The following is a 56,753-nucleotide window of genomic DNA, read 5'->3' as shown; positions in this document are numbered from 1 at the left end:
CCGAGGCGCACCGCTATGTCGACTGGTACAAGGTCGACGGTTTCCTCCTAGACCGCTGCCCGACCGAACGCGCCGATCTGCCCGAGATCCGCCGCACGGTGACCACGCTTCGCGCCCTGTGTGACGACGCCCACATTGTCCTCGGCCACGGCATCCACCCGTACCCCGGATACGCCGAGAACGCCGACCAGCTGGTCACCTTCTCCGGCCCCTGGAGCGACTACCGCTGGTCGCAGGTGGCCGAGTGGACCGCCGACCACCCGCCCGAGCGCTTCTGCCACTTCGTCCACGGGGTGCCCCGCCCTCATCTGGAGGAGGCATTTCGCATCGCCCGCTGGCAGGGCGCGTCGACGATCTACTTCACCGACCGCACGGACCGTGGCGGCCGCGCCGATCCCTGGGAGACCATGCCCGGTTACTGGGACGAAATCGTCTCGCGGATCGGAACGGGTGTCTCGGAATGAAAAAGGCCATGGCACTGTTACAGCGAGAACAACCGTAATGATTGACCGACCAACGGAGTCCCCGTGTCGCTGCCACCCCTGGTCGAGCCCGCTGCCGAGCTCACCGTAGACGAGGTCCGCAGGTACTCCCGCCACCTGATCATCCCCGACGTCGGGATGGACGGGCAGAAGCGGCTGAAGAACGCCAAGGTGCTCTGTGTGGGCGCCGGCGGGCTGGGGTCGCCGGCGTTGATGTATCTGGCCGCCGCGGGCGTGGGCACGCTCGGCATCGTGGAGTTCGACGAGGTCGACGAGTCGAACCTGCAGCGTCAGATCATTCACAGCCAGGCCGACATCGGCCGCTCCAAGGCCCAGTCCGCACGCGACTCCGTCCTCGGCATCAACCCGTACGTGAACGTCGTCCTCCACGAAGAGCGGCTCGAGGCCGAGAACGTGATGGACATCTTCAGCCAGTACGACCTGATCGTCGACGGCACGGACAACTTCGCGACTCGCTACCTGGTCAACGACGCGTGCGTGCTGCTCAACAAGCCGTACGTGTGGGGTTCGATCTACCGCTTCGACGGCCAGGCCTCCGTGTTCTGGTCCGAGCACGGCCCCTGCTACCGCTGCCTCTACCCGGAGCCCCCGCCGCCGGGCATGGTCCCCTCCTGCGCCGAGGGCGGCGTCCTGGGAGTGCTGTGCGCGTCCATCGGTTCCATCCAGGTCAACGAGGCCATCAAGCTCCTCGCGGGTATCGGCGAGCCGCTCGTCGGCCGCCTGATGATCTACGACGCCCTGGAGATGCAGTACCGCCAGGTCAAGGTCCGCAAGGACCCGAACTGCGCGGTCTGCGGCGAGAACCCCACCGTCACCGAGCTCATCGACTACGAGGCCTTCTGCGGCGTCGTCTCCGAGGAGGCCCAGGAGGCGGCCGCCGGCTCGACGATCACTCCCAAGCAGCTCAAGGAGTGGATCGACGACGGCGAGAACATCGAGATCATCGACGTCCGTGAGATCAACGAGTACGAGATCGTCTCCATCCCGGGCGCCAGGCTGATCCCGAAGAACGAGTTCCTCATGGGCACCGCCCTGGAGACCCTCCCGCAGGACAAGAAGATCGTCCTGCATTGCAAGACGGGTGTCCGCAGTGCGGAAGTCCTTGCGGTCCTGAAGTCCGCGGGCTTCGCCGACGCCGTGCACGTCGGCGGCGGCGTGATCGGCTGGGTCAACCAGATCGAGCCGAGCAAGCCGATCTACTGACCCGGCATTCCGGCCTGAACGGCGGGGGCCTCGCGCACCGACGGTGCCTGGGGCCCCCGCCGTCGTCATGAGCAGACCCGGCCGTCTCTCGGTACCGTCCCGGCCAGCAGATACGCGTTCACCGCGGAGTCCACGCAGTCGCTCCCGCTCCCGTACGCACCGTGCCCCTCGCCCTTCCAGGTGAGCACCACGCCGACGTCCTTGCCCAGCTCGTCCGCCATCTTCCGGGCGCCCTCGTACGGCGTCGCCGGGTCGCCGGTGTTGCCGACCACCAGGATCGGCGCCGCACCGGGCGCGCTCACCTCCGGAGTCTCGTGCTGCCCGGCCACCGGCCAGTCGTGACACCACCCGGCTGTGTCCCAGCCAAGGAAGTCCCCGAAAACGGGCGAGATCTTCTCGAACTGCGGCAGCAGTTTCTTCGTCTCCGCGGCCGTCGGCCGCTGCTTGTCGTCCAAGCACGATATGACCCGTTGCGAGTGCGTCGTCGTGCCGTAGCGACCCGACGGGTCGCGCTCGTTGTAACTGTCGGCGAGCGCCAGCAGCTCCGCCCCGTCTCCCTGCTCCGCCGTCTCCAGGGCGCTGGTCAGCGTCGGCCAGCTGTCCTGGCTGTACAGCGGCAGGATGATGCCGGTGACGGCGAGCGTCTGCGTCAGCTTCCGCCCGGACGACGTCGGCAGAGGGTTCGCGTCGATCTCCTTCAGCAGGTCCGCGATCTGCTGGGAGCCCTGCGCCGGGTCCTGGCCGGTGGACTTCAGGTAGTCGTTCAGTGCGCGCTGGAAGCCCCGGGCCTGGTTCTCGGCGTGGCCCACCGTGTCGGCACTCGGGTCGACGACCGCGTCCAGGACAAGTCGCCCCACGTTCTTCGGGAACAGGTGGGCGTACACACCGCCGAGTTCGGTGCCGTACGAGATGCCGAAGTAGTGCATCTTCCTGTCGCCGAGAACCTGGCGCATCAGGTCCATGTCGCGGGCGGTGTCGGTGGTCGAGACGTGCGCCAACAGCTTTCCGGCGTCCTTCGCGCAGCCCTCGCCGAAGTCGGCGGCGTCCTCGAAGTACGCCGTCTCCTCGGCCGGGGTGTCCGGTGAGAGGTCCACCGACTCGGCGGCCTGGATCTTCTTGTCGCTGCGGCAGCGGACGCCCTCGCTGGCGCCGACCCCGCGCGGATCCCAGCTGACCAGGTCGTACCGCTCGCGGAGGAGGGAGGCGGTGGCGGCGTACGCCGGCATCGTGGAGACACCTGAGCCGCCGGGGCCTCCGAAGTTGAACAGGAGCGAGCCGATGCGGTTGTCGCCCCGGGCCTTGGTGCGGATCAGTGCGATGCCGATCGTCTCGCCGTCCGGCTTCGACCAGTCCAGCGGCACCTTGAGTGTCGCGCACTGCCAGTCGCTGCCCGGCGCGGAGGAGTCCGCGGTGGCATTGCAGCGACCCCAGCCGAGCTTCTGGGAGGTCAGAGAGGAAGGCAGAGCGGAGTCGGCCGTACCGGAGGATTCGGCCGACGGCTGTGCGCGGCCGGTCTTCCTGCCGCCCTTGTCGTCACCGGACGAGCCGCTGCTGCAGCCCCCCACCAGGAGCGTGGCGGCGGCGCCCAGCGCCGCCCACCGTACGAAACGCGTCATTGCACTTCCCCCTCGCCGGCCGTCCGCCCCGTGCCGCGGATGGCTGTCCGGCCATAGTAGGCGGATCACAGCACAGCCGCTGCGGCCTGTGGATAACGTTCTGACCTGCGGATCTCCTGGAATTCGGGCGGGCGGGTCAGGAGCAGACGGTGCCGGCCGCGGGGACCTTCCCGTCCAGCAGATAGCCGTTCACGGCGTCCTGTACGCACTTGTTCTTGCTGTCGTACGCCCCGTGCCCCTGCCCCTTGTATGTCAGCTCGACCCCGACGCCCTCGCCCAGCGCCTCCACCATCTTCTTCGCGCCCTCGTACGGCGTGGCCGGGTCGCCGGTGTTTCCCACGACGAGGATCGGCGTGGAGCCGGGCGCCCTCACATCGGGATGGTCGGCGGCGCCCGACACGGCCCAGTCGGTACAGCTGACCATGCCCCAGGCCAGGAAGTCGCCGAACAGGGGGGAGGCAGCCCGGAACGCGGGCAGTTTCCGCTCCACGTAGGCGGCGGTGTATCGCGGCTTGTCGTCGGCGCAGTTGATGGCGATGTTGGCGGCGGTGATGTTGCTGTACTCGCCGTCCGGGTTGCGACCGTTCATCGAGTCGGACAGCGCCATCAGGATCTGCCCGTTCCCGTCGTACGCCTGCTCGAGGCCCTCGGTGAGGTACTCCCAGAAGTCCCGCGAGTACAGCGCCTGCGCGATGCCGTTGGTCGCGGCGGTCTCGGTCAGCTCGCGTGGGTAGATGCCGGGGATCGGTCTGCGGTCGAGGTCCTCGAGCAGTCTGGCGATGCGGTCCTTGACGTCCTGAGCGGTGTCGCCGACCGGACAGTCCTCGGTCTTGGAGGTGCAGTCCTCGGCGTAGTTGTCGAGGGCGAGCTGGAAGCCCCTGGCCTGTCCGAGCGAGCCCTGTTCGGGGTTCTGCGTCGGGTCGACGACCCCGTCGAAGACCGCGCGGCCGACGTTCTTCGGGAACAAGTGGGCGTAGACACCCCCGAGTTCGGTGCCGTACGAGATGCCGAAGTAGTGCAGCTTGGCGTCGCCGAGGACCTGGCGCATCAGGTCCATGTCGCGGGCTGCGTCGGTGGTGCGGACATGCGGCAGCACCTCCTCGGAGTTCGTCTCGCAGGCCTCGTTGAACTCCTTGGTGTTCTTCAGGTACGTGGTGCGTTCGGCCGCGTCGTCGGGGGTCGCGTCCTGCTGGAAGTGCGCGTCCAGTTGGAGGTTGTTCTGGCACTCCACGGGGGCGCTGCGGCCGACTCCGCGTGGGTCGAAGCTGACCAGGTCGTAGCGGGTGCGCAGTTTCGCGTACTCCTCGCCGAAGGCGGGCAGCGTGGTGACCCCGGAGCCGCCGGGGCCGCCGAAGTTGAAGATCAGCGAGCCGATGCGCTCGCTCCCGGCGCCGCTCGCCCTCGCGCGGATCAGTGCGAGCTTGATCGTGTCGCCCTTGGGCTCGGCCCAGTCCAGGGGTGTCTTCATCGTTGCGCACTGCCACTTGTCGCCATCCGCCAGAGGCGACGGGGAGTCACCGCCGCCCTCCGCCGGGGACGGTGCCGGACAGTCCTTCCAGCTCAGTTCCTGGGCCGGCAGGTCCTCGTCCTGGGAGTCGTCGTCGCCGCAGCTCGCCAGCACGGAGGACAGCAGAAGGACGGTGACGGCGAGAGCAGCGGCGCGCAGCCGGGGAGGATTCGGCATGACCCCATCCTGCGGTCGCGCACGACGGGACGCTCGGGGCGCGAGCCGTACGAGGTACGCCGCCCCGACCGTCGTTCGCCGCCGCCGGGACGGTCGTACCACGATGGCAGTACTACAGCGCGCCCTTGCGCGTGAGCTGGTTGAAGGCGAGCCAGCCCGGCAGTACCGGCAGCCACAGGGTCAGCAGACGGAACAGCAGCACCGCCGGCGCGGCGACCTCCTTGGGGAGGCCGACGGCGATCAGACCGACCGTCAGGGTCGCCTCCACCGCGCCCACACCGCCCGGCGTCGGGGCCGCGGACCCCAGCGCGTTGCCGGCGAGGAAGACGACGGCGACGCTGGCGATGCTGATCGAGGTGCCCTCGGTGCCGAACGCCCGGATCGAGGCGTCCAGACACATCACGAAGCAGGCCGTCAGCAGCAGCATGCCGCCGATCCCGGTGACCAGCTTCTGCGGCCGCTGGAGCACGTCGAGCATGCGCGGCACGACACCCGCGAACAGCGACCTCACGCGCGTGACGACGAATTTTCGCAGGAACGGCACCGAGGTCACCACCAGCACGAGCACCGCAACCGTCAGCAGACCCGCGATGACCGTCCGGGACGGCGACAGCGACGGCGTCTTCTCCGTGCCGGTCAGATAGCCGAAGGACAGCAGCATCAGGATGTGGCAGCCGAGCCCGAACAACTGCGACGCACCGACGCTCGCGACCGCGAGCCCGGGGCGTACGCCCGAGCGTTGCAGGAAGCGCGTGTTGAGGGCGACGCCGCCCACGGCGGCCGGCGCGACGATCTTCACGAACGACCCGGCGACCTGGGCCGCCACGGTCCGCACGAACGGCACCCGCTCGGGCACGAAGCCCAGCAGGGCCATCGCCGCGGCCACGTAGCTCAGCGCGGAGAAGACCACGGCGGCGGCGACCCAGCCCCACTCGGCGTTCTCGATGAGCGGGCCGAACTCGATGTGCGTGAGCTGTGTCAGCAGGAAGTACGCGCCGATCGCGCCGGCGATGAAACTGAGCAGCGTGCGCAGCCGCACCCGCTCCAGCCGGGCCGGCTCCACCGGGGCCTGTGGCCTGATCAGCAGCACCTGGTGGCGGATCTGCGTCAGCAGATCCTCCTCGCGCGCCCCCTCAAGGGCCTCGTCGATGGCCCGCTTCTCGGCCCTGGCCTCCGCTTTCACGGCCTTCTTGTCGGGCTTTTCGAGTACGGGCCCGGTCTCGTGCGGCGCCTCCTCCAGGCGGGCCTGCTTGTCCTGCCGGGACGCCTCCAGGACCGCCTCCCGCTCCCGTTCGGCGCGCTCCCGAGCCAGTTTGCGCAGCGTCGCGCGCGTGGAGCGGCTCAGCGCGATGGGCTGCAGCATCGGCAGACAGTCGGCCACGGCGTCCGGGCCGAGCACACTCACCGCCGAGGCCACCGCGCGTTCGGCGCCCACCCGCAGGCCCAGCGTCGTCAACAGCTGGGAGGTGTCCATGCGCAACAGCAGGTCACCGGCCGCGATCTCACCCACACGCAGGTCGGTGAGGATCACCATGCCGGAACGATCCACCAAAATCGCGTCGCCGACGAGCCTGCGATGCGCGATGCGCCGGGACTGCAGTGCCCGCACCTGGTGCCAGGTGTCGCTCAGCAGATCGTCGGTGATCTCCTCGTCCGGGAGGGAGTCGAGGGTGCGCCCGCCGGTGTGCTCGTAGACGAGCATCACAGCGTCAGGACCGAGTTCGGACGTCGCGATCAGCTTGGGCGCGTTGGCGCCGGCCGCGATGGCCGCATACGCGAGGAGGGCCTCCTGCTCCAGCGCCTGCCGCAGCGACTGGAGGCTGCTGCGGGTGGCGAAGCCGCGCAGCGTCAGGTTGCGATAGGCGCGGTAGAAGAAGCCCTGGGCCTGCTGCTCCCGGTCGACGACCGTGACGTCCAGCGGTGGACCGTCCTCCAGGGTGACGAAATAGCGTCGCCCGCGGTCCCCGGTCTCCGGCGTGTCCGGCGCCTCCACGCGGGCCGCGCTCACCGGGTGGAAGCCGACGTGTCTGAGGCCCGCCATCAAGGTCCGGCCGGTGGGGCGGACATTGGGCGAGCCGACCGCGTAGAGCGTCCCGTAGGCGACCGTCCAGCCGATGAGCACCGTAAGGATGATCGAGAACGGTGTCGTGTAGCCGGTGACGAGCATCGAGAACGCGTCGAGCATCAGCACGATCCACAGCACCGCACGCCAGCGCGGGCGGCGTGACATGCCGACGGCCGTCATATAGGCGATGACGGGCGCCAGATAGCCGTGCACGGGGTCGGTGAGGGCGTGGATGTCGCCGGGGGAGGGCTGGGTGAGCGCCTCCTGGATGGAGTCCGGTGCGGCCTTGGCGACCCAGAGGTCGGTGGCCAGGGTCACTCCGTGCGCGAGGACGGCCGCGAGGACGCCGTCGGCGATGCGCAGCCCGTCGCGTTTGATCAGGCGCTCGATCGCGAAAGCGACCGGCACCAGGAGGATCGCGATGCTGGACGCCAGCCCCGCGATCTTGATCAGCAGATCCGGTGCCTGCCCCGTGCCCTTGTTGATGTCCTGTTCGAGGCCCGAGGTGGTGCCGTGGGCGAACGCGGCGATCGCGAGCAGTACGGCCACGGCCAGCACGCCCACCATGAGCCGCATGAGGTCGGAGGGCCGGTGCACGCGCGCGGGGAGGAGGGGTTCGTCACCCTCGACCTCGTCGGCATGTACCTCGTCGAGGTCGTCGGCGTCAGACGCGGACGGTGTCGAGGGCGCCTCCTCGTCGGCGTTCCCCGCACCCTTGTTGTCCGACTCGCCCGTCTTGTCTGTCTTCTCGTGCCCATCGGCGGTGTCCGGACGCGACGATGCGGCAGGGGTGCTCTCCGCGTCCTCGGGATGCACACCCTGCTGTTTCATCGTCTCTTCTTGGTCTCGTATCACCGGTCACCGCCCGCACGATGGTGGCATGCCCCACCGACACAGGGAGGTGTCAGGGTGCACATGCGGGGGCGCACAGTCTGCCGGAAGCGCCCTCTCAGGGCGAGGGATACCCACACGCGCGAGCGCGTCACGTTGTCGGTGGGGTGGGGCAGGATGGGGCGGATGAGCGAGGAGAGCCTTCCCGACGACGCCCGCGCGGAACACGCGGACGTGCTGCCGGAGTACCCGGAGTACGCCGAGCGGGTCCTCGACGTCGCCGAACGGATTCCGCCCGGCCGCGTCATGACGTACGGGGATGTCGCTGAGTGGCTGGAGGAGGGCGGTCCCCGCCAGGTCGGCCGCGTCATGGCGCTGTACGGGGGAGCCGTTGCGTGGTGGCGGGTCGTCCGCGCGGACGGTGTCCTGCTGGCGGGCCACGAACTGGAGGCGCTCGACCGCTACCGCGCGGAGGGCACGCCCCTGAAGGAGGCCGGCAGGGCCGCCGAGGGCCATCTCCCGCGCCTCGACATGAGACGGGCGCGATGGGACGGCGGCGAACGCGCGGAGGGTCACACCTGACAGCTTCCGCCATCGGACGGCCTCAGGGGCGCCCTGGGGTCCGTACGGGCGAAACGAGGCGCGTCCGTGACGGGACGGCGGAAACAGGGCACGTCCGTGGCATGCCGTACGTTCGTGGGGCGAGGGACATGTGGGTCGGGAGTGCCGTGAGGGAAGAAGAGGAAGCCCTGCTTCCGCACCTTCCGTCGGCGTAGCGTCGCCTGCACGCGTCCCCCTCATCCCGCGATCACCGTCCTCCCCGCGGGGAGGACAGCCCAACAGAACACCCACCAGGACCGGCGAACCACGTGAGCTCCTCTTCCTCCACCAAGCGCTTGTCGCACCCACAGGGGCGACAGGGGAACCGTGGCGCTTACCGACTGGTGCGTACCCCGCCGGCCCGCGTGGATCCCCCTCGTCTTGACGCCGCACAGCGCGCCGTGGTTGACCACGCCACCGGCCCGCTGCTCGTTCTCGCAGGTCCGGGAACCGGGAAGACCACCACGCTGGTCGAGTCGGTGGCGGCGAGGATCGCCCGGGGCGGTGACCCCGCGCGCGTGCTGGTGCTGACGTTCAGCCGCAAGGCGGCCGTCGAACTGCGCGACCGCATGGCGCTGCGCATAGGGGAGGCGCGCGCGCCGCAGGCGACCACCTTCCACTCGTTCTGCTACGCCCTGGTCCGCGCCCACCAGGACACGGACCTGTTTGTTGAGCCCCTCAGGCTGCTGTCCGGTCCCGAGCAGGACGTCGCAGTCCGTGAACTGCTCGCGGGCCAGCCCGGCCTGGAACGGCTCGGCCTGGCGCATGTGCGCTGGCCGGACGAACTGCGCGCCTGCCTGACCACCCGCGGTTTCGCCGACGAGGTCCGCGCGGTCCTCGCCCGCAGCCGCGAACTGGGCCTGGGCCCGGGCGCCCTGGACGCCTTCGCCCGCCGTATCGGACGCCCCGACTGGCGCGCGGCGGCCGCCTTCCTCGCCGAGTACCTCGACGTCCTCGACCTTCAGGGCGTGCTCGACTACGCCGAACTGGTCCACCGCGCGGTCCTCCTCGCCCGCCGCCCCGAGGTCGCCGAGCGGCTCGCCGCCCAGTACGACGCCGTCTTCGTCGACGAGTACCAGGACACCGATCCGGCCCAGGTACGGCTGCTGCACGCGCTGGCCGGCGGCGGCCGCACCCTGGTCGCCTTCGGCGACCCCGACCAGTCGATCTACGCGTTCCGCGGCGCGGACGTGAACGGCATCCTGGACTTCCCGCCGGCCTTCCCGCGCGCGGACGGCCGCCCGGCGCCCGTCGAGGTACTGCGCACCTCCCGCCGCTCCGGAGCCTCCCTGCTGGCCGCGACCCGGCTGCTGACCCAGCGCATGCCGCTGACCCGCCTCCCGGCCCACAAGGTGCGCGCCCACCGGGAGCTCAACCCGGTCCGGGACGGGGGCCGCGTCGAGGCGTACACGTACCCGACGCCCGGCACCGAGCTGGACAACATCGCCGACATCCTCCGCAGGGCGCACTTGGAAGACGGCGTCCCCTGGGGCGAGATGGCCGTCCTGGTGCGCGCCGGATCGCGCACCATCCCGACGGTCCGCCGCGCGCTCACCGCGGCCGGCGTGCCCCTGCACATCGACGGCGACGACCTGCCCCTGCGGCACGAACCGGCGGTGGCCCCGCTGCTGACGGCGTTGCGGGCGGTGGCTGCGGCGGAGGCCGCGGGGCAGGCCGCAGAAGCGGAGGCTACGGAGCAGGCCGCAGAACCGGGGGCCACGGAGCAGCCCGCAGAAGCGGAGGCTACTGAGCACGCCGAAGAACCGGCGGCCACGGACCAGGCCGAAGCAGCCGAGGCCGGCGAGCAGCCCGGACAAGGGGTTCCCGCCGCAGGGCGGGAGCCGGAGACCTGCTGGCTCGACACCGAAACCGCCCTCAGCCTCCTCGCCTCCCCCCTCGCGAGCATGGACGCCGCCGACCTGCGCCGCCTCGGCCGTGCCCTGCGGGACGAGGAGCGGGCCGCGGGCAATCCCTTGCCGCCGCCCTCGGACGAACTGCTCGCGCGGGCGCTGGCCGAGCCGGAGCGCCTGGCCGTGCACGACCCCACGTACGCGCGCGGCGCCCAGCGGCTCGGCGCCCTGCTCAGCAAGGCCCGTGAGCGACTCGCGGGCGGAGGTACGGCCGAAGAGGCCCTGTGGGACCTCTGGGAGGGCACGCCGTGGCCCGCCCGCCTGGAGCGGGCCGCCCGACGCGGCGGCGCCGCGGGCCGCAACGCCGACCGGGACCTGGACGCCGTGTGCGCGCTGTTCGCGACCGCGGCCCGCGCGGAGGAGCGCACCGGCGGCCGAGGAGCCCTGAACTTCCTGGAGGAGATCGACGCCGAGGACATCGCCGCCGACACACTCACGCGGCGTGCCGTACGCCCCGACGCCGTCCGTCTGATGACCGCCCACCGCTCCAAGGGCTTGGAATGGCGGCTCGTCGTCGTCGCGGGCGTCCAGGAGGGGCTGTGGCCGGACCTGCGTCGGCGTGGCTCCCTCCTGGAGGCCGACCGCATCGGCCGCGACGGGCTCGCCGAACCGCTCACCCCGGGTGCGCTGCTCGCCGAGGAGCGCCGCCTGTTCTACGTGGCCGCCACACGCGCGCGGGAACGCCTGGTCGTCACCGCGGTCAAGGCGCCCGCCGACGACGGCGACCAGCCTTCCCGCTTCCTGACCGAACTCGGCGTCGAACCGCGGGACGTCACGGGCCGCCCCCGCCGCCCGCTGTCGGTGGCCGCGCTCGTCGCGGAACTCCGCGCCACCACCGTCGACCCGCGCGTCTCGGACACCCTCAGGGAGGCCGCCGCCCGCCGGCTGGCCAGGCTCGCAGCACTCGCCGACGAGGACGGCCGACCCCTGGTGCCGTCCGCCCACCCCTACCGCTGGTGGGGCATGTTCGAGCCGACCGAGAGCAAGGTCCCGCTGCGCGACCGCGACCAGCCCGTCGCGCTCTCCGGCAGCGCCCTCGAGCAGCTCGCCAACACCTGCGCCCTGCAGTGGTTCCTGGGCCGCGAAGTGAAGGCCGACGCGCCCGCGACGGTCGCCCAGGGCTTCGGCAATGTGGTGCACGTCCTCGCCGACGAGGTCGCCTCCGGGCACACCCCTGCCGACCTCGCCGTCCTCATGGAACGCCTCGACTCCGTGTGGAACGCGCTCGCCTTCGACGCGCCGTGGAAGTCGGCGCAGGAGAAGGACAACGCGCGAGTAGCGCTCGAACGCTTCCTGAAGTGGCACGTCATGGACCGCACCGGGCGCACACCGGTCGCCAGCGAGCACGACTTCGACGTCACCCTCGAAGCGGGCGGGGTCGAGGTGCGCATCCGCGGCCAGATGGACCGCGTGGAGGCCGACGGCGAGGGCCGCGCCTATGTCGTCGACTTCAAGACCGGCAAGCAGGCGCCCAGCGCGGCCGAGGTGGAGCGCCACCCCCAGCTCGCCGTCTACCAGCTCGCCGTCCGCGAGGGTGCCGTCGACGAGGTCTTCGACGGAGTACGTCCCGAGCCGGGCGGCGCCGAACTCGTCCAGCTTCGCCAGGGCGCCGCCAAGCGGGACGGTGGCGACACCCTGCCCAAGGTCCAGGCCCAGGATCCCCTGGAAGGGGAGTGGGTCGGCGATCTGCTGGCGACGGCCGCCGGCAAGGTCCTCGACGAACGGTTCACGCCGAGTGCGGGCCAGCACTGCACGCACTGCGCGTTCCGTGCGTCGTGCAGCGCGCAGCCCGAGGGACGGCATGTGATCGAGTGACCCACGTGATCGGCCGAGCTGTCTGTGATCGACCACACCACGCGTGCTGACCTGCGCTTCTCCAGGCCCCGAGGCCGATGTGGCCTCCGCTGTCAGTGCCCGCCGCTAGCCTCTCCGTCATGCCCGCCCGTATCACCGATCCCGATCAGCTCAAGGAGCTCCTCGGCATCCCGTTCACCCCGGAGCAGACGGCCTGCATCACCGCGCCGCCCGCCCCACAGGTGATCGTGGCCGGAGCCGGGTCGGGCAAGACGACGGTGATGGCGGCCCGCGTGGTGTGGCTGGTCGGCACCGGCCAGGTAGCCCCCGAACAGGTGCTCGGCCTCACCTTCACCAACAAGGCCGCGGGCGAGCTCGCCGAGCGCGTCCGCAAGGCGCTGATCAAGGCGGGCGTCACCGACCCCGACATCATCGACCCGGACAACCCGCCGGGCGAGCCGGTGATCTCCACGTACCACGCCTTCGCGGGCCGCCTGTTGACCGACCACGGCCTGCGCATCGGCCTCGAACCGGCCTCCCGCCTGCTCGCCGACGCCACCCGCTTCCAGCTCGCCGCGCGCGTACTGCGCGAGGCGCCCGGCCCCTACCCGGCGCTGACCCGCTCCTTCGCCGACCTCGTCAGCGACCTCCTCGCGCTCGACGCCGAACTCGCCGAACACCTCGTACGACCCGAGGACCTGCGCGCGTACGACGCCGAGCTGCTGCGCGCCCTCCAGGGCGTCAGGCTCACCAACGAGGCCTTGCGCAAGGTTCCCGAAACGGCCGCCGCCCGCCGCGAACTCGCCGACCTGGTCGTCCGCTACCGCACCGCCAAGCGCGAACGCGACCTGCTGGACTTCGGCGACCAGATCGCCCTGTCCGCCCAGCTCGCCCAGATCCCCGAGGTGGGCCGCGTCCTGCGCGACGAGTTCCGGGTGGTGCTCCTTGACGAGTACCAGGACACCTCCGTGGCCCAACGCATCCTGCTGGCGGGCCTGTTCGGCGGCGGCAGCGGCCACCCCGTGACCGCGGTCGGCGACCCGTGTCAGGCGATCTACGGCTGGCGCGGCGCCTCGGTCGCCAACCTCGACGACTTTCCCGAGCACTTCGCCCATGCCGACGGCCGCCTCGCCGCCCGTCAGTCGCTCAGCGAGAACCGCCGCAGCGGCGGCCGCCTCCTCGACCTCGCCAACGGCCTCGCCGAGCCCCTGCGCGCCATGCACGAGGGCGTGGAGGCCCTGCGCCCGGCCCCCGGTGCCGAACGCGACGGCATGGTCCGCTGCGCCCTCCTGCCGACCCACGCCGAAGAGATCGACTGGCTCGCCGACTCCATTGCGCACTTGGTGAAAACCGGCAAGGCGCCCGGTGAGATCGCCGTCCTGTGCCGTACGGCCACCGACTTCGCCGAGATCCAGGGCGCGCTCGTCGCCCGGGACGTCCCCGTCGAGGTCGTCGGCCTGTCCGGGCTGCTGCACCTGCCCGAGATCGCCGACCTTGTCGCCGTCTGCGAGGTCCTCCAGGACCCCGGAGCCAACGCCTCCCTCGTCCGGCTGCTGACCGGCCCGCGCTGGCGCATCGGCCCGCGCGACCTCGCCCTCCTGGGGCGGCGCGCCCGGCTGCTCGTCTCCCACGCGCGCGTGGACGGCGACGACGACCCGGACCGCCGACTCGCGCAGGCCGTCGAGGGGGTCGACCCGTCGGAGGTGATCTCGCTCGCGGACGCCCTCGACACGTTCCTGGAGACGCCCCTCGACGGTGACGGGGACGACGACGGACTGCCGTTCTCGCCGGACGCGCGCGTGCGGTTCGCGCGCCTGGCCACCGAACTGCGCGACCTGCGCCGCTCGCTGTCCGACCCGCTGATGGACGTCCTGCACCGCGTCCTCGCCGTCACCGGCCTGGAGGTGGAACTGTCGGCATCCCCGCACGCCCTGGCCGCCCGTCGCCGCGAGACCCTCTCCAACTTCCTGGACGTCGCCGCCTCGTTCGCCGCCGGCGACAACGAGACGAGCCTGCTCGCCTTCCTCGGCTTCCTGCGCACCGCCGCCCAGTACGAGAAAGGCCTGGACAACGCCCTCCCCGGCGGCGAGAACACCGTCAAGGTGCTCACCGCGCACAAGTCCAAGGGCCTGGAATGGGACGTCGTGGCCGTCCCCGGACTGGTCAACGGCACCTTCCCCAGCACCCAGGGCCGCGAGAAGTGGACCGCCCAGGGCAAGGTGCTGCCGCACGAACTGCGCGGCGATACCGACACCCTCCCCGACGTCACCTCCTGGGACTCCCGCGGCCTGAAGGCCTTCCACGACGACATGAAGGAGCACCAGCACACCGAGGAACTGCGCCTCGGCTACGTCACCTTCACCCGCCCCCGCTCCCTCCTGCTCGGCTCCGGCCACTGGTGGGGCCCCCGCCAGAAGAAGCCCCGCGGGCCGTCCGGCTTCCTCCAGGCTCTGTACGAGCACTGCGCTGCCGGACACGGCGAGATCGAGGCATGGGCGGACGAACCCGCCGAAGACGAGCAGAACCCGGCCCTGCACCAGCAGACCATCGACCAGGTGTGGCCCCTGCCTCTGGACGAGACGTCCCTGGCCCGCCGCCGAAAGGCCGCCGAGACGGTCCTCGCCCACCTGGAACACCTCGCCACCCATGAGGACGGCCACCCCGCCGCCACGCACGACCCGGACACCTACGACGACCCGGACTGGCCCGTGCCACCGGACGACGACGCGATTCCCGAGGACGACCTCCACGAGCCCGGCCTCTACGAGGAGGACCCTTTCGCCGAGGAGGAGTCGGCCGACTGGGACTCCTGGAGCGCGGACCGACCGACCGTCCCGCACCAGGCCGTGGGACCGGAGGTCACGGAGCACCTTCGTACAGGACCCGCGCGACCCCACCCCACGCAGCCCGGGAGCGTATCCCTCACTCCGGAGGAGGCACGCACCATCGCCTCCTGGGACCGCGACCTCGACGCCCTCACCGGTGAACTCCTGCGCGCCCGCGAGAACGTCACCGACGTCCCCCTGCCGGCCTCGCTGACCGCCTCCCAGCTGATGCGCCTGGCCGCCGACCCGGCCGGCCTCGCACAGGAACTGGCCCGTCCCCTGCCCCGCCCGCCGCAGCCCGCGGCGCGCCGTGGCACCCGCTTCCACGCCTGGGTCGAGTCCCGCTTCGAGGCGCTGACGCTGCCCATGCTGGAGCCGGAGGAACTGCCCGGCAGCGAGGCCGAGATCGCCGACGAGCGTGACCTCGAAGCCCTCAAGGACGCCTTCGTGCGCACCGAGTACGCCCAGCGCACGCCCTACCGCGTAGAGGCCCCCTTCCAGCTCGCGATCGCCGGGCACGTGGTCCGGGGCCGTATCGACGCCGTCTACAAGGAGGGCGACGGCGAGGGGGCGACGTACGAGATCGTCGACTGGAAGACCAGCCGCACCCGCACCGCCGATCCGCTCCAGCTCGCCGTCTACCGGCTCGCCTGGGCCGAGCGGCAGGGCGTACCCCTGGAGTCGGTCACGGCGACCTTCCTCTACGTACGCAGCGGCGAGGCCGTACGACCGGACGACCTGCCGGGCCGGGCCGCCCTGGAGCGGCTGCTCCTCGAGGAGCCAGGGGGTGAGGAACCGCACGACGAGGATGTCGGTGCGGGCCGATAGGCTCGTGACCATGAGCCAGCCCGTTGACAGTGCCGTCAGCGCCGTCCGTACGTACATCGAACAGCACCAAGCAGCCTTCCTCGACGACCTCGCCGAGTGGCTGCGCATCCCCTCCGTGTCGGCCCAGCCCGACCACACGAGCGACGTACGCCGCAGCGCCGACTGGCTCGCCGCCAAGCTTCAGGAGACCGGCTTCCCGGCCGCCGAGGTCTGGGAGACAGCGGGCGCGCCCGCCGTCTTCGCCGAGTGGCCCTCCGACGACCCCGAGGCGCCCACGGTCCTCGTCTACGGCCACCATGACGTGCAGCCCGCCGCCCGCGAGGACGGCTGGGACAGCGAGCCCTTCGAGCCCGTCGTCCGTGACAACCGCCTGTACGCGCGCGGGGCGGCCGACGACAAGGGCCAGGTGTTCTTCCACACACTCGGCGTCCGCGCCCACCTCGCCGCCACCGGCCGCACCGCCCCGACCGTGCACCTCAAGCTGCTGATCGAGGGCGAGGAAGAGTCCGGCTCCCCGCACTTCCGCGCGCTGGTCCAGGAGCACGCACAGAGGCTCGCCGCCGACGCGGTGATCGTCTCCGACACCGGCATGTGGTCCGAGGACACCCCCACCGTGTGCACCGGCATGCGCGGCCTCGCCGAGTGCGAGATCCGGCTGTACGGCCCCGACCAGGACATCCACTCGGGCTCCTTCGGCGGCGCCGTCCCGAATCCGGCCATGGCCGCCGCCCGCCTCGTCGCCGCCCTGCACGACGAGCACGCGCGCGTGACGGTCCCCGGCTTCTACGACGGCATCGTCGAACTCACCGACCGCGAGCGCGCCCTCTTCGCCGAGCTGCCCTTCGACGAGCAGGAGTGGCTGCGCACGGCCAAGTCGCACGCTACCCACGGCGAGTCCGGGCACACCACCCTGGAGCGCATCTGGGCCCGCCCCACCGCAGAGGTCAACGGCATCGGCGGCGGCTACCAGGGCCCCGGCAGCAAGACGATCGTCCCGTCCTCCGCCATGGTGAAGCTCTCCTTCCGGCTGGTCGCGGGCCAGGACCCCGACCACATCGAGAAGGCGGTCCGCGACTGGGCCGCCGAGCAGGTGCCCGCGGGCATCCGGCAGGAGATCACCTTCACCGGATCCACGCGCCCGTGCCTCACGCCGCTGGACCACCCGGCCCTGCAGTCCGTCGTCCGCGCCATGGGCCGCGCCTTCGACAAGCCCGTCCGCTTCACCAGGGAAGGCGGTTCGGGACCGGCCGCCGACCTCCAGGACCTCCTCGGCGCACCCGTGCTCTTCCTCGGCATCTCCGTCCCGTCCGACGGCTGGCACGCCCCGAACGAGAAGGTCGAACTCGATCTGCTCCTCAAGGGCGTCGAGACCACCGCCTACCTCTGGGGCGACCTCGCGGAGAACTGGCGCCATGCGCCCTGATCGTCCCGCACCGCCCGGATCGGCATGGCAGGCGGGGCACACTGGAAGACCAGTCCCGTACCGCCACGCCCCGCCGGACCCGGTCGCTCCCGCCGTACGTCCCGCTGAACCGCCCGCGAAACACCCTTTCCACCGGGGGAGTTGGAAGCACTCGTGACCACCTGGACCGACCACACCGCCGACCGCCCCATCTCGCTCACCGCTCCGAGCGGCATCGACCGGGCCGCCCACCACCGGCTCGACGAGGCCTGGCTCGCGGCGGCATGGAGCCACCCCACGACCCGTTGCTTTGTGGTCTCCGGCGGCCAGGTCCTCATCGACGAGACGGCCGACGGCCTTACCGAACTCGTCATGACCCCGTCCTTCGAGGCCCCCCTCACCGAGGCACACCGCTACTTCCTGGGCATCGACGAGGACGGCGTGCGCTACTTCGCCCTCCAGAAGGACGCGCTTCCCGGCCGTATCGACCAGTCCGCGCGCCCGGCCGGCCTGCGTGAGGCCGGCCTGCTCCTGTCGCCCCGCGAAGCCGGCCTGATGGTGCACGCGGTCGGTCTGGAGAACTGGCAGCGCACGCACCGCTTCTGCTCCCGCTGCGGCGAGCGCACGGTCATCGCAGCGGCCGGTCACATCCGCCGCTGCCAGGCCTGCGGCGCCGAGCACTACCCGCGCACCGACCCCGCCGTGATCATGGCCGTCACCGACGAGGACGACCGCATCCTGCTGGGCCGTCAGGTCCACTGGCCCGAAGGCCGCTTCTCGACGCTCGCCGGCTTCGTCGAACCCGGTGAGTCCATCGAGCAGTCGGTACGCCGCGAGGTGTTCGAGGAGGCCGGCGTCACCGTCGGCCAGGTCGAGTACGTCGCCAGCCAGCCCTGGCCGTTCCCGTCCAGCCTCATGCTCGGGTTCATGGCCCGCGCCACCTCGACCGACATCAACGTCGACGGCGACGAGATCCACGAGGCCCGCTGGTTCTCCCGCGACGAACTGGGCGCAGCCTTCGAGTCCGGCGAGGTGCTTCCCCCGTACGGCATCTCCATCGCGGCCCGCCTGATCGAGCTCTGGTACGGCAAGCCGCTGCCGACGAGGAACTTCGTCTGAGACGCGGGACATGTCGGACCCGTACTGGAACCACAACGTCCACTACCACCGCCTGGTACTCGACGCCGTACCGGACGGCTGCGGGACGGCCCTCGATGTGGGCTGCGGTGACGGGCTGCTGGCGCGCAAGCTTGCGGCGAAAGCCGCATCCGTGACGGGCGTGGACCGCTCACCCGAGATGATCCGGCCGACGCGTGAGAGCGCACCCGAGAACGTCACGTTCCTGGAAGCGGACTACTTCGACGACACCTTTCTCGCGGAGGGCAAGTTCGATTTCGTCAGTGCGGTCGCCGTCGTCCACCACGCGCCGTTCCCGGACGCGGTCGAGCGGCTGGTACGACTGCTCGCGCCGGGAGGGCGCCTGGTGATCGTCGGCCTGGCGTACAACCGGACGGCCCTGGACTGGGTGATCAGCGGCTGCGGTGTGCCCGCCAGCCGGCTGTACGCGCTTCTGCGCGGCGGCAAGCGAGCCCCGGCCGGCATGCCCATCGAGGACTCCACCATGAGCTGGAGCGAGGTCCGGCAGGCCGCACACCGCCTGCTGCCCGGCTGCCGCTTCCGGCGCAGGCTGCTGTGGCGCTACACACTGGTGTGGGACAAACCATAAGAAGGCGGTAACCCGGCACCACGTAGTCCTGGCCGTCGTCCGTACCCCACAGCATGGGACACGTGCCGTTCTTGCACTCCGAGTCTCCCGGCGGCTTCCGCAGCGGTGCGCCCACGGCTTCCCCCTCACGTCGACAGTCCTTGTCACGTTCGATGCTTTCGACCTGCGGACAGCAAGGTCAGGATGCCCGACTTTCCAGAACGGGAAAGTCGCACCTTGGCGTCCGGCGTCGGTGTGGTCCCGGTAGCCCACGGCAGGTGTGAGGGGTATCAGCGCCCGAGCACATCAGTCCAGCAGCGCGACAGTGAACGTCTCGCGGTGGTCGGCCAGCCAGGTCTGCATGCGGTCCCAGCGTTCCCATCCGCCACGGTCGGCCAGCGCTTGGAGGTAGACAGGATCACCGTCAGCCACGCGGCGGGTGACGAAAGTCCGGCAGATCTCCGTGGCCTGTTCGATCACGCCGGGCAATTCAGCGCGCTCTCCCGCCGAGAGGCCGTAGCTGTCGGCGAGGATCCGCAGCCGTGCAGGCGCATCCAATGCGGCGGGATACACGGCAGCCGCGGATACCGGATCAAGCATGGGCACCCAGTAGCGCGCAGTCATGGCGACGTCCCAGAGAGGACGGCCCGGAGCCGCCAGGTCGAAATCAATCAAGGCGGCGGCACGACCGTCGCGGAAGACGACGTTGTCCGGGCACACGTCGTTGTGGCACACCATCGTTCCTCCCTCCGGGTCGGCGAGATCCTGGGGCCACTCGATGCCCGTGTCGACCGGGATGGTCGCGCTGGCCTCGTGCAGGCGGCGCAGCAGGATCCCCACCGACTCGAGGGCGGTTGTCGTCAGCACCCAGGGCGGGAACGGCGGCAGAGCCACGTCGCCAGGAATGAAGGTCAGCTGCTCACGACCATCAGCGGTGAGGCCCACGGGAGTCGGGGCCGCGTCGAAGCCGTGCTCTTTCAGCGCGAGGAGGTGGGCATGGAGTGCCGGTGCGTTGTGCGGTGCCGGGCGTTCCACCAACGCACCCCGGCGGAAGACCGCCCCCGCGTTCACCATGCCTCCGACCAGCGCCTCGCAGTCCGCCTCGTCCTCGGTCGTCATGTCGATCACGCTACCGCCGAGCCGCCTCGTACAGGGTGGGCATACAAAACCCCCGATCCGGCGCCAGGCCGGTCGGGGGTCGTGTGCGTCATGTGAGTCAGACGCCGAGCGCCTGCTTCACCTGGGCAAGGCTCGGGTTCGTCATCACGACCTCGGCTCCACCACTGGAGGGAACTACCTGAACCGTGGGAACCGTCTGGTTTCCGCCATTCGCCTTCTCCACGAACGCCGCGGAATCCGGGTCCTGCTCGATGTTGATCTCGGTGTACGCGATGCCCTCGCGGTCCATCTGGCTCTTCAGCCGACGGCAGTAGCCGCACCACGTGGTGCTGTACATCGTCACAGTGCCCAGCATGTCTCTGGCGCTCCTTCGGTGGCTCGGGGGATGTGTGGTCGCAGTGAGGGAACGTACTTGAAAGGGCCACCATTCCCGCGAGCGGTACCGGTCACGACGTGACGCCTGCCGCATTAGTACGACTGCGGGTGCCTGCCTGTGGACAACCGGCTCACCCGTCTCCGCCGACCTGGCAGCATGGCCGTGTGACAGCAGCAACGCACTCCTCCCTCTTCCCGCAGACACCGGGCTCGGCCGACGCGGTGCTCGAAGGGCTCGACCCCGAGCAGCGCGAGGTGGCCACCGCCCTGCACGGCCCGGTGTGCGTGCTGGCGGGCGCCGGCACGGGCAAGACACGGGCGATCACCCATCGCATCGCCTACGGGGTGCGCGCCGGGATCCTCCAGCCCTCCACGGTGCTCGCCGTCACCTTCACCAACCGTGCCGCCGGGGAGATGCGCGGCCGACTGCGCCAGCTCGGCGCCGCCGGTGTCCAGGCCCGCACCTTCCACTCGGCCGCCCTGCGTCAGCTCCAGTACTTCTGGCCGAAAGCCGTCGGTGGCTCCATGCCCCGGCTGGTCGACCGCAAGATCCAGCTCGTCGCCGACGCTGCCGCCGCCTGCCGTATCCGCCTCGACCGGGGCGAGTTGAGGGACGTCACCGGTGAGATCGAGTGGTGCAAGGTCACCCAGACCGTCCCCGCCGACTACGCTTTCGCGGCCGCCAAGGCCGGTCGCGAGGCCCCCCGCGCCGTGGCGGAGATCGCCCAGCTCTACTCCGCCTACGAAGACCTCAAGCGCGCCCGCGGAGTCATCGACTTCGAGGACGTCCTGCTGCTGACCGTTGCCGTCCTCCAGGACCGGCACGACATCGCCGAACAGGTCCGCTCCCAGTACCAGCACTTCGTGGTCGACGAGTACCAGGACGTCAGCCCGCTCCAGCAGCGACTGCTGGACCTGTGGCTCGGCGAGCGGGACAACCTGTGCGTGGTCGGCGACGCCAGCCAGACGATCTACTCGTTCACGGGAGCAACTCCCGACCACCTGCTCGACTTCCGAACCCGCCACCCCGGCGCCACCGTCGTCAAGCTGGTCCGCGACTACCGCTCCACACCCCAGGTCGTCCACCTCGCCAACGGCCTGCTCGCCCAGGCCCGGGGCCGCGCCGCCGACCACCGGCTGGAGCTGGTCTCCCAGCGCGCCGCCGGCCCCGAGCCCGTCTACACCGACTACACCGACGAGCCCGCCGAGGCCGAGGGCGCCGCCCGCCGCATCCGCGAACTCATCGACGCAGGCTGCCGGGCCAGCGAGATCGCCATCCTGTTCCGCACCAACTCCCAGTCCGAGACCTACGAACAGGCCCTCGCCGACGCCGGAGTCCCCTACCAGTTGCGCGGCGCCGAGCGGTTCTTCGACCGTCCCGAGGTGCGCAAGGCGGGCGTCGCCCTGCGCGGCGCGGCCCGCTTCGGCGGCAACGACGCCCTCCTCGACGACGCCGTCGACCTGCCCTCCCAGGTTCGTGCCGTGCTGTCGGGCGAAGGCTGGACCACCCAGCCCCCGGCCGGATCCGGGGCCGTCCGAGAGCGCTGGGAGTCGCTGGCCGCCCTGGTGAACCTGGCACAGGACTTCGCCGCCTCCAGAACCGGCGCCACCCTGAGCGACCTGGTGGCCGAGCTCGACGAGCGGGCCAGCGCCCAGCACGCCCCGACCGTCGAGGGCGTCACGCTCGCCTCCCTGCACTCGGCCAAGGGACTGGAGTGGGACGTCGTCTTCCTGGTCGGTGTCGCCGAAGGCATGATGCCGATCACCTACGCAAAGACCGACGAGCAGATCGAGGAGGAACGCCGCCTCCTCTACGTCGGCGTCACCCGTGCCAGAGAGCGCCTGTATGTGTCCTGGGCGCTGTCCCGCTCGCCCGGCGGCCGTCCGAGCCGCAGGCCCAGCCGCTTCCTCGACGGGCTGCGCCCGGGCTCGGCGGGCACCGCCGGACGGAGTGCCACGGCCGGCCCCGGGGGCGTCGAACGCGGCTTCACCACCAGCAGAGCCGGCACGGCCGTCCCACGGCGTACGCAGCGCACCCCGGCGCGCTGCCGAGTGTGCGGGCGCACGCTCACCGACGCCGGTGAGATGAAGCTGATGCGCTGCGAGGACTGCCCGTCGGACATGGACGAGGGACTCTACGAGCGGTTGCGCGAGTGGCGTGCGGTCCAGGCGCAGCGCAGCGGGCAGCCCGCCTTCTGCGTCTTCACCGACAAGACACTGATGGCGATCGCGGAGGCTGTCCCCGACGACGACGGGGAGCTGGCGCGGATCCCTGGGGTCGGGACGCGCAAGCTCAACCGCTACGGAGGTGATGTCCTGGCGATCTGCGCAGGCCAGGACCTCGCAGGAGAAGAAGATGAGGACTGACGCGAACTCGTCGGAAAAATAGTTTGCGCATGCCCCAGCAATCCCCATAGGTTCGTAGCCACGAGAACGGAGGCCTTCTCGGAGGCCCCGCTTTCGTGCTGTACTTGCATATCCGTCGGACCGGCTCACCCCCGGTCCCTCCAGACGCCGAGAGGAGGCGAATCCAGTGATCAGCATCAACGCCGGCTCCATCAGCACCGCCAAAGTGACCGATCGCTCGGTCGTCTCCACGTGCATGCTCGGCGTCTCGAGCCTGGGCACCGGTCTGTCCGGCATTCCTGCCGTCCGTCCGGCGTCCTCCGTGTCTCTCGCCGGTCTTCCCGTCCGGGAGCGCAATGAGCGACCGACCAAGGCACTGGAAGCAGTAGGGGCGCAGGCGCATGCCTATGCCTTTGCGGCCGCCGGTGCCGGCAGCCGGAAGCAGACGACGCAGCACCACCTGATGTGGGCCTTCCGTGGGCCAGAACCCTGGAGTGATCCAGCCTGATCGTGATCAGGCCGGCGCCTTCAGGGCCGCGGAACCCCATCCGGGATCCGCGGCCCTTCTGTTTGTCCCCGAACGGAGACGACGGAGCGAAGGGCCTCGGGACAAGAAAAGAACCCGGTACCAGCCGCAACTCGGCCCAACAGGGCCGGAACGACAGACGAGGAAGACGAACCGTGCAACTCGAAGCGCACGCCCCGTCCGTACCGCCTTCCGAAACGATCCCCCCGCCCGGCCTCACGGAGGACTCCACCTTGACTCCGCTCACTGCGCTCACCGCGCTCGACGACGCCATCGAGAGCCTCGGCGTACCCGTCCCCTGCCGTTCGTACGACCCGGAGGTCTTCTTCGCGGAGTCGCCGGCGGACGTCGAGTACGCCAAGTCGCTCTGCCGCACCTGCCCGCTGGTCGAGGCCTGCCTCGCCGGCGCCAAGGAGCGCCGCGAGCCCTGGGGCGTCTGGGGTGGCGAGCTGTTCGTCCAGGGTGTTGTCGTCGCCCGGAAGCGGCCGCGTGGTCGCCCGCGCAAGAACCCGGTCACGGCATGAACACCGCAGGAACGATCGACCGCCCCCTCACGCGCGACCCCAAGAAGCAGGCCCCGATGAAGCCGTCCATCGACGAACTCGCAGGCTCCGCGCCTGAAGACTTCACCACCAGTGGTGCGATCGACTCGCGCCAGAACAGGACCCGAGAGATGCAACTCATTCCAGAAGCCCTGGCTCGTGCGCATATGCACGAGCGCCTGCGTGAGGCAGAGCGGGAACGCCAGGCCGCGCGCCTGGTGACCGCCCGTCGGATGCAGCGCCGGGCGGAGCGCGCCTCGCGGCGTGCTCGCCGCGCGCTCGCCATGGCCGTCATGCAGTAATCCCGAACACACCTGAAGCGGTGGCCTCCCGGTCAGGGAGGTGGAGCTCTCCCCGCGGGGGCCGGTCCGTTAGAACGGACCGGCCCCCGCGGTGCGTCGTGCCCGGGAGACCTCAGGGCGATCGAGGGGCGGCCGGGTTCGGCCCGGTGGTGACACTTCCAGCTCCGAGAAGCCTCACGCCTCCGCCGCCGGCGCCTCCTCCAAGCCCTCGTCCAGCTCCTCGTCCAGGTCCTTTTCCATGCCTTCGTCCGTGCCTTCCTCCGACACGAAACCAGGCAGCCACTCCTCCAACTCCTCGCGCAGGCGCACTGTCGAGCCCAGCTGACACAGCACACCGATCGTGCTCAGCGTCACCCGGTGAATGAGGAGATACGCCGGGGGCAGGTTGAGCTGCTTGCCCAACTGGTAGGCGGGGGAGCGCGGGTCGCCGATCCGGGCCGCCTGGCTGCGCATCCAGCTGCGGGTGAAGGTGAACTCCTCGGCCTGGGCCGGCTCGATGATCGGCAGGAGGTAGTCGAGGACGGCGTCCGGGTCCAGCTCTATGGATTCCTTGATGAAACCCTCGGCGCGCAGGAGTTCGTAGACGGCGTCCGCCTCGCCGTCGAGCGTCATCCGCAGTGAGCTGCCGATCGGGGTCGGCAGGCCACCAGGGAGACGGTCGACCGTGCCGAAGTCCAGGACGCCCAGGCGCCAGTCGTCCTCGCCGTCAGGGCCGCCGGGCAGGAGGCGGAAGTTGCCCGGATGCGGGTCGGCGTGCAGCAGCCCGGTGCGGGCGGGGCCGGAGAAGAGGAAGCGAGCCAGGAGCTGGCCGGCCCGGTCGCGCTGAGCCTGGGTGCCGTCGGCGATCACCTCGGACAGCGGGATGCCGTCCATCCACTCGGTGATCAGCACCTGGTCGCACTGGTGCACCACACCGGGCACCACGACGTCCGGGTCGTCGGTGAACTCCTCGGCATGGGCCTGCTGGGCCTGCGCCTCCAGGCCGTAGTCCAGTTCCTCCGAGACGCGGTCCTTGAGCTCCGAGATCAGCGGCTTGATGTCCACACCGGGAATGAGAGGACCGAGCAGGCGGGCGAAGCGGCTCAGTTGGTTCAGGTCGGACAGCAGGGCCTCGCCCGCGCCGGGGTACTGCACCTTGACGGCCACCTCGCGGCCGTCGCGCCACACCCCGTGATGCACCTGGCCGATGGAGGCAGCCGCCGAGGGCTTGTCCTCGAACTCGAGGAACAGTTCCTGCCAGTCCTCGCCGAGCCGCTCCACCAGCACCGCGTGAACGGTGCGCGTCGGCATCGGAGGCGCCGCCTCCTGGAGCTTCGTCAGCGCGGCCCGGTAGGGGCCGGCGATCTCCTCGGGGAGTGCCGACTCGAAGACGGACAGGGCCTGGCCGAACTTCATCGCGCCGCCCTTGAGCTCGCCGAGCACCTTGAACAGCTGCTCTGCCGTGCGCTGTTGCAGCTCGCGGCCGACCAGCTCGGCGGACTCGCCGACGATCCGCTTGCCGAGCCCCCAGGTCGCCCGTCCGGCGAAACCGAGCGGCAGCGCGGCGAGCTTGGCGGTACGGGTGACCGCCTTGCGGGGAAGATCAGACATGTGCCCTCCAGGTCCCAGCAAGCCGCGCCGCGTGTGTCGTACGGCGTAACTCCTTCGACGGTTGTTGCTCCGCCATTGTCTCGTGCGACCCCTCGTCCTTGGGTGTGTGTTCCCCCTTACCTTTCTCCGCTGCCCCGCACGGGCATGCTGGGTGCCCCCAGACCGCCCGCGCATGCCAGTGGAGAGTGGGCAGGGAGACCTCCCAGCGTGCGCCGACGCTCGACGGTACCTGGCCGTCCAGGAAGGCCAGCGCGTGCGCGGCGGCAAGACCCGCGACCGTGGTGGCCAGCGCCAGATCGCAGGACCGCACCCGGCGCGGTCTGCCGGATCGCCACTGGGCGACCAGCCGGGGCCAGACCTGGTCGCGGTCCGTGCGGGCCTCGTGCAGACAGCCGGCGCAGCCTGTCTCGCCCGGCAGCACGAACGGGCCGACCACCCCGGTCGCCTCCACCACGCCGGCGTACAGATGGGGTGTGCCGGAGGTGATCAAGGGGTCGGCGGCGGACGGGAGGGGCGCGTGCACGTCGACGTCGTCCCGTGGGGCCAGGATCACGAGGGAGAGGCCGGGCTCGTCGCCCTCCGGCGGTGTGCGGGGACTTCGGCGCGGTGGGCGGTCCGGTGCCGAGCGTCGCACGGCGCGCCGCGCTGCCTCCTGCCTGCGCTCGCCGACGGATTCGGCGGGCAGCCCGCCCGGCGCGACGTCTCCCGGTTCGACCGAGCCCACGTCGCGCACGTCGACCTCGCCGACCCCGGCCCCCGACAGCAGCGAGGCCAGGACCGCGCCGACCCGGCCGGCTCCTCTCACTTGCACGCGCAGGGAGCGGCGGGCGGCCAGGAGCCTGATCGCCTCGCCCGGTTCGGACGTGGTCAGGGAGAGCGAGGCCAAATCGGGGCGCAGCCGGTCGAGGACCTCCTTCTTGGCACGCAGGGTCTCGGCGGCCGGGCCGCCGCCTTTCGCGTCGTCGACGAGCCCGGCCCGCGCGAGCCGTTCCACCAGCGCGTCGACATGCCCGTCCGGCAGGTCCATGCGACGGCCCTCCTCCCGCAGCAGCGGCAGCCCGCGCGTGCCGTTGAGCAGGTCGAGGAAACTGCCCGTCGCCGTGTCCATCGGGCCCAGCGTCATCGCGTGCGCCGGGGTCATCCCGAACTGCACGGTGTTGAGATCGCGCCAGCCGCGCCGGAGCGCGGGCTTCACGAGCGGAACGAGCGGAACGAGCGGAACCGTCGGAACCGTCGGAACAAGCGGAACCATTGGTTGCGGATCCATCGACTGCATGACAGGCCCCCGTAGCCCTCGTAGAACATCACCGGATATCCCCGGACATCCGGAACATCCCCACCTGCCGGTGGACGTCGGTCGCAGCTCCACCGGCAAGAGCCAGCATGCCCCGGCACGGCTCCGGGCGCCGAAAGTTGTCCACAGGCAGTGGGTGTTAGTCGTACAAGTCAGTCGTATGAATCAAACGCATGTGGGGGATCGGAAGCGAACCGACCCGGAGTCGGGACTTCCCCCGTGTGCAGCGGGTAACGTCGGGGCGTGTCCGCCGACCCACTGCACCGCGCCGGAACGCCACAGCGCAGTACGACGAGCCTGCCCCCGAGCGGCTCGGCGGCGAGCGCGATCGAGGTGCGCAGGAGTTCCCGCCGACGCCGGACGGTCTCCGCGTACCGCGAGGGCGATCGCACCGTTGTGCTCATCCCTGCCCGGATGTCCGAGGCCGAGGAGCAGCGTTGGGTGAGCGTCATGCTCGACAAGCTGGCCGCCCAGGAGAGCAAACGAGTCCTCGGCGACGCCGAACTGGCCGAGCGTGCCCAGCGTCTCTCGGCCCAGTACTTCGACGGCCGGGCTCGGCCCGACTCGGTGCGCTGGGTCACCAACCAGAACACCCGCTGGGGCTCGTGCACCCCTTCCGAGGGCAGCATCCGTCTGTCGCACCGCCTGCAGGGCATGCCCGAGTACGTCGTCGACTACGTCCTCCTGCACGAGCTGGCACATCTGCTCGTTCCAGGGCACGGGCCCAGGTTCTGGCGGTTGCTGGAGGCGTATCCGCGCACCGAGCGGGCCCGGGGATATCTCGAAGGAGTCGTCGCCGCCGAGCGGTTGCCCCACCTTCCGGGCGCGCGCGAAGAGTGACGGCAGCCCCGCGCGGTTTCTTGGACGGGTGCTGCGCGGGATTTTGTACCGGATCTGTACCGACTTCCTCCGGTGTCCGAGTTTGCCGTTAGCCTGTCGCGACGCACTCGCATTCGGGATGGGGGACGGTCGTTACGCATGGCCAGGGAATTCCAACGCGGCCACAAGGCCAAGATCAGTGACCTCACCGCGGGCACGGATCTGTACGTAGGCGTACAGATCTCCGGCCCCGGACTGACCTTCGACATCAGCTGCTTCGGGCTCGACGCCGACGAACGGCTCTCGGACGACCGGTACTTCATCTTCTTCAACCAGCCGAAGTCCCCCGAGGAGTCCATTCAGCTCCTGGGCGCGCAGGCCGGCGACACGGAGGCCTTCAGGGTCAGCCTCGACAAGATCCCGCCGCAGATCCAGAAGCTGTCGTTCACAGCGACGATCGACGGCGCCGGTCAGATGTCGCAGATCGCTTCCGGATACGTCCGTATCGTCGCCGGCGGCGAGGAAGTGGCCCGGTACGCCTTCGACGGTGGCGAGTTCTCCACCGAACGCGCCGTCATGCTGGGCGACTTCTACCTGAAGGACGTCTGGCGGTTCGCCGCGGTCGGGCAGGGCTTCGACGGCGGCCTCGACGCGCTGCTGAAGAACTTCGGCGGAGAGGTCGCCGAGGAGGAGCCGCCCGCGCAGGCCGTCCCGGCGCAGACCCAGGCGCCGACGTTCGCGCCGCCGCCACAGGCCGCACCGGCGCCCCCCGCCCCCGCACCGGCGCCCAACTTCGGAGCACCCGCGGCCCCGTCCGTCCACACGGCTCCGACGATCGTCGGAACCACCCCGCCCGCCGGAATCGGCACCCCGCCCGGCGTCCCACCGCAGGCGCCCCCGCCGCCCACCAGCCCGCACATGTTCACGCCTCCCGGAGCGGGCGCCCAGACGTTCGCGCCCCCGGGCGCCCCCGGGGCCTTCCCGGGCCAGGGCCAGCCCTTCGGCGGGAGCACGGTGCTCGCGCCGGTGCCGCCCGAGGCGAACGTCCGCGTCGTGCTGACGAAGTACGCGGAAGCCCCGGTAGGGGACCGCTGGACGGAGCAGAATCCGCAGCTCGTGCGGGCAACGCTCACCAAGGGCGCCCCGATCCTCGCCAAGCAGGGCAGCATGGTCGCCTACCAGGGCGACATCGACTTCGCCCACAAGGGCTCCGGTCTGCTCGGCAAGCTCACCGGAGCGCTCACCGGCCAGGGCATGTCCCTGATGCGCTGTTCCGGTGACGGCGAGGTTTTCCTTGCCGACGAGGCCAGCCGGGTGTTCGTCATCCGCCTCCAAGGGGAGCAGCTCTACACCAGCGCGCAGGGTGTGCTCGCCTTCGACGAGGCCCTGGACACCGAGGTGCGGCGCATCGAGGGTGCGGGCCTGCCGGGCGGCGGCCTGTTCAGCATGCTCTTCTCGGGTACGGGAGCGGTCGCCGTGAAGACACGCGGCGTGCCGGTCGTCATCCCCGTCGGACCGGCCACCTACGTCGACGGCAACGCCGTCATCGCCTGGTCCGCCGGTGCGCAGGCCGTCACCACGACCGCGCTCAGGCTGCGCCGTTCCGGGTACTCCCGGCAGACCTCGGAGGCCGTGAACCTCCAGTTCCGCGGCGCCCCCGGCAACTTCGTCGTCGTACAGCCCTTCGAGGTGTGAGGCCCATGGACACCCAGACTCTCAGCGCGCACCGCGCCGCTTCGACCGGCGTCCGCATGAGCGTGCACAGCTCCAAGACGCTCAAGGTCACCATGGCCACCGGACACGATCTGCTGGCCAAGGCCGGCTCGATGATCGCGTACGACGGCTACGTGCAGTTCGAGGGGGCGCCGGCCAGCCTGCGCCGTTCGGCGGAGGAGATGGTCAGCGGCGAGGGCGGCAGGCTGATGCTCTGCCGCGGTGACGGCGACCTCTACCTGGCCGACTACGGCGGCGACGTCCTCGTCCTCCACCTGAACGGCGAGGCCCTCTCGGTCAACGGCGCCACGCTGCTGGCCTGCGACGCCTCGCTGGAGCTGACCATCGAGCCGGTCAAAGGTCTCGCCAAGCTGTCCGGCTCGGGCCTGACCAACCTCGTCATCCGGGGCACTGGCTGGGTCGCGCTGGTCAGCCGGGGCATTCCGATGGCCCTGGACTGCGCCGAACGGGAGACGTACGTCGACCCGGACGCCCTGATCGCCTGGACGACCGGCCTGGACATGAAGGCGCGCCGCACGGTCAAGGCGAGCGCGCTCATCGGCCGAGGCAGCGGTGAGGCCTTCCAGATCGGCTTCAAGGGGCAGGGCTTCGTGGTCGTCCAGCCGAGCGAGGACACCGGCGACCGATTCAAGATCCGGGGCTGAGGGGAGCACCCAGCACATCATGCACAGCACACTCTTCGCACACATCCCGGTGGAGTCCACCGGCCGCTACACCCTGCAGAACCCGCAGCTCCTCAAGACCGACGTCACCCAGGGCAGCAGCGCCGTGCTGGCCCGCCAGGGCGCCATGGTGGCCTTCGAGGGGCAGGTCGACTTCGACAGCCAGTACCGCAACCGCAGCTGGCGCAACGTCGAGCGGATGACCGGTGAGCGCCTGGAACTCATGCGCTGCAAGGGCAACGGCATCGTCTACCTCGCCAACCTCGCCCAGCACCTGCACATCATGGAGGTCGGCCGCGGCCTGACCGTCGACAGCTCCTACGTCCTCGCCTTCGACGGCTCCCTCGGGGTCGGCATCGTCGCGGTGGACAGTGCTGTGGAGATCGCCGCGGCGGGTGCCTACAACCTGGAGCTGTCCGGCTCGGGGCAGGTCGTCCTCATGACCTCGGGCGAGCCGCTGGTGATGGAGGTGACCCCGGAGAAGAACGTCTGCTGCGACGCGGACGCCGTGGTCGCCTGGTCCACGTCCCTGCGGACCCAGCTCCAGGCACCCACCTCCACGTCCGCCGTGTGGCGCCGCAAGGGCTCCACCGGCGAGGGCTGGGAGATGCAGTTCTCCGGCACGGGCCACGTCCTGGTGCAGCCGAGCGAGCTGCTGCCGCCCCAGCACCTGCGCTCGTCGGGGATGCTCGGCCAGTTCGGTATGCGCGGGAACTCCCTCGGGGGAAGCAACGCCTGAGCCGTCGGCATGGCCGGAAGACGAACGTAAGGGGCGACCGCCATTGCGGTCGCCCCTTACGTTCACAGCCCCTTACGTTCACAGCCTCGCGCGGGTCGCTTCCAGAAGTCGTACGACCGACTCGTCCGCCACGGCCGCCACCTCGTCGTATCCGAACCAGCGCACGTCGAGGGACTCGTCGCTGACCGCGTGCGCCGCGTCGGGCGGGGCCACGACCGCGTACTGGACGTCGAAGTGGCAGTGGCACGGCGGCGGGATCGGATGCCGGTCAAGGCGGACCGGGCCGCCCGGAAGCAGCGTCAGGCCCTCGACGCCGGACTCCTCCGTCGCCTCGCGCAGGGCCGCCGCCTCCAACGAGACGTCCCCCGGCTCGCAGTGGCCGCCCGTCTGCAGCCACATCCGCAGCTTCCTGTGCAGGGTCAGCAGGACCCGCCCGCGTGACGGATCCACCACCAGGGCGCTCGCCGTGACGTGCCCGTCCCCGCATGCCTTCCACATGCCGTCCGGGTGCGCGGCGAGGTGGTCGAGGTAGGCCTGGCGCAGCTCTTGCTGGTCCTCGTAGCCTTTCAGCACGAGGACCGCGTCGTCGTACAGGCTCACTCCGTGTCGTCGCCCTTGTCCGTGTCCTTGGAGTCCCTCTTCTTGAGGTCGGGCTTGTCCGCAGCCTCGCCGAGCATCTTGTCCAGCTCGGAGAAGTCCAGCTGCTCGCGGTGCACGAAGCCGTCCGGGTCGTCCAGGTCGGAGGCCGTCGGCAGCATGTCCGGGTGGGCCCACACGGCGTCCCGGCCGTCGACACCGCGCGCGTCGGTGAGCGAGGCCCACAGACGGGAGGCGTCGCGCAGGCGGCGCGGGCGCAACTCCAGGCCGATCAGCGTGGCGAACGTCTGCTCGGCCGGACCGCCCGAGGCGCGACGGCGGCGCAGGGTCTCGCGCAACGCGTCCGCGGATGCCAGCCGTGGCTTCGCCGCCGCGTGCACCACCGCGTCCACCCAGCCCTCGACGAGCGCCAGCGCCGTCTCCAGACGGGCCAGGGCGGCCTTCTGCTCGGGCGTGTCCTCGGGCTGGAACATGCCCTGCTGAAGGGCGTCCTGCAGCTGCTCGGGGTTCTGCGGGTCGAACTGGCCGACCACGTCCTCCAGCTTGGCGGTGTCGACCTTGATCCCGCGCGCATAGCCGTCGACCGCGCCGAACAGGTGCGAGCGCAGCCACGGCACGTGCGCGAACAGGCGCTGGTGGGCGGCCTCGCGCAGGGCGAGATACAGCCGCACCTCCTCCTTCGACACGCCGAGGTCCTTGCCCAGCGCCTCCATGTTCACCGGCAGCAGCGCGGCCTTGCCGGCCGGGCCGAGCGGCAGGCCGATGTCGGTGGAACCGACGACCTCGCCCGCGAGCACGCCGACGGCCTGCCCGATCTGCGTGCCGAACATGGCGCCGCCCATCGAGCGCATCATGCCGATCAGCGGGCCTGCCATGGCCTGCATCTCCTCCGGCAGGACATCGCCCATGGCCGCGCCGACGCGCTCGGCGACCGGGTCCACGAGCTCCTTCCACGCGGGCAGGGTCGCCTCGACCCACTCCGCGCGGCTCCACGCCACAGCGGTGCCCGCGCCGGACGGCAGGGACGTCGCGTCGTCGAGCCACAGGTCGGCCAGTCGGACGGCCTCCTCGACCGCGGTGCGGTCGGCGGGGCCGACGCTCGCGTCCTTGGTGCCGTCCGCCGTGCCCTGGGAGACCGTCTGGCGGGCGATCTGCTTGGCCATGTCCCAGTTCACCGGGCCGCCCTCGTACGAGAGCATCTGGCCCAGCTGCTGGAAGGCGGCGCCCAGGTCGTTGGGGTTCAGCGAACCGAACATGGCAGCGAGCGGATTGTCCGCACCAGGGCCGCCAAAGCCCCCGGCGCCGGGCAGCCCGCCGAAACCGAACGGGTTGGCCGGGCCCTCACCACCGCCGCTCTGCGGGTCCTTCTTCTTGCCCTCGTCGCCGTCGTCCGGCTCCTCCGGCGGAAGGCCGAATCCGAATGGGGTGTCACTCACGGGATTCCTCGGCTGGTAGGGCCGCCGGATGTCCCCGACGGCTGACTGCCCGATAACACCACCCAGCGTAGACACCAATGGGCGCTTCTGGCCTCGGTGCTTCGCCGACTCTCGGCCTGCGGCAGGATGGATGCCACCTGGTACGTACGCGTCACTCGCGTTCGTACTGAAGACAACCGCTGGAGACGCCCGGTGAGTTCCCCAGATCCGCAGGTTCGCGCAGCGCGAAACCACTCAACCACGCCCGGTGCCCGTGGGCCCGTCGTCGCCGTCACCGGTGCCGCGTCCGGCGTCGGCGCGCTGCTCGTCGAGCGGCTCGCCGCGTCGGACGAGATCAAGCAGGTCATCGCCATCGACGAGCGGCGCGGCGAGTGCGCGGCGGCGCAGTGGCACATCCTGGATGTACGGGATCCGGCCATCGCGGAAAAGCTGCGGGGGGCCGATGCGGTGGTGCATCTGGCGCTCGACCTGGATCTGGAGACCGACGCCGCCGCCCGTACGGCCTACAACGTGCGGGGGACACAGACCGTGCTGACGGCCGCCGCGGCGGCCGGGGTGCACCGGGTCGTGCTGTGCACGTCGGCCATGGTCTACGGGGCTCTGCCGGACAACGAGCTGCCGCTCTCCGAGGACGCCGAGCTGCGGGCCACGGCGGAGGCGACCGGGGTCGGCGACCTGCTGGAGATCGAGCGGCTGGCGCGGCGCGCGCCGCGGGCGCATCCGGGGCTCAATGTCACCGTGGTGCGGCCGGCCGTGCTGGTGGGGGAGACGGACACCGCGCTGACCAGGTACTTCGAGTCGCCTCGGCTGCTGGTCGTGGCCGGGTCGCGGCCCGCTTGGCAGTTCTGTCACGTCGAGGACCTGTGCAGCGCTCTGGAGTACGCCGTCCTGGAGAAGGTCGACGGGGAGCTTGCCGTCGGGTGCGACGGGTGGCTGGAGCAGGAGGAGGTCGAGGAGCTCAGCGGGATCCGGCGGATGGAGCTGCCGTCCGCCGTCGCCCTGGGTGCGGCGGCCCGGCTGCACCGGATCGGTCTGACGCCGTCCCCGGCGGGCGATCTGGCGTACACGATGTACCCCTGGGTGGTGAGTGGTAGCCGACTGCACGACGCGGGGTGGCGGCCGCAGTGGACCAACGAGGAGGTGCTCGCGGAGCTGCTGGAGGAGGTCGCCGGGAGGCACACGGTCGCCGGGCGGCGACTCGGGCGCAAGGACGCGACCGCGGCGGGGGCCGCGGGGGCGACGGTGGCTCTGCTGGGCGCGGCGGCGGTCGTGCGGCGGGCTCGGAAGGCTCGCCGGCGGATCTGACGGGTGTGCCGTGCAACGGCGCGGCACACCTCCTGTAGGAGGCTCCGAACAGGCACGCGTGCGTACGGGGGATCACGCTGTTCCTCGTCCTCGTCGGCGTGCGGCAGGATGGACGCATGGCACCCACACACGAGCACCCCGGTGAGCAGGCCGCTCCGGATCCCATCAAGCTCCTGGCCATCCGGGAGACGGCTCTCTCCTTGGACGAGGTCTTCCGGGCCGTGGGGGACGATGCCGCGGGCGGGACCGCGTTGTTCGTCGGGACCGTGCGGAATCATGACGGGGGCACCGATGTCGACGAGCTCGGGTACTCGTGCCACCCCAGTGCCGAGGCCGAGATGCTGCGAATCGCCGAGAAGGTCGTCGCCGAGTACCCGGTGCGGGCCCTCGCGGCCGTCCATCGAGTGGGTGACCTGAAGGTCGGGGACCTTGCCGTCGTGGTGGCCGTCTCCTGTCCCCATCGGGGCGAGGCCTTCGAGGCGTGCCGGAAACTGATCGACGACCTCAAGCACGAAGTGCCCATCTGGAAGCACCAGAAGTTCTCCGACGGCACCGAGGAGTGGGTGGGCGCCTGCTGAACCCCGTCTCACCCTCCGTGACGTCCCTTGCGGTTGCGTAACCGCACCCCTGGCGTGAGCGTTGTCAGTGCGGACGGTTAGTCTGCTGATCAGTCAGTTTGCGGTCGCTCATCGGGGTTGGGAGGACGGCATGGCGGCGCTCGCCTGGTTGTTGATTCCGCTTGTGGCTGCGATCGGCGCCGGTCTCTGGGGCAGTTGGGCCAATCGGACCCGAAGGGCCCGCAGCGACGGCCCGGAGCTCGACGGGTACGCCCGTTTCCGCGCCGCCATGGAGAAGCCCCAGTCCGGCACATGACCCGGACGCGGCCCTGACGGTGCGCTGACAGAAGCGTCCCGTACTGTCGTGCCATGCCACGCCGCACCGCGACGATGCTCGCCTCCACCCTGATGCTGATCGCGCTCCTGTGCGCGGGAGTCTTCATCAATGTGCCGTATTCGGAGATGTCACCGGGCCCGACGGTGAACACGCTCGGGGACCACGGCGGCGAGCCGGTGCTGCAGATCTCGGGACGCAAGACGTACGCGACGAGCGGGCATCTGAACATGACCACCGTCCGGGTCACCAGCGCCGACTACAAGATGAACCTCGGCGAGGCTGTCTACGGGTGGCTCGCGCACGACAACAAGGTCGTGCCGCACGACACCCTCTACCCGGACGGCAAGACCGAGGAGCAGTCCACCCAGGAGAACGCCGAGGAGTTCAGCCAGTCCCAGGAGAGTGCGAAGGTCGCCGCTCTCAAGGAGCTGGACGTCCCGGTGCAGTCCTGGGTGATCGTCTCGACGGTCGTCAAGGACTCCCCGGCCGAGGGCAGGCTGCACGCTGGTGACGTGATCAAGGCCGTCGACGGTACGGCGGTGAAGGAGCCCGACGACGTCGCCGAACTGGTGACCAAGCACAAGCCCGGCGAGGACGTCGTCTTCACGATCGTCCCCGCCAAGGAGCAGGCCGCCGCCGAGAAGGAGAACAAGACGGCGACCAGGACCGAGGACGTCACCATCACGACGAAGACCTCCGACGACGACGGCGAGAAGCGCGCCATCGTCGGAATCTCGGCCGGGACGGACCACACGTTCCCGTTCACCATCGACATCAAGCTCGCCGACGTCGGCGGGCCGAGTGCCGGGCTGATGTTCGCCCTCGGCATCTACGACAAGCTCACCCCGGGCAGCCTCACCGGCGGCAAGTTCGTCGCCGGCACCGGGACGATCGACGACGGCGGCAAGGTCGGCCCGATCGGCGGCATCGAGATGAAGACGGTCGGCGCGCGCAGCAAGGGCGCCCAGTACTTCCTCACGCCTGCCGACAACTGCGCGGCCGCCGCGAGCGACGCCCCCGAGGGGCTCACCCTTGTCAAGGTGAAGACCATCGACGACGCCCTCGGCGCTCTCAAGGACATCCGCTCGGGGCACACCGCCGACCTGAGGAAGTGCACGACCAAGGGCTGACGAACAGAGCCTCGTCGCGACTGGGGCGCCTTCGGTTCAGTCCTCGAACGTCGCCGCCAGTGCCTGCGCAAGGCCCGGTACCAGGTCGCCGCCCGTGAGGACCTCCGTGGGGGAGTCCTTCTCGCGCAGTCGCAGAGCGGAGTCGCGTGCGCCGTCCCGCAGGACCGCGACCGTCATGCGGACCTCCTGGCGGTCGGGGTGCTCGGCCACCCACTGGGCGAGCTTCTTCTCGGTCAGGCCTTCCGGGACGGACGCCTCCGCGGAGGGCGGCAGCATCAGGCGCTCCACCGTGAGCGCGCAGCCGACCACCGCGTCGGGCCAGGCGATCGTGCCGAGGAACTCGTCGAGCGGCTTGCCCGCGGGGATCTCCTCCTGCTCGATCGGGGTGAGGCCGGTGGTCTGCTGCTCCGCGTCGAGGCCGAGCTGGGCCGCGAGGGCGGGTTCCTGAGTTCGCAGCCGCGCGGTGTCTACGAGGGCGAAGAGGCGGGCGGGCTGGTCCCAGCCGAGGCCGGAGGCGTACTCGTCGATCTCGAGAACGGCCCGGGTCAGCGGGCTCGCCGCCATGGGAGTGTTGGACATGGTCACAATCCTCTCTCGTTCAGGGCCGGAATCGGGAACCGAGTAAAGCGTGAGTAAGTTGCATAGGTGGGGGCCTACGATCACGAGGCCCACGGACGGCCCGTGATCACGCGGGTCTGACAGACCAACAGCGAACTTCGAGGTGCGCACCTTGGCTTTCCAGATGCCGGACCGCGGCGGAGGCCCGACGGGGCCACGGATCAGAGTGGGCCGCCCGTCCCGGCGTGTCCGGACCCTGCTCATGACGCTGGGCGTGCTTGCCGTTCTCGGCATGGCGTTCACCATGTTCGCCGGGTTCTGGACGGACTGGCTCTGGTACCGGTCGGTGAACTACTCGTCCGTGTTCACGACCACCCTGTGGACCAAGATCGGGCTCTTCTTCGTCTTCGGTCTGCTGATGGCCCTGGCGGTCGGCTTCAACATCTGGCTGGCCCACCGGCTGCGCCCGCCGCTGAGCGCCATGTCGATGGAACAGCAGAGCCTCGACCGCTACCGGATGGGCATCGCGCCGTACAAGAGGTGGCTGCTCCTCGGAATCACCGCCCTGGTGGGCCTCATCGCCGGCGCCTCGGCGTCGAGCCAGTGGCGGACCTGGCTGATGTGGGTCAACGGCGTGCCCTTCAACCAGAAGGACCCGCAGTTCCACCTCGACGTCTCCTTCTACGCCTTCGACCTGCCCTGGTACCGGTTCCTGCTCGGCTTCGGCTTCGCCGCCGCGATCCTCTCCGTGATCGCCGCCGCGCTCACCCACTACCTGTACGGCGGTCTCAGGGTCACCTCCCCGGGCGCGCGTGCCACGGCCGCCGCGACCGGGCACCTGTCGGTGCTGTTGGGCATCTTCGTCGCGCTGAAGGCCGTCGCGTACTGGCTCGACCGGTACGGACTGGCGGTGAAGTCCAGCGACTTCAAGGCCACCGACGCCTGGACCGGTCTCAGGTACGTCGACGCGAACGCCTATCTGCCGGCCAAGACGATCCTGTTCTGCATCGCCGTCATCTGTGCCGTGTTGTTCTTCGCCACCCTGTGGCGGCGCACCTGGCAACTGCCCGTCATCGGCTTCGGCCTGATGGTGCTCTCGGCGATCCTCATCGGCGGCCTGTACCCGGCGATCGTCCAGAAGTTCCAGGTCCAGCCCAACGAGCAGGCCAAGGAAGCGCCGTACGTCACGAAGAACCTCAAGGCGACGCGTGAGGCGTACGGCATCGACGACACCAAGGTCACCGAGTACGCGGGCAAGTCCACCACCACGGACAAGACCAAGCTGCGCGATGACGTGGACGGCACGGCCAGCATCCGCGTCATGGACCCGAACGTCGTCTCGCCGACGTTCCAGCAGCTCCAGCAGATGCGCAACTACTACGCCTTCCCGACCAACCTGGACGTCGACCGCTACAGCAAGGACGGCAAGGATCAGGACACGGTCATCGGTCTGCGTGAGCTGAACCTCAACGGCATTCCGAAGAACAACTGGATCAACGACCACTTCCGCTACACCCACGGCTACGGCGTGGTCGCCGCCAAGGGCACCACGGCCGACGCCGAGGGCCGCCCGGTCTTCACCGAGTCCGACCTGCCCTCCCAGGGCGACCTCGGGACGTACCAGCAGCGGATCTACTACGGAGAGAAGACCACCACGTACTCGATCGTCGGCGGTCCCCAGAAGGAGATCGACTACTCCGACGACAAGGGCGAGAAGACCTTCAGCTACACGGCCGACAGCGGGGTCAACCTCTCCAATCCGGTCAACCGGGCCGCGTACGCGGTGGCGTTCAGCGAGCCGCAGATCATGTACTCCGGCGCGATCGGCGAGGGCTCGCGGATCCTGTACAACCGCACGCCCAAGCAGCGCGTCGAGGCGGTGGCCCCCTGGCTGACGATCGACGGCGACGCCTATCCGGCGGTCGTGGACGGCAAGATCCAGTGGATCGTCGACGCGTACACGACGACGAACGGCTACCCGTACTCCTCGCGTACGACCCTCGGTGACACGACGGCCGACTCGCTGACCGCGACGAACAACTCGCGCGCGGTGGTGGCCCAGCAGAACCAGGTCAACTACATCCGCAACTCGGTGAAGGCGACCGTCGACGCGTACACCGGCCAGGTCAAGCTCTACCAGTGGGACACCCAGGACCCGGTCCTGAAGACCTGGATGAAGGCGTTCCCGGGCACGGTGAAGGCGAAGGCCGACATCTCCGATTCGCTGATGGCCCATCTCCGGTACCCGCAGGACCTGTTCAAGGTCCAGCGCGAGCTGCTCAGCCGCTACCACGTCAAGGACGCGGACACTTTCCTCAGCGGCAGCGAGGTGTGGCAGGTGCCGGACGACCCGACCAACAAGTCGGGTGACGCGGTGCCGCCGTACTACCTGAGCATGAGGATGCCCGACCAGTCGGCGCAGGCGTTCTCGCTGACGACCACCTTCACGCCCAACGGGCGGGACAACCTCAGTGCGTTCATGGCGGTCGACGCGGAGGCGGGCACTCCCGACTACGGCAAGATCAGAATCCTGAAACTGCCGACCAGTACGACCGTCAACGGGCCCAAACAGGTGCAGAGCCAGTTCAACTCCGAACAGGACATCGCCGAGTCCATCAGACTTCTGCAGGGCGGCGACTCCGAAGTGGAGTACGGCAACCTGCTGACGGTGCCACTCGACGGAGGACTGCTGTACGTGGAGCCGGTCTACGTACGCGGTGGTGGACTCAAGTACCCGCTGCTGCGGAAGGTGTTGGTGACCTACGGCGGCAACACCGCCTTCGAGGACACCCTCGACCAGGCCCTCAACAAGGTCTTCGGAGCGGACGGTTCGACCACCGAGCCACCGGACGAGGGCGAGGACCAGGGCACGACCCCGCCACCGACATCCAGTAACCCAACGGTTCAAAAGGCCCTGGACGACGCCCAGAAGGCCTTCGACGCCGGCCAGGAAGCCCTGAAGAAGGGTGACTGGGAGGCGTACGGCCAGGCCCAGGCGGACCTGGAGGCCGCGCTGCGGCGGGCCGAGGACGCGCAGGCCGCGGCCGACAAGGCCGGTGGTGGCAGCACCGCCAAACCCAGTCCGAGCGGCAGCCCGAGCCCCAGCGGCAGTCCCGACAGCAGCTGAACGGCAGTCTTTGGAACGACTGATCGGCAGTCGCGAAAGCAGCTGGTCAGAGCCCACCCCGCGCCGTGATACGGTTGCAGAACAACGGCGCGGGGTGGAGCAGCTCGGTAGCTCGCTGGGCTCATAACCCAGAGGTCGCAGGTTCAAATCCTGTCCCCGCTACTGAAGTCGAAGGCCCGGATCCTTTCAAGGATCCGGGCCTTCGGTGTGTGTGCGAACGCATGTGCCGACATGAGGGACGGCCGTGCCGCCAACGGGGGTTCGGGAATTCCGTGTTTGACTTGTCTCTCTGTGGGCATGTCGACAAAACGCTGAAGTGACCTCACTGGCTGCGGTATACCAGGTGTACCCAGGTTGCAGGTGGTGCGACGATGGACGTTATGGGGGACAAGGCAACTCTGTTCGAGACAGGGCGTTTTGTGCAACCTTCCCAGCCGGACGAGGCCGGGGAGGCGGTTGAGGGTGTCGCCGAGGACGCGGCCGAAGAGGTCCGGCGGCGGATCGCCGCCGAGACCGGCGACGTCGAGGCGATGAGCGTCCTCGGGGCCATGCTGCTGCGCCGCGGTGATCTCGACGGAGCCGAGCCCCACTTGCGTGCTGCCACCGCGGCCGGTGACCGGGCCGCCGCCAACAACCTGGGAGTCCTCCTCCACCAGCGCGGGTACGCCGACGACGCCGCCGGATGGTGGCGGATCGCCGCCGTCGCGGGATCCGCCGCGGCCGCGCACGCGCTGGGCCGGCACCACCGTGAGCGGGGCGACGAGCCGGCCGCGGAGTACTGGCTGCGGCAATCCGCCGAGCAGGGACACGCGCTGGGCGCGTACGCCCTCGCCGATCTGCTGGAGCACCGCGGGGACGCCAGGGCCGAGCTGTGGATGCGGTCCGCGGCCGAGCGGGGGCACCGAGAGGCCGCGTACCGGCTGGCCCGCGCGCTTGATCGCAAGGCGGTGGGCGAGGCGGACACCGGGGCCGACAGCGCTGTCGCCGAGTCGTCGGAGGCGGAGGCAGAGGCGGAACAGTGGTACCGGCAGGCCGCCGCGCGCGGGCACCGGCGGGCCGCGCTGCACCTCGGGGCGATCCTGGAGAAGCGAGGCGAGCTCAAGGAGGCCGGGCGCTGGTACCTGACCTCCGCCAAGGACGGGGAGGCGCGGGCCGCCTGCGCGCTCGGGTTCCTGCTGCGGGACGCCGGGGACAGCGAGAGTGCCGCCGTGTGGTGGCTGCGGGCCGCACAGGACGGCGACGGCAACGCGGCCAACGCGCTGGGCGCACTGCACGCCGAGCGCGGGGAGCCGCAGACCGCCGAGCGGTGGTACCGGGCGGCGATGGACGCCGGTGACGACAACGGGGCGTACAACCTCGGGCTGCTCTGCGCCGAGCAGGGCCGGAAGGCACAGGCCGAGCAGTGGTACCGGCGGGCCGCGTACGCCGGGCACCGCGAGGCGGCGAACGCGCTGGCGATCCTGTTGCTGCAGGGCGGGGACGCGAGGGGTGCGGAGCCGTGGTTCTCCAAGGCCGCGGAGGCCGGAAGCGTGGACGCCGCGTTCAACCTGGGCATTCTGTTCGCCGGGCGGGGCGAGGACGCTGTCGCGCTGCGGTGGTACGAGCGGGCGGCGGGCGCCGGGCATACCGAGGCGGCGCTTCAGGTCGGGATCGCGCGGCTGCGGGACGGGGACGAGCGGGAGGCGGAGCGGTATCTGCGCTGTGCGGCGGGGGGCGGCAGTGCGGAGGCCGCGTACCGGCTGGCGACCGTTCTGGATGCCCGGCGGCCGCCGGTGCCCTCGCACGAGCTCGGGGAGACGGTGCACGAGAAGAGCGAGTGCGAGGAGTGGTACGAGCGGGCGGCGTCACTCGGGCATCGGCGGGCGCAGGTACGGGTCGGGATGCTGGCCGCGGCCCGGGGGGACGTGGTGGAGGCGGCTCGGTGGTATCGGGAGGCGGCCGAGGCCGGGTCCCGGAACGGCGCGTTCAATCTGGGGCTGCTGCTTGCTCGGGAGGGGAGTGAGCCGGAGGCCGCGGTGTGGTGGACTCGGGCGGCTGATGCGGGGCATGGGCGGGCGGCGTTGCGGCTGGCGCTCGTCTACGCGCGTCGGGGGGAGTTGGCTGAGGGGCAGCGGTGGGCTGATCGGGCGGTGGCGCTCGGGCCGGGGGAGGTTGCGGAGCGGGCGGCTCGGTTGCGGGATGCGTTGCGGCAGGAGTTGTCGGCGTGAGCCTGCGGTGAGCTGGGGCGGTGTGGTGGTTGGCGTCGGATGTTTCTCGCCCCCGCCGCCCCTTCCCGTCCCATCCCCAGGGGCTCCGCCCCTTCGACCCCGGCGACTGCGTCCCCTGCACCCCTTGCGGGGCTCCGCCCCTGTGCCCGGCGTGTTCCGTCCCCGCATCCCCCGGGTCCCGCGCCCCGCGCCCCCGCTGGGGCTGCGCCCGGACCCCCGGGTCCCGCGCCCCGCACCCCGCTGGGGCTGCGCCCCAGACCCCCTTCGGCCCGAAGGGTCTCGTCCTCAAGCGCCGGACGGGCTGAGGGGGTGTGGATCGGCGTCGACAGGTGTGCCCCGTTGACCTGCGCTGATGAGCGGCAGGTAATCGATTTGCCTCTGTCGGTGTCCTTGACGTAGTGTTCCATTCATCGACGCGGGGTGGAGCAGCTCGGTAGCTCGCTGGGCTCATAACCCAGAGGTCGCAGGTTCAAATCCTGTCCCCGCTACTGAAGGCCGAGGGCCGGGATCCAGAAATGGGTTCCGGCCCTCGGTGTTTTGTCGGGTTGTCACGGGCGGTGGCCTGTTGCCTCCTCGTACAAGGCTCTGCTCACCGTCTTCGACTCCGGTAGGGGGTCGCCCTCGGTCACGCCCTGGGCGCGGTACGCGGCCTGGAGGCGGTCCGTGGTGCCGGAGCGGATCTCCCAGTCCATGCGGAGGGACGGGGTGGACTTGAGGATGGACTCGTCGGTCTTGAGGAGCTTCGCCAGGTAGGTGACGAAGGCCGCGTCCTGTTTGTAGTCGGACGTGAAGTACGTGTTGATCGTGCGGATGTAGGCCCGGAGCAGGGCCACCCCGGCGTCCACGTCGTCGTTCAGCAGGTTCGGGCCGTACAGCATGCCGCCCAGGGGCTCGCCCGGAGGCTGACCGCCGAGGAAGGCGTATCCGGGCTCGCCGTCGACCTTGCGCCAGACCGGGTCGAGGAGCCAGGCCGAGTCGACGCCTCCGTTCTGGAGGGCCGTGAGGACGTCGGCGGAGCCCAGTTGGGCGTACTGGATCTTGTCGAGGCCGCCGCCGTGTTTCTCCAGCGCCTTCTCCATGGGGTACGCGATCACGGAGCCCTTGCCGATCATCGTGCCCATCCTGCGGCCTGCCATGGCCACCCGCTGCGCGCTCTCGCCCTTCTTCAGCCGCACCCACAGGCCGCTCCTCGACTCCGGGTCGGGTGAGAAGTTGCCCGCGACCCACCTGATGTCGAAGCCGCCCCGGATGCCGTTCATGACGGCCGCCTCCGGGGCCGCCCACTGGGCGTCGATGTCCCCCTTGGCCAGGAGGGGGAGCGCGTCCGGTGTGGGCAGCACCTTCAGGGTGACGTCGAGGCCCTCTTTCTTGAATTCGCCCTTGTCAAGAGCCACTTGGAGCGGTGCCACGTACTCGGCGCTCAGTGTCCCCGTCGCGATCGTCAGTTTCCGGGTCTTGGCGAGGGGCTGCGGGGCCGGCGCGCCGGGCCGGCAGCGGGCCGGCGGGCGGTTCGGGGAGAGGTCGGTGGGGTCTGTCCAGGATGTGTCGCCGCAGCCCTCCACCGGGCGGATCGTGCGGTTGCCCGCCCCCGACCCCGACCCCGCCCCCGCCTTCGTCTCGGAGTCCGACTCCGACGGCGACGAGCAGCCCGCCGACGTCAGCAACGCGGCGGCGACGACCACGACCGCGTACGCGCGTCCCCTCATGACTGCCCCCGTCCGCGGTCCCGGGGCGCCCACGGAGTGAGCAAGCGCCCCACGATCCGCACCAGTTCGGAGAACACGACGCCGAGTACGGCCACGCAGACGATGCCGACGAACATCACGTCGTTCTGGAACAGTGCGCGCGAGTCGAAGATCAGGTGGCCCAAGCCGTTCGTGGCGGCGATCTGTTCCGACGCGACGATCACCAGCACCGCCACGCCCGCCGCGATGCGCGCGCCCACCAGGACCGACGGGAGGGACGCGGGCAGCAGTACGTGGCGGAACATCTGCCACGGGGAGGCGCCGAAGACGCGGCCCGCGTCGCGGTGGCCGGTGGGGACGGCGATCACCGCCGACATGGTCGAGATCCAGACGAAGAAGAAGACCGTCGCCGCCACCAGAGCCACCTGCGGGCCCTCGCCCAGGCCGAACATGTTCAGGAAGACCGGGAGCAGGGCCAGTTTCGGTACGACGTACAGGGCGTCCAGCAGGGGTTCCAGGGCGGCTCGGACGAGGGAGAGGGAGCCCATCAGGAGGCCCAGCGCGTAGCCCGCCGCCGTGCCCAGCACGTAGCCGGCCAGGACGCGTTTCAGGGTCGCCCACACGTCCGGCCACAGCTCGCCGGCCGCGGCCCGGTCCCAGCCGTCGGCGAGGATCGTGGACGGGGCCGGGTAGACGCGGTCGTCGATCCAGGCCTGGGTGGCGGCCAGTTGCCACAGGAGGATCAGCAGGAGGGGGACGGCCGCGGCGAGCGACAGTTCCAGAGCGCGCCTGCGGCGGTGGGTGCGTACGGGGTGGAGTTCCTGGGGGCCGGGGCGGCGGACGAGGACCGACGTCCTGGCGGGAGCGATCGTCGTCATGCCGGGATCGCCTCCTTCCTGAGGAGGTCCCACAGGTCGCTCTTGAGGGACGTGAACTCGGGTGTGGAGCGGATGTCGCCGGTGCGCGGGCGCGGGAACGGCGGTCGGTGTTCGGCGATGATCCGGCCGGGGCGGGCGGACATCACCAGGACGCGGTCACCGAGGACGATCGCCTCCTCCAGGCTGTGGGTGACGAAGAGGGTGGTGGTGCGGGTCGTCTGGGTCAGCTCCAGCAGCTCCTCCTGGAGAATCATGCGGAGTTGGGCGTCCAGGGCGGCGAACGGCTCATCCATGAGGAGGAGTTCGGGCTCGACCGCGAGGGCGCGGGCTATCGCCACGCGCTGGCGCATGCCGCCGGAGAGGGCCGCAGGGTAGGCGTGCGCGAAGTCGGCGAGGCCCATGCGGGTCAGCCACTCGTCGGCGCGAGCGTTCGCCTCACGGCGGGGGACACGCTCGATGTCCAGGCCGAAGCGGACGTTCGCACGGACCGTCTTCCAGTCGTAGATGCCGTAGTCCTGGAAGATCATGGCCGCGGGGCGGGGGCTTGTCGTACGTATCTCCAGGAGGCCTGTGCTCGGGCGGAGCAGGCCCGCAGCGATGCGCAGGAGCGTGGACTTGCCGCAGCCGGACGGGCCCACGAGGCAGACGAACTCGCCCGGGGTGACGGTGAGATCGACGGGGCCGAGGGCGTCGACGGTGCGGGGTGCGCGGCCGAAGGTGCGGGTCAGTTCGGTGGCGTGGAGTTTTGGGTGCGGATCTCCCACGGTTGCTCCTCGCGGAGTTCGGTACGGGGTGGGGGGTGTGCCGCACGACGATATGACGCCCCGTCAGATACGGGAAGAGGGCGAAGGGTGTACGCGGCAGAAAGCCCCGGCACCCATCGGTGCCGGGGCTTTCTGGAGACGGGGGAGCGCTACGCCGCCGCGCAGTTCGGGCACATGCCCCGGTACGTCACCTCGACGCCCGAGACCGTGAAGCCGAAGCGCTCGGAGTCGGGGAGGTCGGCCAGCGGGTTGCCGCCGGGGTGGACGTCCCGGATGGTGCCGCACTGGGCGCAGACCAGGTGGTGGTGCGGCCGGTGCGCGTTCGGGTCGTAGCGCTTGGCGCGCTTGTCCGTGGCGACCTCGAGGACCTCGCCGAGGGAGACCAGCTCCCCCAGCGTGTTGTAGACGGTCGCCCGGGAGATCTCGGGCAGCTTCGCGACCGCCCGCGAGTGGACCTCATCGGCCGTCAGGTGAACGTGTTCGCCGTCGAGCACCTCGGCCACGACGCGCCGCTGCGCGGTCATCCGCCATCCGCGTCCGCGCAGCCGTTCCAGAAGGTCGCTCATGTCCACCAGCCTAACAGCAAGAGGGACCAGGTCGCGACCAGGTGTGACTTTGGAATCATGCTCGATTTGGACATTGTCTAGTGAGGGGGCGGATCCTGTCCGTCGGGGGCGGTCGCGTGCTCACGCCGGCACCTGCTGCCGCGCCGGGGCCCAGCAGCGGATGATGTCGCGGACCGAGACGATGCCGACGGGCTCGTCGCGGTCGAGGACGATGAGGTGGCGGAAGCCGCCGTGCGCCATGGCGCGGGCCGCCTCCTCCAGGGTCCAGGTCGGGGCGGCGAACACGACGTCGGTGGTGGTGTGGGCGTGGACGGGTTCCGAGTCCGGGCTCTGGCCGAGGCCGACGGAGTTGAGTACGTCGCGTTCGGTGAGGATGCCGATGCCGCCGGCGTCGGGATCGTGGACGATGGCCGCGCCGACCCGGCGGGCGGACATCAGGGCGGCGGCCTGGCGGAGGGTGTGGGTGGGGCCGATGGTGAGGACCACCGTGCTCATGGCGTCGCGGACCAGCATGGGTTCCGAGTCACCTCCTAGGAGCCGCTGTTAGTTCAGCGGTTCACAAGTTCACAAACGAGGGTCTCCCCAGAGTGGCAGGTAAAGCGGAGGTCAACAAGAGGGCGCGTGCGGTCGATTGAGGGCGTGCGCGCTCATGTGTGTCAGTCAGTAGCGCTCATTCAGGTAGCCCAGGAACTCGTCGTGGAGCAGGCCGTTCGACGCGGCCGCGTTGCCACTGTGCGGGCCGGGGCGGCCGTCGAGGCCGGTGAAGGCGCCGCCGGCCTCCGTCACGATGATCGCGTTCGCGGCCATGTCCCACAGGGAGAGCTCGGGCTCGGCGCACATGTCGACCGAGCCTTCGGCGACCATCATGTACGGCCAGAAGTCGCCGTACGCGCGCGTGCGCCACACCTCGCGGGTCAGGTCCAGGAAGCCGCCCAGGCGGCCCTGGTCCTCCCAGCCGGTGAGCGAGGAGTACGCGAAGGAGGCGTCGGAGAGCTTCGAGACACTGGAGACGTGCAGGCGGGAGGCCGAGGTGAGGCTGCGCCCGGAGAAGGCGCCGTGGCCCTTCGCGGCCCACCAGCGGCGGCCGAGGGCGGGGGCGGAGACGACGCCGACGACGGGCTGGTAGCCGCCCTCCGCGGCCTCCATGAGGGAGATCAGAGTGGCCCAGACCGGAACGCCCCGTACGTAGTTCTTGGTGCCGTCGATCGGGTCGATGACCCAGCGGCGGGGCCCCGTGCCCTCGATGCCGTACTCCTCACCGAGGATCGCGTCGCGGGGGCGGGCGCGCTGCAGCTGGCCGCGGATGAGTTCCTCCGAGGCCTTGTCCGCTTCGCTCACCGGAGTCATGTCCGGCTTCGTCTCCACCTTCAGGTCGAGAGCCTTGAAGCGGGCCATGGTCGCCGCGTCGGCGGCGTCCGCGAGGACGTGGGCGAGGCGGAGGTCGTCGTGGTAGTCCGGCATGTGATGAACGCTATCTGCCGGTGGTGGTACGGGGCTACAGGGGGCCGGGGTGCGTACGGGCCCGGGTCGGTCCTGCCCGCAGCTTGCGAAAGCGACTGAGCGCCCCCGCGTGCTCTCGCGACCCCTTGACAGTGCCCCGGTGCGCGTCAAATCTGGGCGCAATGCCGCTCGCCCTCGGGAGGCGATGATGCCTGCAGCGCGGGAATCCCTGCTGGACGCCGCTTACGCGGCGCTGGCGCGTCGGCCGTGGTCCGCTGTGCGGATGGTGGACGTGGCGGCGGCGGCCGGGGTGTCCCGGCAGACGCTGTACAACGAGTTCGGGAGCAAGGAAGGGCTGGCCCGTGCCCTCGTCAGGAGGGAGGCGGACGGCTATCTCGTCGGGGTCGAGCGCGCGCTCACCACGAACGGCGACGCCCGCGAGCGACTGACCGCCACCGCCGAGTGGACCGCGTCGACGGCCCGGGAGAACGCGCTCGTACGGGCCATGCTCACCGGCTGCTGGAGCGAGCGGCTGCCCTCGCCGACCCTGTCGGCGGTGCCGTCCTCCTCGGCCGTACCGGCACAGCGCCGGGTGGACGGCCCGCTGCCGTCGCCCGGTGACTTCGTGGCCCTGGTGCGCGACCGGGCCGTGACGGTTCTCGCCGGACCCGGCACACCCAAGTCGGACACCGCCGAACTGGCCCGCTCCTGCGAACTCGTCGTCCGGCTCGCCCTGTCCTGCGTGGCGGCCCCGCCCGGCGAGGGCGGCGTCGCGGATCTCGTACACGTCGCGCTCCAGCGCCAGTTCGCGTTATAGCGCAGGTACCGCGTCCCGCTCAGTGGGCGGAGCCCGACAGCTGGAGTCCGATCACCCCGATGATCACCAGGCTGATCGAGACGATCTTCAGCGTCGAGACCAGGTCTCCGAGGAAGATCATCCCGTAGATCGCCGTGCCCGCCGCGCCGATGCCCGTCCACACGGCGTACGCCGGGCCCACGTCGAGCTTCTTCAGCGACAGGGTCAGCAGGCCGAAGCTGCCGAGGGCGAATATGCAGAACGCGACCGTGGGCCAGAGTCTGGTGAACCCGTGCGACAGCTTCAGGCAGACGGCGAAACCGGTCTCCAGAAACCCGGCCACGACGACCAGCAGCCACGCCATGAGCTGTCCTCCCGTAGGTCCACGTGTGTCAGCGCTTTGTGACCGCTTCATCAGGCTTTGGTCAGGCTTGGATCCGGCTCGGTGCGATTATGCCCTTACCGGCCGTAGGCCAAGACAAACAACGCGGAGGTCGGCCGCCTTCCTCGGTTCGGTGTCTAGTCGCCGTCCGTCCGCTCCCGCGTCGCCAGCATCCGGCGCAGCGAGTACAGGCGGGCCGGGTCCGCGTGACCGTCGGCCACCCACTGGTCCAGCGCGCAGTCCGGCTCGTCGTGACTGCACGCGCGCGGGCAACCCTCGGTGCCCGGCTCCAGGTCGGGGAAGGCGTGGATCACCCGGGACGGATCCACGTGGTGCAGGCCGAACGACCGTAGACCCGGGGTGTCGACCACCCAACCCGCGTCGCCCGAGAGCGGCAGGGCCAGTGCCGAGGTCGTGGTGTGGCGGCCGCGGCCCGTCACCGCGTTCACATGGCCGGTCAGCCGGCGGCGGTCCTGAGGGACCAGTGCGTTGACCAGGGTCGTCTTGCCGACACCCGAGTGGCCCACGAAGGCGGTGATCCTGCCGTCCAGCTGCTCACGGACCCGGCCCACCGCGTCGCCGCTCTCCAGTTCCTCGCGGCTGGTGACCACGTACGGGATGTCCAGGTGGCCGTAGAGCTCCAGCAGCTTGTCGGGCGAGGCGAGGTCCGACTTCGTCATGACCAGGAGGGGTTCCAGTCCGGCGTCGAACGCCGCCACCAGGCAGCGGTCGATCAGCCGCGGGCGGGGTTCCGGGTCGGCGAGGGCCGTGACGATGGCGAGCTGGTCGGCGTTGGCGACGATCACACGCTCGTAGGGGTCGTCGTCGTCCGCCGTGCGGCGCAGGACCGACGTGCGTTCCTCGATGCGGACGATGCGGGCGAGGGTGTCCTTCTTGCCGGTCAGGTCGCCGACGATGGAGACCCGGTCGCCGACCACGGCCGCCTTGCGGCCCAGCTCGCGGGCCTTCATCGCCAGGACGATCCGGTCGTCGACGAGGCAGGTCAGGCGGCCCCGGTCGACGGTGAGGACCATGCCCTCGACCGCGTCCTCGTGCTTGGGGCGGGTGTGCGTACGGGGTCGGTTGCCCTTGCGGTTCGGGCGGGAGCGGATGTCGTCCTCGTCGGTGTGCTTGCCGTAGCGGCGCATGGATTAAGTCCCTACGCCCTGAGCATCCCGGTCCACATGTCGGGGAAGTCCGGGAGGGTCTTCGCCGTCGTCGCCACGTTCTCGATCTGTACGCCCTCCACCGCCAGGCCGATGATCGCGCCGGCCGTGGCCATGCGGTGGTCCTCGTACGTGTGGAAGATCCCGCCGTGCAGTCGACGCGGCCGGATGTGCAGGCCGTCGGCGGTCTCCGTCACATCACCGCCGAGTTCGTTGATCTCCTTCGTGAGCGCGGCCAGGCGGTCCGTCTCGTGCAGCCGCAGGTGCGCCACGCCCCGGAGGGTGGAGGGCGAGTCCGCGAGGGCCGCGACCGCCGCGATGCCAGGGGTCAGCTCGCCGACCTCGCTCAGGTCGACATCGACGCCGTGGACCGAGCCCGAACCGGTGAAGACCAGTCCGTACTCGGTGAGTTCACAGGAACCGCCCATCTCGGTGAAGATCTCCCGCAGCCGGTCACCGGGCTGGGTGGTGCGGGCCGGCCAGTCGGGGACGAGGACCTTGCCGCCGGTCACCAGGGCCGCCGCCAGGAACGGCTGGGCGTTCGACAGGTCCGGCTCGACGGTCAGGTCCCGGCCGAGCAGCGCACCCGGCGTGACCCGCCAGACGTTCGGCTCGCCGCCCGACTCCGGGGTGTCCACCTGCGCGCCGACCGAGCGCAGCATGTCGACGGTCATCCGGATGTGCGGCATGGAGGGCAGCGCCGAGCCGATGTGGCGGACCTCCACCCCCTGGTTGAAGCGCGGGCCGGACAGCAGCAGGGCCGACACGAACTGGGAGGACGAGGACGCGTCGATCTCCACCGTGCCGCCGTCCAGGGCGCCGCTGCCGTGCACCGTCAGCGGAAGGGCGCCGCGGCCGTCGTCGTCGATCCGGGCGCCGAGGGCGCGCAGGGCGTCGATCACGCCGTTCAGGGGACGCTCGTACGACCTGGGGTCGCCGTCGAAGTGGATGGGGCCGTCGGCGAGCGTGGCGACCGGCGGCAGGAAGCGCATCACCGTGCCGGCGTTGCCGACGTCGACGGTGGCCGGGCCTGCGAGGCCCGTGGGGAGTACGCGCCAGGCCTCGCCGGAGCCGTCGGGGCCGACGCCTTCCTCGATGGCGACGCCCATCGCGCGCAGCGCGCCGGCCATCAGCAGGGTGTCGCGGGAGCGCAGCGGGCGGCGCAGCCAGCCGGGCTCGGAGGCGAGGGCGGCGAGTACGAGGGCGCGGTTGGTGACCGACTTGGACCCGGGCACGTGGACCGTCGCGTCGACGGCTCCGCTTGCGTGCGGTGCGGGCCAGAGGGCGGTGTGTGCGGGGTTTGGGGCCATGGGCCCACTTTAATGGCCACCTGTGGTTCGGGTGCGGCGCCGTCGTGGCTGGTCGCGCCCCGCGGCGGAGCCGCCCATCGATACGGCCCGCGCCGCTGAAGGGGCGCTTCAGCCCTCCAGCAACCAGCGCCCGCCGCCTATCAGGGAACACAGTGAGACCGCGTGGAACAGGAACAGCCACAGGCCCGCCGGAACATGCGTCAGCCGCGACAACTGGTCCGCGTCCGAGTCGCCCGCGCCGCCCCGCGCCCGCTTCGCCTGCAACTCGAACGCCGGGCGCACTCCGCCGATCAGCAGGAACCACACCACCGCGTAAGCGAATGCCGCCTGTACCTGTGGTCCCGTCAGCCAGGACACCATCACGAACGTGCCGCCGGTGACCAGGACGGTCACGGCGCCGTACGCGTTGCGGATCATCACCAGCATCGCCACCAGCAGGATGGTCGCCAGCCACAGCAGGGCGGTGATGTGGCCGGCGCCGAGGAGGGCGGCACCGCCGAGGCCGAGGAGCGGGGGAGCGGTGTAGCCGGCGGCGGCGGTGAGGATCATGCCGATGCCGTGCGGCTTGCCGCGGCTGACGGTGAGACCGCTGGTGTCGGAGTGGAGGCGTATGCCGGTGAGGGTGCGGCCGGTGAACAGGGCGATCAGGCCGTGGCCGCCCTCGTGGGCGATGGTGATGGCGTTGCGCGCTATGCGCCACAGGACGTGCGGGACGACCACGCAGAGCGCGGCGACGAGGGTCGCGAGCACCACCCACAGGTCGGGGTCGGGCTGGCTGCCGAAGACTTCGTCCCAGAGGGAGGCGAGCGAGTCGGATGCGGTGGTGTGCATTGTCGGCGGAGGCTCCCGTAGGTCTCGTGGAATCTGGCAGTGTGGCACGTATGTGCGGACGGTATGCAGCGAGTCGTGGGCCCGAGGATCTCGCAGGAATCTTTGAGGTCGAGAAGTGGGAGCCCGAGGAGACTTTCGAGGCGGATTACAACGTGGCCCCGACCAAGGAGGTCTACGCCGTCCTGGACCGCCCTCTCAAGGACGCGGAGGACCCGAGGCCGGTTCGACAGCTGCGGAAGCTCAAGTGGGGACTCGTGCCGTCCTGGTCGAAGACCCCCGAGGGCGGTGCCCGGATGATCAACGCCCGCGCTGAGACCGTCCACGAGAAGCCGTCGTACCGCCGCGCCTTCGCCGGCCGGCGCTGCATCATCCCCGCCGACGGCTACTACGAGTGGGTCACCGGCACGCAGGAGCGGGACCTGGAAGTCGAGGGAAAGAAGAAGCGGCCGCGCAAGCAGCCGTACTTCGTGCTCCCCGCCGACGGGTCGGTGTTCGCGATGGCCGGGCTGTACGAGTTCTGGCGGGACAAGACCCTGCCCGACGACCACCCACAGGCCTGGTGGGTGACGTGTTCCGTCATCACGACGGAGGCGGAGCAGGCCCCGCTGGCGGTCGCCCCGGCGAACGGGCCGCACGCGCTCGCCGACATCCACCCGCGGATGCCGCTGATGCTGACCCCGGACCGCTGGGAGTCCTGGCTCGACCCGTCCCGCACGGACCCGGACGACCTGTGCGAGCTGCTCGCCCCGCCGCCCGCCGGGCTGATGCGCGCGTACCCCGTCTCCACGGCCGTCAGCAATGTCCGCAACAACGGACCGGAGCTGCTGAAGGAGCTGGAGGGCCCCGAAGAGGGCACACTCTTCTGACGTGACGAAAGAGATCACCGAAGAGACCACCGAGACCGACGCCGGCCCCGCCCGCATCACCTGGCACAGGGCCGGGAAGCCCCGGCTGCTGCTGGCCGTCAGCCATGGGGCCGGAGGCGGCATCGAGGCCCGCGACCTCCAGGCGCTCGCGCGGGTCCTCCCGGAGCACGGTGTCACCGTCGCCCTCATCGAGCAGCCCTGGCGGGTCGCCGGCAAGAAGGTGGCCCCCGCGCCCAAGACCCTCGACGTGGGGTGGCGGGGCATCTGGCCCGCTCTCGCGAGGCCCGGCCTCCCGGTGATCTCCGGCGGGCGCAGCGCCGGAGCCCGGGTCGCCTGCCGTACGGCCGTCGAGCTCGGCGCACACGCCGTCCTCGCCCTCAGCTTCCCGCTGCACCCGCCGGGCAGGCCGGAGAAGTCCCGCGCCGGGGAACTGCTCGGCGCCGGGGTGCCCACGCTCGTCGTCCAGGGCGGCAACGACCCGTTCGGCAAGCCGGAGGAGTTCCCCGCGGGGTCCTACGAACTGATCGAGGTGCCGTACGGCGATCACGGCTTCGCCGTGCCCAAGCGGGCGCCCCTCGATCAGGACCAGGCCGTGGCGATCATCACTGACGGTGTCGCGAGGTGGGCCGGGTCACTCGAGTAACGGCTCGGGAATGTTGCGGAGCGGACCTCTGTTGTGCCGGTCAGAAGTGCTGAGGAAAACAGGCACAGACGTCGTAGGAGAGGAAGTCCGGCGCATGGGTTCGACCATCTGCCCGAGCCGCAGCAGCCGTGCCGACCTTGAGTGGACGGTGCTGCATGCGGCCAAGGCCACCCCGATTCGGGCGGCGGGCGGACCGGATCGTGTTCTATCCTCCGATTCTGGTGGGACTGGTTTCGGCCCCACCCGGAATCTTGAGGAGGTGGGTCCGGTTCCCGGTACCGACGCAGGGACCGAACAAGGCCAGGCGGAGCAGCCCGAGGGCCAGGGTGGCCCGAGCGCGGAGTCGACCGCGGAGCGCAGCGCGCGCTTCGAGCGGGACGCGCTCGAGTTCCTCGACCAGATGTACTCGGCCGCGCTGCGCATGACGCGGAACCCGGCCGACGCCGAGGACCTGGTGCAGGAGACGTATGCCAAGGCGTACGCGTCCTTCCACCAGTTCCGCGAGGGCACCAACCTCAAGGCGTGGCTGTACCGCATCCTCACGAACACCTTCATCAACTCGTACCGCAAGAAGCAGCGCGAACCCCAGCGCTCGGCGGCCGAGGAGATCGAGGACTGGCAGCTGGCGCGCGCCGAGTCGCACATGTCGACCGGTCTGCGCTCCGCCGAGTCGCAGGCGCTCGACCACCTGCCCGACTCGGACGTGAAGTCAGCACTGCAGGCGATCCCCGAGGAGTTCCGCATCGCCGTCTATCTCGCGGACGTTGAGGGCTTTGCGTACAAGGAGATCGCGGACATCATGGGGACACCCATCGGTACGGTGATGTCCCGGCTGCATCGGGGCCGCCGTCAACTGCGCGGCATGCTCGAGGACTACGCCCGCGAGCGCGGACTGGTCCCGGCCGGCGCCGGAGAGTCGAACGAAGCGAAAGGCTCGGGCTCATGAGCTGCGGAGAGCCGCACGAGACGGACTGCAGTGAGGTCCTCGACCATCTCTACGAGTTCCTCGACCGGGAGATGCCGGACTCCGACTGCACCAAGTTCGAGCACCACTTCGAGGAGTGCTCGCCGTGCCTGGAGAAGTACGGCCTGGAGCAGGCCGTGAAGAAGCTGGTCAAGCGGTGCTGCGGACACGACGACGTACCGACCGACCTGCGCTCCAAGGTCATGGGGCGGATCGAGCTGATCCGCTCCGGGCAGGCCGTGCCCGAGCATGACGTGACAGCGACCCAGGTCACCCCGCAGGAGTCCTGAACTCCCGCCAGGGAACGGGCTGTCGTCACTCGAACGTGCTAATCCGCGGGTTATCGGCCCGCGGACTCCCCCCTTGCAGACTTAGGCTCCGGACGCTGACAGTCGTGGGCCGGGCTCGGGGGAGGGGCGTATGGAGGCGGTGCCGGCACGGGCGCGGGTGTACGTGGCCTGCGTGGTCCTGTGCGCCCTGTGCTGTCTGCTTCCGCTGCCGACCCTGCCCACGCCCTGGTGGGCGGTCCTCCTGCTCGCCGTGCTGTACGCCGGCTGCGAGCGGTTCGCCGCCCGCTGGCGCTTCACCGGAACGTTCTACCCCGTGCTGCTCGCCGGTGCCTTTCTGCTGCCCCCGCCCGCCGCCGCACTGGTGGCGCTGCCGGGGGCGCTGCTGTCCGCGGTCGAGCAGCGGCCGCGGTGGCTGCGCCGGGTCTGGCGGGCCGCCCAGCTCGTCGTCGGCGTATGGGTGGCCGCCCGGGTGCACTGGGCGCTGGACGGGCGGGACACCGTCGTCGACTGCGACTTCCCCTACGCGCTCGCACCCGCCGGAGCCGCCGTGTTGGCGTTCTGCCTGGCGGTGACCGTGCTGGACGGGGGGATCCAGGTGTTCGCCGAGCACGTGCCGCTGCGGCGCGCCTGGCGGGGACTGTTCGTACGATCGCTCGCACCCGTCGTCGTGCACGGGCTCGCGGGGCTGATGATGGCCGTCCTGTGGCGCAGCCCGTACGGACCTGTCGCCGCCCTGCTCGTGCTGTTGCCGATGTGCGTGTCCTGGTGGGTGTTCGCCCAGTACCACCGGGAGAGGACCGCCCATCAGGCGACGATCCGGGCGCTGGTGCAGGCCGTCGACATCAAGGACGGGTACACGCGCGGGCACAGCGAGCGGGTCGGGCAGGCGTCGATGATGATCGCGCGCGAACTGGGCATGCCCGACGAACGCGTCGAGGTCCTGCGGTTCGCCGGGATCCTGCACGACGTCGGGAAGCTGGGGGTTCCCACCCGGCTGCTCACCAAGGACGGGCCGCTGACTCCCGAGGAGCGGCGGGTGATCGAGCTGCATCCCGAGTACGGGCACGAGATGGTGCGGGGGATCTCGTTCCTCGGGGAGGCCCGGGCGGCGGTGCTGCATCACCATGAGCGGCTGGACGGCAGCGGCTATCCGTACGGACTGGTCGGGGGCCAGATCCCGGAGTCGGCCCGGGTGGTGGCGGTGGCGGACGCCTTCGACGCGATGACGTCGACCCGCTGCTATCGCAGGGCCCGGCCCGTTCCCGTCGCCCTGGAGGAGCTGACGCGGTGTGCGGGGACGCAGTTCGATCCCCGGATGGTGGAAGCCCTGGTCAGGGCGCTGGGGCGATGGGGGTGCCCCCGCTCGGGCGAAGCGGAGGGTGGGGGAGGCTGGCGCCCCGCCGTGACCGCCGACGAAGCCCGCCCGCCGCGTCCGCGCCCCTCGGTCCCCAGCCAACCGGGAACACGTCCATGAGCGGTCGCCGGCGTGCGTCGATGAGCGGTCGCCGGTGTGCGGCCAAGAGCGGTCGCCGGCCCCCCTTCCTCCTCACCCTCGTGCACACCTCCGCCGCCCTCCTCGCCGCCCTCTCCCTTGCCATCACCTTCTGGACCGGCCTCGACGAGCGGGGCACCGCCCTCGCCTTCGGGGTACTGGTCACCGTCGGTGAGCTGAGCCGGTGGACCGGGGGGCAGGTCAGGGTGGCCGCGCCGCTGGGGGCCGCGGGCGCGTTGTCGTACGCCCTGCTGGGGGCGGAGGCGGGGGAGCCGACGCGGCACGGCGTGACCCAGGTCGTCACCGTCGTCCTCGCCGCCGCCCTCCTCGGGTGCGTGCCGCACATCGCGCGGGGGCAGCGCGGGACGCTCGACCATCTCGCCCGGCGGGTGCTGACCGTCGCCTTCGCGGC

Annotated in this window: 49 protein-coding genes and 2 tRNA genes (2 of these 51 running past the window's edge); 31 read left to right on the top strand and 20 right to left on the bottom strand. The window is 70.6% G+C overall.

Going from position 1 to position 56,753, the window contains the following annotated elements:
- On the top strand, positions 1–464 hold the 3' portion of the coding sequence (locus tag ACFYO2_RS10050; protein ID WP_388346735.1) for a spherulation-specific family 4 protein. Its footprint begins 286 nt before the window's first position; 464 of the gene's 750 nt are visible here — the last part of the coding sequence; its start codon lies off the left edge, out of view; its stop codon occupies positions 462–464.
- A 63-nt stretch (positions 465–527) separates the two neighbouring features.
- The gene (gene moeZ, locus ACFYO2_RS10045) at positions 528–1,706 is read left to right on the top strand and encodes an adenylyltransferase/sulfurtransferase MoeZ (RefSeq protein ID WP_388346732.1); all 1,179 of its coding nucleotides are present in this window, start codon (positions 528–530) and stop codon (positions 1,704–1,706) included.
- A 65-nt stretch (positions 1,707–1,771) separates the two neighbouring features.
- Here the strand turns inward: moeZ and ACFYO2_RS10040 are convergent, their stop codons facing one another.
- From ACFYO2_RS10040 to ACFYO2_RS10030, 3 genes are all read right to left on the bottom strand, one after another.
- The gene (locus tag ACFYO2_RS10040) at positions 1,772–3,322 is read right to left on the bottom strand and encodes an alpha/beta hydrolase (RefSeq protein ID WP_388346729.1); all 1,551 of its coding nucleotides are present in this window, start codon (positions 3,320–3,322) and stop codon (positions 1,772–1,774) included.
- 136 nt (positions 3,323–3,458) lie between these two features.
- Positions 3,459–5,006, bottom strand: coding sequence for an alpha/beta hydrolase (locus ACFYO2_RS10035; RefSeq protein ID WP_388346726.1), 1,548 nt, complete (start codon positions 5,004–5,006; stop codon positions 3,459–3,461).
- A gap of 112 nt (positions 5,007–5,118) precedes the next feature.
- Positions 5,119–7,902 (bottom strand): lysylphosphatidylglycerol synthase domain-containing protein, encoded by a 2,784-nt coding sequence (locus tag ACFYO2_RS10030; protein ID WP_388346723.1) that lies wholly within the window; start codon positions 7,900–7,902, stop codon positions 5,119–5,121.
- 186 nt (positions 7,903–8,088) lie between these two features.
- Between ACFYO2_RS10030 and ACFYO2_RS10025 the strand changes: the two genes are divergently transcribed.
- From ACFYO2_RS10025 to ACFYO2_RS10000, 6 genes are all read left to right on the top strand, one after another.
- Positions 8,089–8,484, top strand: coding sequence for an MGMT family protein (locus tag ACFYO2_RS10025; protein ID WP_388346720.1), 396 nt, complete (start codon positions 8,089–8,091; stop codon positions 8,482–8,484).
- Positions 8,485–8,771: 287 nt separating this feature from the next.
- On the top strand, positions 8,772–12,227 hold the full coding sequence (locus ACFYO2_RS10020; RefSeq protein WP_388346717.1) for an ATP-dependent helicase: 3,456 nt from the start codon (positions 8,772–8,774) through the stop codon (positions 12,225–12,227).
- Positions 12,228–12,346: 119 nt separating this feature from the next.
- Positions 12,347–15,859: a UvrD-helicase domain-containing protein gene (locus ACFYO2_RS10015; RefSeq protein ID WP_388346714.1), complete on the top strand. Its 3,513-nt coding sequence runs from the start codon at positions 12,347–12,349 to the stop codon at positions 15,857–15,859.
- Between the two features lie 10 nt (positions 15,860–15,869).
- A complete protein-coding gene (locus ACFYO2_RS10010; RefSeq protein WP_388346711.1) occupies positions 15,870–17,282 on the top strand; it encodes a dipeptidase in 1,413 nt (470 codons plus the stop codon).
- A 153-nt stretch (positions 17,283–17,435) separates the two neighbouring features.
- Positions 17,436–18,380 (top strand): NAD(+) diphosphatase, encoded by a 945-nt coding sequence (gene nudC, locus ACFYO2_RS10005; RefSeq protein ID WP_388346709.1) that lies wholly within the window; start codon positions 17,436–17,438, stop codon positions 18,378–18,380.
- 10 nt (positions 18,381–18,390) lie between these two features.
- On the top strand, positions 18,391–18,987 hold the full coding sequence (locus ACFYO2_RS10000) for a class I SAM-dependent methyltransferase (RefSeq protein WP_388346706.1): 597 nt from the start codon (positions 18,391–18,393) through the stop codon (positions 18,985–18,987).
- Positions 18,988–19,272: 285 nt separating this feature from the next.
- Here ACFYO2_RS10000 and ACFYO2_RS09995 read toward each other — a convergent pair whose 3' ends face one another.
- Together ACFYO2_RS09995 and ACFYO2_RS09990 are read right to left on the bottom strand one after the other, a co-directional pair.
- Positions 19,273–20,085, bottom strand: a complete 813-nt coding sequence (locus ACFYO2_RS09995; protein ID WP_388346704.1) for a phosphotransferase — start codon at positions 20,083–20,085, stop codon at positions 19,273–19,275.
- Between the two features lie 97 nt (positions 20,086–20,182).
- Positions 20,183–20,440 carry a mycoredoxin gene (locus ACFYO2_RS09990; protein ID WP_384159447.1) on the bottom strand — a complete coding sequence of 86 codons (258 nt, stop codon included), beginning with the start codon at positions 20,438–20,440 and terminating at the stop codon, positions 20,183–20,185.
- A 185-nt stretch (positions 20,441–20,625) separates the two neighbouring features.
- Here ACFYO2_RS09990 and ACFYO2_RS09985 point away from each other — a divergent pair, with 185 nt between their 5' ends.
- The 4 genes from ACFYO2_RS09985 to ACFYO2_RS09970 all read left to right on the top strand — a co-directional run bounded on the left by ACFYO2_RS09985 (position 20,626) and on the right by ACFYO2_RS09970 (position 24,176).
- Entirely contained in the window at positions 20,626–22,827 is a 2,202-nt protein-coding gene (locus ACFYO2_RS09985) for an ATP-dependent DNA helicase UvrD2 (RefSeq protein WP_388346700.1), read from the top strand.
- Between the two features lie 166 nt (positions 22,828–22,993).
- Positions 22,994–23,314 carry a hypothetical protein gene (locus ACFYO2_RS09980; RefSeq protein ID WP_388346697.1) on the top strand — a complete coding sequence of 107 codons (321 nt, stop codon included), beginning with the start codon at positions 22,994–22,996 and terminating at the stop codon, positions 23,312–23,314.
- A gap of 173 nt (positions 23,315–23,487) precedes the next feature.
- On the top strand, positions 23,488–23,856 hold the full coding sequence (locus ACFYO2_RS09975) for a WhiB family transcriptional regulator (RefSeq protein ID WP_363281759.1): 369 nt from the start codon (positions 23,488–23,490) through the stop codon (positions 23,854–23,856).
- Positions 23,853–24,176, top strand: coding sequence for a hypothetical protein (locus ACFYO2_RS09970; RefSeq protein ID WP_388346694.1), 324 nt, complete (start codon positions 23,853–23,855; stop codon positions 24,174–24,176). The genes ACFYO2_RS09975 and ACFYO2_RS09970 overlap by 4 nt, the downstream gene beginning before the upstream one ends.
- Before the next feature lie 174 nt (positions 24,177–24,350).
- On the opposite strand, the gene ACFYO2_RS09965 is transcribed toward ACFYO2_RS09970, so the two are convergent.
- Positions 24,351–25,766, bottom strand: coding sequence for an ABC1 kinase family protein (locus ACFYO2_RS09965; protein ID WP_388346691.1), 1,416 nt, complete (start codon positions 25,764–25,766; stop codon positions 24,351–24,353).
- Positions 25,759–27,018, bottom strand: coding sequence for a TOMM precursor leader peptide-binding protein (locus tag ACFYO2_RS09960; RefSeq protein ID WP_388346689.1), 1,260 nt, complete (start codon positions 27,016–27,018; stop codon positions 25,759–25,761). The genes ACFYO2_RS09965 and ACFYO2_RS09960 overlap by 8 nt, the downstream gene beginning before the upstream one ends.
- Before the next feature lie 285 nt (positions 27,019–27,303).
- Between ACFYO2_RS09960 and ACFYO2_RS09955 the strand changes: the two genes are divergently transcribed.
- The 4 genes from ACFYO2_RS09955 to ACFYO2_RS09940 all read left to right on the top strand — a co-directional run bounded on the left by ACFYO2_RS09955 (position 27,304) and on the right by ACFYO2_RS09940 (position 31,014).
- Entirely contained in the window at positions 27,304–27,900 is a 597-nt protein-coding gene (locus ACFYO2_RS09955) for a M48 family metallopeptidase (protein WP_388346686.1), read from the top strand.
- A 138-nt stretch (positions 27,901–28,038) separates the two neighbouring features.
- The gene (locus tag ACFYO2_RS09950; RefSeq protein WP_388346683.1) at positions 28,039–29,574 is read left to right on the top strand and encodes a TerD family protein; all 1,536 of its coding nucleotides are present in this window, start codon (positions 28,039–28,041) and stop codon (positions 29,572–29,574) included.
- 5 nt (positions 29,575–29,579) lie between these two features.
- Positions 29,580–30,257 (top strand): AIM24 family protein, encoded by a 678-nt coding sequence (locus ACFYO2_RS09945; protein ID WP_388346680.1) that lies wholly within the window; start codon positions 29,580–29,582, stop codon positions 30,255–30,257.
- 19 nt (positions 30,258–30,276) lie between these two features.
- Entirely contained in the window at positions 30,277–31,014 is a 738-nt protein-coding gene (locus ACFYO2_RS09940; protein ID WP_388346677.1) for an AIM24 family protein, read from the top strand.
- Between the two features lie 78 nt (positions 31,015–31,092).
- On the opposite strand, the gene ACFYO2_RS09935 is transcribed toward ACFYO2_RS09940, so the two are convergent.
- Together ACFYO2_RS09935 and ACFYO2_RS09930 are read right to left on the bottom strand one after the other, a co-directional pair.
- A complete protein-coding gene (locus ACFYO2_RS09935) occupies positions 31,093–31,614 on the bottom strand; it encodes an NUDIX hydrolase (protein WP_388346675.1) in 522 nt (173 codons plus the stop codon).
- Positions 31,611–33,047, bottom strand: coding sequence for a zinc-dependent metalloprotease (locus ACFYO2_RS09930; RefSeq protein ID WP_388346672.1), 1,437 nt, complete (start codon positions 33,045–33,047; stop codon positions 31,611–31,613). The genes ACFYO2_RS09935 and ACFYO2_RS09930 overlap by 4 nt, the downstream gene beginning before the upstream one ends.
- A gap of 192 nt (positions 33,048–33,239) precedes the next feature.
- Between ACFYO2_RS09930 and ACFYO2_RS09925 the strand changes: the two genes are divergently transcribed.
- The 4 genes from ACFYO2_RS09925 to ACFYO2_RS09910 all read left to right on the top strand — a co-directional run bounded on the left by ACFYO2_RS09925 (position 33,240) and on the right by ACFYO2_RS09910 (position 36,376).
- Positions 33,240–34,352: an SDR family oxidoreductase gene (locus ACFYO2_RS09925; protein WP_388346670.1), complete on the top strand. Its 1,113-nt coding sequence runs from the start codon at positions 33,240–33,242 to the stop codon at positions 34,350–34,352.
- Positions 34,353–34,468: 116 nt separating this feature from the next.
- Positions 34,469–34,930 (top strand): molybdenum cofactor biosynthesis protein MoaE, encoded by a 462-nt coding sequence (locus ACFYO2_RS09920; RefSeq protein ID WP_388346668.1) that lies wholly within the window; start codon positions 34,469–34,471, stop codon positions 34,928–34,930.
- A 130-nt stretch (positions 34,931–35,060) separates the two neighbouring features.
- A complete protein-coding gene (locus tag ACFYO2_RS09915; protein ID WP_388346666.1) occupies positions 35,061–35,225 on the top strand; it encodes a hypothetical protein in 165 nt (54 codons plus the stop codon).
- A gap of 53 nt (positions 35,226–35,278) precedes the next feature.
- Entirely contained in the window at positions 35,279–36,376 is a 1,098-nt protein-coding gene (locus ACFYO2_RS09910) for a PDZ domain-containing protein (protein WP_388346664.1), read from the top strand.
- A gap of 36 nt (positions 36,377–36,412) precedes the next feature.
- On the opposite strand, the gene ACFYO2_RS09905 is transcribed toward ACFYO2_RS09910, so the two are convergent.
- A complete protein-coding gene (locus tag ACFYO2_RS09905; RefSeq protein WP_388346662.1) occupies positions 36,413–36,955 on the bottom strand; it encodes a PPA1309 family protein in 543 nt (180 codons plus the stop codon).
- A gap of 163 nt (positions 36,956–37,118) precedes the next feature.
- Between ACFYO2_RS09905 and ACFYO2_RS09900 the strand changes: the two genes are divergently transcribed.
- The 4 genes from ACFYO2_RS09900 to ACFYO2_RS09885 all read left to right on the top strand — a co-directional run bounded on the left by ACFYO2_RS09900 (position 37,119) and on the right by ACFYO2_RS09885 (position 42,756).
- The gene (locus tag ACFYO2_RS09900) at positions 37,119–40,061 is read left to right on the top strand and encodes a UPF0182 family protein (protein WP_388347552.1); all 2,943 of its coding nucleotides are present in this window, start codon (positions 37,119–37,121) and stop codon (positions 40,059–40,061) included.
- A gap of 88 nt (positions 40,062–40,149) precedes the next feature.
- Positions 40,150–40,223 (top strand) — tRNA-Met (locus ACFYO2_RS09895).
- 209 nt (positions 40,224–40,432) lie between these two features.
- Positions 40,433–42,268 carry a tetratricopeptide repeat protein gene (locus ACFYO2_RS09890; protein WP_388346659.1) on the top strand — a complete coding sequence of 612 codons (1,836 nt, stop codon included), beginning with the start codon at positions 40,433–40,435 and terminating at the stop codon, positions 42,266–42,268.
- A 414-nt stretch (positions 42,269–42,682) separates the two neighbouring features.
- A tRNA-Met gene (locus tag ACFYO2_RS09885) sits at positions 42,683–42,756 on the top strand.
- Between the two features lie 60 nt (positions 42,757–42,816).
- On the opposite strand, the gene ACFYO2_RS09880 is transcribed toward ACFYO2_RS09885, so the two are convergent.
- The 6 genes from ACFYO2_RS09880 to hisN all read right to left on the bottom strand — a co-directional run bounded on the left by ACFYO2_RS09880 (position 42,817) and on the right by hisN (position 47,622).
- The gene (locus ACFYO2_RS09880; protein WP_388346656.1) at positions 42,817–43,974 is read right to left on the bottom strand and encodes an ABC transporter substrate-binding protein; all 1,158 of its coding nucleotides are present in this window, start codon (positions 43,972–43,974) and stop codon (positions 42,817–42,819) included.
- Positions 43,971–44,831, bottom strand: coding sequence for an ABC transporter permease (locus ACFYO2_RS09875; RefSeq protein WP_388346653.1), 861 nt, complete (start codon positions 44,829–44,831; stop codon positions 43,971–43,973). The genes ACFYO2_RS09880 and ACFYO2_RS09875 overlap by 4 nt, the downstream gene beginning before the upstream one ends.
- Entirely contained in the window at positions 44,828–45,595 is a 768-nt protein-coding gene (locus ACFYO2_RS09870; RefSeq protein ID WP_388346650.1) for an ABC transporter ATP-binding protein, read from the bottom strand. Before ACFYO2_RS09870 ends, ACFYO2_RS09875 begins: the two co-directional genes overlap by 4 nt.
- Positions 45,596–45,744: 149 nt before the next feature.
- The gene (locus tag ACFYO2_RS09865) at positions 45,745–46,161 is read right to left on the bottom strand and encodes a Fur family transcriptional regulator (protein WP_388346647.1); all 417 of its coding nucleotides are present in this window, start codon (positions 46,159–46,161) and stop codon (positions 45,745–45,747) included.
- 120 nt (positions 46,162–46,281) lie between these two features.
- Positions 46,282–46,674 (bottom strand): cyclic nucleotide-binding/CBS domain-containing protein, encoded by a 393-nt coding sequence (locus ACFYO2_RS09860; RefSeq protein WP_388346644.1) that lies wholly within the window; start codon positions 46,672–46,674, stop codon positions 46,282–46,284.
- 147 nt (positions 46,675–46,821) lie between these two features.
- Positions 46,822–47,622 (bottom strand): histidinol-phosphatase, encoded by an 801-nt coding sequence (hisN, locus tag ACFYO2_RS09855; RefSeq protein ID WP_388346642.1) that lies wholly within the window; start codon positions 47,620–47,622, stop codon positions 46,822–46,824.
- A gap of 184 nt (positions 47,623–47,806) precedes the next feature.
- Here hisN and ACFYO2_RS09850 point away from each other — a divergent pair, with 184 nt between their 5' ends.
- On the top strand, positions 47,807–48,418 hold the full coding sequence (locus tag ACFYO2_RS09850) for a TetR/AcrR family transcriptional regulator (protein ID WP_388346640.1): 612 nt from the start codon (positions 47,807–47,809) through the stop codon (positions 48,416–48,418).
- A gap of 19 nt (positions 48,419–48,437) precedes the next feature.
- Here the strand turns inward: ACFYO2_RS09850 and ACFYO2_RS09845 are convergent, their stop codons facing one another.
- The 4 genes from ACFYO2_RS09845 to ACFYO2_RS09830 form a co-directional block, all read right to left on the bottom strand.
- Positions 48,438–48,761, bottom strand: a complete 324-nt coding sequence (locus ACFYO2_RS09845) for a multidrug efflux SMR transporter (RefSeq protein WP_363281736.1) — start codon at positions 48,759–48,761, stop codon at positions 48,438–48,440.
- Between the two features lie 155 nt (positions 48,762–48,916).
- Positions 48,917–49,927 carry a ribosome small subunit-dependent GTPase A gene (rsgA, locus tag ACFYO2_RS09840; protein ID WP_388346636.1) on the bottom strand — a complete coding sequence of 337 codons (1,011 nt, stop codon included), beginning with the start codon at positions 49,925–49,927 and terminating at the stop codon, positions 48,917–48,919.
- A gap of 11 nt (positions 49,928–49,938) precedes the next feature.
- On the bottom strand, positions 49,939–51,255 hold the full coding sequence (gene aroA, locus ACFYO2_RS09835; protein WP_388346633.1) for a 3-phosphoshikimate 1-carboxyvinyltransferase: 1,317 nt from the start codon (positions 51,253–51,255) through the stop codon (positions 49,939–49,941).
- A 108-nt stretch (positions 51,256–51,363) separates the two neighbouring features.
- Positions 51,364–52,086: a M50 family metallopeptidase gene (locus ACFYO2_RS09830; RefSeq protein WP_388346630.1), complete on the bottom strand. Its 723-nt coding sequence runs from the start codon at positions 52,084–52,086 to the stop codon at positions 51,364–51,366.
- Positions 52,087–52,136: 50 nt separating this feature from the next.
- Here ACFYO2_RS09830 and ACFYO2_RS09825 point away from each other — a divergent pair, with 50 nt between their 5' ends.
- The 6 genes from ACFYO2_RS09825 to ACFYO2_RS09800 form a co-directional block, all read left to right on the top strand.
- Complete coding sequence (locus ACFYO2_RS09825) at positions 52,137–52,952, top strand: SOS response-associated peptidase (protein ID WP_388346628.1); 816 nt, start codon at positions 52,137–52,139, stop codon at positions 52,950–52,952.
- 1 nt (position 52,953) lies between these two features.
- Positions 52,954–53,595 (top strand): alpha/beta family hydrolase, encoded by a 642-nt coding sequence (locus tag ACFYO2_RS09820; protein ID WP_388346625.1) that lies wholly within the window; start codon positions 52,954–52,956, stop codon positions 53,593–53,595.
- Between the two features lie 259 nt (positions 53,596–53,854).
- Positions 53,855–54,541 (top strand): RNA polymerase sigma factor SigR, encoded by a 687-nt coding sequence (sigR, locus tag ACFYO2_RS09815; protein WP_388346623.1) that lies wholly within the window; start codon positions 53,855–53,857, stop codon positions 54,539–54,541.
- Complete coding sequence (gene rsrA, locus ACFYO2_RS09810) at positions 54,538–54,849, top strand: mycothiol system anti-sigma-R factor (protein ID WP_388346620.1); 312 nt, start codon at positions 54,538–54,540, stop codon at positions 54,847–54,849. The genes sigR and rsrA overlap by 4 nt, the downstream gene beginning before the upstream one ends.
- 130 nt (positions 54,850–54,979) lie before the next feature.
- Complete coding sequence (locus ACFYO2_RS09805) at positions 54,980–56,323, top strand: HD-GYP domain-containing protein (RefSeq protein ID WP_388346617.1); 1,344 nt, start codon at positions 54,980–54,982, stop codon at positions 56,321–56,323.
- A gap of 20 nt (positions 56,324–56,343) precedes the next feature.
- Positions 56,344–56,753: the beginning of an HD-GYP domain-containing protein gene (locus ACFYO2_RS09800; protein ID WP_388347550.1), read on the top strand. The gene runs 862 nt beyond the window's last position; 410 of the gene's 1,272 nt are visible here — the first part of the coding sequence; it begins with the start codon at positions 56,344–56,346; its stop codon lies beyond the right edge, outside the window.

This window comes from Streptomyces sp. NPDC006602, from assembly GCF_042870385.1.
Lineage (GTDB): Bacteria > Actinomycetota > Actinomycetes > Streptomycetales > Streptomycetaceae > Streptomyces.
Note: the sequence above shows the minus strand (reverse complement) of the source record. Positions and strands in the feature narration are given on the sequence as shown.

Excerpts from the sequence above, each read along its gene's own strand:
- ACFYO2_RS10040 (WP_388346729.1), bottom strand. The coding sequence starts at position 3,322 with ATGACGCGTTTCGTACGGTGGGCGGCGCTGGGCGCCGCCGCCACGCTC.
- ACFYO2_RS10035 (WP_388346726.1), bottom strand. The coding sequence starts at position 5,006 with ATGCCGAATCCTCCCCGGCTGCGCGCCGCTGCTCTCGCCGTCACCGTC.
- ACFYO2_RS10030 (WP_388346723.1), bottom strand. The coding sequence starts at position 7,902 with ATGAAACAGCAGGGTGTGCATCCCGAGGACGCGGAGAGCACCCCTGCC.
- ACFYO2_RS10025 (WP_388346720.1), top strand. The coding sequence starts at position 8,089 with ATGAGCGAGGAGAGCCTTCCCGACGACGCCCGCGCGGAACACGCGGAC.
- ACFYO2_RS10015 (WP_388346714.1), top strand. The coding sequence starts at position 12,347 with ATGCCCGCCCGTATCACCGATCCCGATCAGCTCAAGGAGCTCCTCGGC.
- ACFYO2_RS10010 (WP_388346711.1), top strand. The coding sequence starts at position 15,870 with ATGAGCCAGCCCGTTGACAGTGCCGTCAGCGCCGTCCGTACGTACATC.
- ACFYO2_RS10000 (WP_388346706.1), top strand. The coding sequence starts at position 18,391 with ATGTCGGACCCGTACTGGAACCACAACGTCCACTACCACCGCCTGGTA.
- ACFYO2_RS09995 (WP_388346704.1), bottom strand. The coding sequence starts at position 20,085 with ATGACGACCGAGGACGAGGCGGACTGCGAGGCGCTGGTCGGAGGCATG.
- ACFYO2_RS09990 (WP_384159447.1), bottom strand. The coding sequence starts at position 20,440 with ATGCTGGGCACTGTGACGATGTACAGCACCACGTGGTGCGGCTACTGC.
- ACFYO2_RS09970 (WP_388346694.1), top strand. The coding sequence starts at position 23,853 with ATGAACACCGCAGGAACGATCGACCGCCCCCTCACGCGCGACCCCAAG.
- ACFYO2_RS09965 (WP_388346691.1), bottom strand. The coding sequence starts at position 25,766 with ATGTCTGATCTTCCCCGCAAGGCGGTCACCCGTACCGCCAAGCTCGCC.
- ACFYO2_RS09960 (WP_388346689.1), bottom strand. The coding sequence starts at position 27,018 with ATGGTTCCGCTTGTTCCGACGGTTCCGACGGTTCCGCTCGTTCCGCTC.
- ACFYO2_RS09950 (WP_388346683.1), top strand. The coding sequence starts at position 28,039 with ATGGCCAGGGAATTCCAACGCGGCCACAAGGCCAAGATCAGTGACCTC.
- ACFYO2_RS09945 (WP_388346680.1), top strand. The coding sequence starts at position 29,580 with ATGGACACCCAGACTCTCAGCGCGCACCGCGCCGCTTCGACCGGCGTC.
- ACFYO2_RS09940 (WP_388346677.1), top strand. The coding sequence starts at position 30,277 with ATGCACAGCACACTCTTCGCACACATCCCGGTGGAGTCCACCGGCCGC.
- ACFYO2_RS09920 (WP_388346668.1), top strand. The coding sequence starts at position 34,469 with ATGGCACCCACACACGAGCACCCCGGTGAGCAGGCCGCTCCGGATCCC.
- ACFYO2_RS09915 (WP_388346666.1), top strand. The coding sequence starts at position 35,061 with ATGGCGGCGCTCGCCTGGTTGTTGATTCCGCTTGTGGCTGCGATCGGC.
- ACFYO2_RS09910 (WP_388346664.1), top strand. The coding sequence starts at position 35,279 with ATGCCACGCCGCACCGCGACGATGCTCGCCTCCACCCTGATGCTGATC.
- ACFYO2_RS09905 (WP_388346662.1), bottom strand. The coding sequence starts at position 36,955 with ATGTCCAACACTCCCATGGCGGCGAGCCCGCTGACCCGGGCCGTTCTC.
- ACFYO2_RS09900 (WP_388347552.1), top strand. The coding sequence starts at position 37,119 with ATGCCGGACCGCGGCGGAGGCCCGACGGGGCCACGGATCAGAGTGGGC.
- ACFYO2_RS09890 (WP_388346659.1), top strand. The coding sequence starts at position 40,433 with ATGGACGTTATGGGGGACAAGGCAACTCTGTTCGAGACAGGGCGTTTT.
- ACFYO2_RS09880 (WP_388346656.1), bottom strand. The coding sequence starts at position 43,974 with ATGAGGGGACGCGCGTACGCGGTCGTGGTCGTCGCCGCCGCGTTGCTG.
- ACFYO2_RS09875 (WP_388346653.1), bottom strand. The coding sequence starts at position 44,831 with ATGACGACGATCGCTCCCGCCAGGACGTCGGTCCTCGTCCGCCGCCCC.
- ACFYO2_RS09865 (WP_388346647.1), bottom strand. The coding sequence starts at position 46,161 with ATGAGCGACCTTCTGGAACGGCTGCGCGGACGCGGATGGCGGATGACC.
- ACFYO2_RS09860 (WP_388346644.1), bottom strand. The coding sequence starts at position 46,674 with ATGCTGGTCCGCGACGCCATGAGCACGGTGGTCCTCACCATCGGCCCC.
- hisN (WP_388346642.1), bottom strand. The coding sequence starts at position 47,622 with ATGCCGGACTACCACGACGACCTCCGCCTCGCCCACGTCCTCGCGGAC.
- ACFYO2_RS09850 (WP_388346640.1), top strand. The coding sequence starts at position 47,807 with ATGATGCCTGCAGCGCGGGAATCCCTGCTGGACGCCGCTTACGCGGCG.
- ACFYO2_RS09845 (WP_363281736.1), bottom strand. The coding sequence starts at position 48,761 with ATGGCGTGGCTGCTGGTCGTCGTGGCCGGGTTTCTGGAGACCGGTTTC.
- rsgA (WP_388346636.1), bottom strand. The coding sequence starts at position 49,927 with ATGCGCCGCTACGGCAAGCACACCGACGAGGACGACATCCGCTCCCGC.
- aroA (WP_388346633.1), bottom strand. The coding sequence starts at position 51,255 with ATGGCCCCAAACCCCGCACACACCGCCCTCTGGCCCGCACCGCACGCA.
- ACFYO2_RS09830 (WP_388346630.1), bottom strand. The coding sequence starts at position 52,086 with ATGCACACCACCGCATCCGACTCGCTCGCCTCCCTCTGGGACGAAGTC.
- ACFYO2_RS09825 (WP_388346628.1), top strand. The coding sequence starts at position 52,137 with ATGTGCGGACGGTATGCAGCGAGTCGTGGGCCCGAGGATCTCGCAGGA.
- rsrA (WP_388346620.1), top strand. The coding sequence starts at position 54,538 with ATGAGCTGCGGAGAGCCGCACGAGACGGACTGCAGTGAGGTCCTCGAC.
- ACFYO2_RS09805 (WP_388346617.1), top strand. The coding sequence starts at position 54,980 with ATGGAGGCGGTGCCGGCACGGGCGCGGGTGTACGTGGCCTGCGTGGTC.